At 58.1% G+C, this 56,536-nt stretch carries 55 protein-coding genes (1 of these 55 only partly in view); 18 read left to right on the plus strand and 37 right to left on the minus strand.

The features are described 5' to 3' along the window. Positions 1–134 precede the first annotated feature (134 nt). The gene (locus ACSQ2Z_RS26555; protein ID WP_436084219.1) at positions 135–527 is read right to left on the minus strand and encodes a hypothetical protein; all 393 of its coding nucleotides are present in this window, start codon (positions 525–527) and stop codon (positions 135–137) included. A 65-nt stretch (positions 528–592) separates the two neighbouring features. On the opposite strand from ACSQ2Z_RS26555, the gene ACSQ2Z_RS26560 reads away from it, so the two are divergent. Beyond that, positions 593–1,045, plus strand: a complete 453-nt coding sequence (locus tag ACSQ2Z_RS26560) for a hypothetical protein (RefSeq protein ID WP_436084220.1) — start codon at positions 593–595, stop codon at positions 1,043–1,045. 174 nt (positions 1,046–1,219) lie between these two features. Here the strand turns inward: ACSQ2Z_RS26560 and ACSQ2Z_RS26565 are convergent, their stop codons facing one another. The 14 genes from ACSQ2Z_RS26565 to ACSQ2Z_RS26630 all read right to left on the minus strand — a co-directional run bounded on the left by ACSQ2Z_RS26565 (position 1,220) and on the right by ACSQ2Z_RS26630 (position 14,127). Then, positions 1,220–1,345, minus strand: coding sequence for a hypothetical protein (locus ACSQ2Z_RS26565; RefSeq protein ID WP_436084221.1), 126 nt, complete (start codon positions 1,343–1,345; stop codon positions 1,220–1,222). A 47-nt stretch (positions 1,346–1,392) separates the two neighbouring features. Beyond that, a complete protein-coding gene (locus ACSQ2Z_RS26570) occupies positions 1,393–1,614 on the minus strand; it encodes a hypothetical protein (protein WP_436084222.1) in 222 nt (73 codons plus the stop codon). A gap of 461 nt (positions 1,615–2,075) precedes the next feature. Then, a complete protein-coding gene (locus tag ACSQ2Z_RS26575; RefSeq protein ID WP_436084223.1) occupies positions 2,076–2,690 on the minus strand; it encodes a hypothetical protein in 615 nt (204 codons plus the stop codon). 300 nt (positions 2,691–2,990) lie between these two features. Then, on the minus strand, positions 2,991–3,461 hold the full coding sequence (locus tag ACSQ2Z_RS26580) for a transposase (RefSeq protein ID WP_436084224.1): 471 nt from the start codon (positions 3,459–3,461) through the stop codon (positions 2,991–2,993). A gap of 810 nt (positions 3,462–4,271) precedes the next feature. Next, a complete protein-coding gene (locus ACSQ2Z_RS26585; protein ID WP_436084225.1) occupies positions 4,272–4,832 on the minus strand; it encodes an NADPH-dependent FMN reductase in 561 nt (186 codons plus the stop codon). A gap of 415 nt (positions 4,833–5,247) precedes the next feature. Then, positions 5,248–6,855, minus strand: a complete 1,608-nt coding sequence (locus tag ACSQ2Z_RS26590; RefSeq protein WP_436084226.1) for a bifunctional 3-(3-hydroxy-phenyl)propionate/3-hydroxycinnamic acid hydroxylase — start codon at positions 6,853–6,855, stop codon at positions 5,248–5,250. Positions 6,856–6,867: 12 nt separating this feature from the next. After that, positions 6,868–7,575 (minus strand): ABC transporter ATP-binding protein, encoded by a 708-nt coding sequence (locus tag ACSQ2Z_RS26595; protein ID WP_436084227.1) that lies wholly within the window; start codon positions 7,573–7,575, stop codon positions 6,868–6,870. Next, positions 7,568–8,299: an ABC transporter ATP-binding protein gene (locus ACSQ2Z_RS26600; RefSeq protein WP_436084228.1), complete on the minus strand. Its 732-nt coding sequence runs from the start codon at positions 8,297–8,299 to the stop codon at positions 7,568–7,570. The genes ACSQ2Z_RS26595 and ACSQ2Z_RS26600 overlap by 8 nt, the downstream gene beginning before the upstream one ends. Continuing rightward, entirely contained in the window at positions 8,283–9,236 is a 954-nt protein-coding gene (locus ACSQ2Z_RS26605) for a branched-chain amino acid ABC transporter permease (protein WP_436084229.1), read from the minus strand. Before ACSQ2Z_RS26605 ends, ACSQ2Z_RS26600 begins: the two co-directional genes overlap by 17 nt. Positions 9,237–9,243: 7 nt before the next feature. Next, a complete protein-coding gene (locus tag ACSQ2Z_RS26610; protein ID WP_436084230.1) occupies positions 9,244–10,104 on the minus strand; it encodes a branched-chain amino acid ABC transporter permease in 861 nt (286 codons plus the stop codon). A gap of 24 nt (positions 10,105–10,128) precedes the next feature. Further along, positions 10,129–11,340 carry an amino acid ABC transporter substrate-binding protein gene (locus ACSQ2Z_RS26615; RefSeq protein ID WP_436084231.1) on the minus strand — a complete coding sequence of 404 codons (1,212 nt, stop codon included), beginning with the start codon at positions 11,338–11,340 and terminating at the stop codon, positions 10,129–10,131. Between the two features lie 89 nt (positions 11,341–11,429). Further along, entirely contained in the window at positions 11,430–11,966 is a 537-nt protein-coding gene (locus tag ACSQ2Z_RS26620; RefSeq protein WP_436084232.1) for a cupin domain-containing protein, read from the minus strand. Positions 11,967–12,028: 62 nt separating this feature from the next. Continuing rightward, on the minus strand, positions 12,029–13,144 hold the full coding sequence (locus ACSQ2Z_RS26625; protein ID WP_436084391.1) for an alcohol dehydrogenase catalytic domain-containing protein: 1,116 nt from the start codon (positions 13,142–13,144) through the stop codon (positions 12,029–12,031). Between the two features lie 245 nt (positions 13,145–13,389). Further along, entirely contained in the window at positions 13,390–14,127 is a 738-nt protein-coding gene (locus tag ACSQ2Z_RS26630) for a GntR family transcriptional regulator (protein ID WP_436084233.1), read from the minus strand. A 193-nt stretch (positions 14,128–14,320) separates the two neighbouring features. On the opposite strand from ACSQ2Z_RS26630, the gene ACSQ2Z_RS26635 reads away from it, so the two are divergent. The 4 genes from ACSQ2Z_RS26635 (at position 14,321) to ACSQ2Z_RS26650 (ending at position 18,133) form a co-directional block, all read left to right on the plus strand. Further along, positions 14,321–15,157, plus strand: a complete 837-nt coding sequence (locus ACSQ2Z_RS26635) for a fumarylacetoacetate hydrolase family protein (RefSeq protein WP_436084234.1) — start codon at positions 14,321–14,323, stop codon at positions 15,155–15,157. Between the two features lie 113 nt (positions 15,158–15,270). Next, entirely contained in the window at positions 15,271–16,176 is a 906-nt protein-coding gene (locus ACSQ2Z_RS26640) for a VOC family protein (protein WP_436084235.1), read from the plus strand. A gap of 20 nt (positions 16,177–16,196) precedes the next feature. Continuing rightward, positions 16,197–17,084: an alpha/beta hydrolase gene (locus tag ACSQ2Z_RS26645; protein WP_436084236.1), complete on the plus strand. Its 888-nt coding sequence runs from the start codon at positions 16,197–16,199 to the stop codon at positions 17,082–17,084. Then, positions 17,081–18,133, plus strand: a complete 1,053-nt coding sequence (locus tag ACSQ2Z_RS26650) for an Ldh family oxidoreductase (RefSeq protein ID WP_436084237.1) — start codon at positions 17,081–17,083, stop codon at positions 18,131–18,133. The genes ACSQ2Z_RS26645 and ACSQ2Z_RS26650 overlap by 4 nt, the downstream gene beginning before the upstream one ends. Positions 18,134–18,425: 292 nt before the next feature. Here the strand turns inward: ACSQ2Z_RS26650 and ACSQ2Z_RS26655 are convergent, their stop codons facing one another. From ACSQ2Z_RS26655 to ACSQ2Z_RS26675, 5 genes are read right to left on the minus strand one after another with little or no spacing between them, the layout of a single operon-like run. Continuing rightward, positions 18,426–19,274, minus strand: a complete 849-nt coding sequence (locus ACSQ2Z_RS26655; RefSeq protein ID WP_436084238.1) for a 3-hydroxybutyryl-CoA dehydrogenase — start codon at positions 19,272–19,274, stop codon at positions 18,426–18,428. After that, positions 19,271–20,218 (minus strand): electron transfer flavoprotein subunit alpha/FixB family protein, encoded by a 948-nt coding sequence (locus ACSQ2Z_RS26660; RefSeq protein ID WP_436084239.1) that lies wholly within the window; start codon positions 20,216–20,218, stop codon positions 19,271–19,273. The genes ACSQ2Z_RS26655 and ACSQ2Z_RS26660 overlap by 4 nt, the downstream gene beginning before the upstream one ends. A gap of 25 nt (positions 20,219–20,243) precedes the next feature. Next, on the minus strand, positions 20,244–20,993 hold the full coding sequence (locus tag ACSQ2Z_RS26665) for an electron transfer flavoprotein subunit beta/FixA family protein (RefSeq protein WP_436084240.1): 750 nt from the start codon (positions 20,991–20,993) through the stop codon (positions 20,244–20,246). 12 nt (positions 20,994–21,005) lie between these two features. Then, on the minus strand, positions 21,006–22,163 hold the full coding sequence (locus ACSQ2Z_RS26670; RefSeq protein ID WP_436084241.1) for a CaiB/BaiF CoA transferase family protein: 1,158 nt from the start codon (positions 22,161–22,163) through the stop codon (positions 21,006–21,008). Between the two features lie 24 nt (positions 22,164–22,187). Next, positions 22,188–23,363: an acyl-CoA dehydrogenase gene (locus tag ACSQ2Z_RS26675; protein WP_436084242.1), complete on the minus strand. Its 1,176-nt coding sequence runs from the start codon at positions 23,361–23,363 to the stop codon at positions 22,188–22,190. 98 nt (positions 23,364–23,461) lie between these two features. Between ACSQ2Z_RS26675 and ACSQ2Z_RS26680 the strand changes: the two genes are divergently transcribed. Beyond that, positions 23,462–24,388 (plus strand): LysR family transcriptional regulator, encoded by a 927-nt coding sequence (locus ACSQ2Z_RS26680; protein WP_436084243.1) that lies wholly within the window; start codon positions 23,462–23,464, stop codon positions 24,386–24,388. A gap of 203 nt (positions 24,389–24,591) precedes the next feature. On the opposite strand, the gene ACSQ2Z_RS26685 is transcribed toward ACSQ2Z_RS26680, so the two are convergent. Continuing rightward, entirely contained in the window at positions 24,592–24,813 is a 222-nt protein-coding gene (locus ACSQ2Z_RS26685) for a hypothetical protein (RefSeq protein ID WP_436084244.1), read from the minus strand. A gap of 13 nt (positions 24,814–24,826) precedes the next feature. Between ACSQ2Z_RS26685 and ACSQ2Z_RS26690 the strand changes: the two genes are divergently transcribed. Beyond that, positions 24,827–25,231 (plus strand): TetR/AcrR family transcriptional regulator, encoded by a 405-nt coding sequence (locus ACSQ2Z_RS26690; RefSeq protein ID WP_436084245.1) that lies wholly within the window; start codon positions 24,827–24,829, stop codon positions 25,229–25,231. A gap of 142 nt (positions 25,232–25,373) precedes the next feature. Here the strand turns inward: ACSQ2Z_RS26690 and ACSQ2Z_RS26695 are convergent, their stop codons facing one another. The 5 genes from ACSQ2Z_RS26695 to ACSQ2Z_RS26715 form a co-directional block, all read right to left on the minus strand. After that, positions 25,374–27,515, minus strand: a complete 2,142-nt coding sequence (locus ACSQ2Z_RS26695; RefSeq protein ID WP_436084246.1) for a methyl-accepting chemotaxis protein — start codon at positions 27,513–27,515, stop codon at positions 25,374–25,376. A gap of 11 nt (positions 27,516–27,526) precedes the next feature. Then, complete coding sequence (locus tag ACSQ2Z_RS26700) at positions 27,527–28,456, minus strand: substrate-binding domain-containing protein (RefSeq protein ID WP_436084247.1); 930 nt, start codon at positions 28,454–28,456, stop codon at positions 27,527–27,529. A 260-nt stretch (positions 28,457–28,716) separates the two neighbouring features. After that, positions 28,717–29,856, minus strand: a complete 1,140-nt coding sequence (locus tag ACSQ2Z_RS26705; RefSeq protein WP_436084248.1) for a mandelate racemase/muconate lactonizing enzyme family protein — start codon at positions 29,854–29,856, stop codon at positions 28,717–28,719. A 10-nt stretch (positions 29,857–29,866) separates the two neighbouring features. After that, positions 29,867–30,787 carry a dihydrodipicolinate synthase family protein gene (locus ACSQ2Z_RS26710; RefSeq protein WP_436084249.1) on the minus strand — a complete coding sequence of 307 codons (921 nt, stop codon included), beginning with the start codon at positions 30,785–30,787 and terminating at the stop codon, positions 29,867–29,869. Between the two features lies 1 nt (position 30,788). Continuing rightward, a complete protein-coding gene (locus ACSQ2Z_RS26715; RefSeq protein ID WP_436084392.1) occupies positions 30,789–31,499 on the minus strand; it encodes a GntR family transcriptional regulator in 711 nt (236 codons plus the stop codon). 125 nt (positions 31,500–31,624) lie between these two features. On the opposite strand from ACSQ2Z_RS26715, the gene ACSQ2Z_RS26720 reads away from it, so the two are divergent. The 5 genes from ACSQ2Z_RS26720 (at position 31,625) to ACSQ2Z_RS26740 (ending at position 36,832) form a co-directional block, all read left to right on the plus strand. Next, the gene (locus ACSQ2Z_RS26720; RefSeq protein ID WP_436084250.1) at positions 31,625–33,220 is read left to right on the plus strand and encodes an ABC transporter substrate-binding protein; all 1,596 of its coding nucleotides are present in this window, start codon (positions 31,625–31,627) and stop codon (positions 33,218–33,220) included. Between the two features lie 73 nt (positions 33,221–33,293). Further along, positions 33,294–34,307 carry an ABC transporter permease gene (locus ACSQ2Z_RS26725; RefSeq protein WP_436084393.1) on the plus strand — a complete coding sequence of 338 codons (1,014 nt, stop codon included), beginning with the start codon at positions 33,294–33,296 and terminating at the stop codon, positions 34,305–34,307. Between the two features lie 5 nt (positions 34,308–34,312). Further along, entirely contained in the window at positions 34,313–35,227 is a 915-nt protein-coding gene (locus tag ACSQ2Z_RS26730) for an ABC transporter permease (protein WP_436084251.1), read from the plus strand. After that, positions 35,220–36,071, plus strand: coding sequence for an ABC transporter ATP-binding protein (locus ACSQ2Z_RS26735; protein ID WP_436084252.1), 852 nt, complete (start codon positions 35,220–35,222; stop codon positions 36,069–36,071). Before ACSQ2Z_RS26730 ends, ACSQ2Z_RS26735 begins: the two co-directional genes overlap by 8 nt. Further along, positions 36,071–36,832: an ABC transporter ATP-binding protein gene (locus ACSQ2Z_RS26740; protein ID WP_436084253.1), complete on the plus strand. Its 762-nt coding sequence runs from the start codon at positions 36,071–36,073 to the stop codon at positions 36,830–36,832. Before ACSQ2Z_RS26735 ends, ACSQ2Z_RS26740 begins: the two co-directional genes overlap by 1 nt. Positions 36,833–37,261: 429 nt before the next feature. Here ACSQ2Z_RS26740 and ACSQ2Z_RS26745 read toward each other — a convergent pair whose 3' ends face one another. Together ACSQ2Z_RS26745 and ACSQ2Z_RS26750 are read right to left on the minus strand one after the other, a co-directional pair. Continuing rightward, positions 37,262–38,134: a 3-keto-5-aminohexanoate cleavage protein gene (locus tag ACSQ2Z_RS26745; protein ID WP_436084254.1), complete on the minus strand. Its 873-nt coding sequence runs from the start codon at positions 38,132–38,134 to the stop codon at positions 37,262–37,264. A 57-nt stretch (positions 38,135–38,191) separates the two neighbouring features. After that, complete coding sequence (locus tag ACSQ2Z_RS26750; RefSeq protein WP_436084255.1) at positions 38,192–39,559, minus strand: MmgE/PrpD family protein; 1,368 nt, start codon at positions 39,557–39,559, stop codon at positions 38,192–38,194. A 303-nt stretch (positions 39,560–39,862) separates the two neighbouring features. On the opposite strand from ACSQ2Z_RS26750, the gene ACSQ2Z_RS26755 reads away from it, so the two are divergent. Further along, positions 39,863–40,582, plus strand: a complete 720-nt coding sequence (locus ACSQ2Z_RS26755) for an ABC transporter ATP-binding protein (protein ID WP_436084256.1) — start codon at positions 39,863–39,865, stop codon at positions 40,580–40,582. Between the two features lie 55 nt (positions 40,583–40,637). Here ACSQ2Z_RS26755 and ACSQ2Z_RS26760 read toward each other — a convergent pair whose 3' ends face one another. Continuing rightward, positions 40,638–41,657, minus strand: coding sequence for an aldo/keto reductase (locus ACSQ2Z_RS26760; protein WP_436084257.1), 1,020 nt, complete (start codon positions 41,655–41,657; stop codon positions 40,638–40,640). A gap of 23 nt (positions 41,658–41,680) precedes the next feature. Next, entirely contained in the window at positions 41,681–43,159 is a 1,479-nt protein-coding gene (locus ACSQ2Z_RS26765) for an NAD-dependent succinate-semialdehyde dehydrogenase (RefSeq protein WP_436084258.1), read from the minus strand. Between the two features lie 321 nt (positions 43,160–43,480). Here ACSQ2Z_RS26765 and ACSQ2Z_RS26770 point away from each other — a divergent pair, with 321 nt between their 5' ends. Both ACSQ2Z_RS26770 and ACSQ2Z_RS26775 read left to right on the plus strand, forming a co-directional pair. Further along, the gene (locus ACSQ2Z_RS26770) at positions 43,481–45,511 is read left to right on the plus strand and encodes a hydantoinase/oxoprolinase family protein (protein ID WP_436084259.1); all 2,031 of its coding nucleotides are present in this window, start codon (positions 43,481–43,483) and stop codon (positions 45,509–45,511) included. 28 nt (positions 45,512–45,539) lie between these two features. Then, positions 45,540–47,243, plus strand: a complete 1,704-nt coding sequence (locus tag ACSQ2Z_RS26775) for a hydantoinase B/oxoprolinase family protein (protein ID WP_436084260.1) — start codon at positions 45,540–45,542, stop codon at positions 47,241–47,243. A 102-nt stretch (positions 47,244–47,345) separates the two neighbouring features. Here ACSQ2Z_RS26775 and ACSQ2Z_RS26780 read toward each other — a convergent pair whose 3' ends face one another. Then, a complete protein-coding gene (locus tag ACSQ2Z_RS26780) occupies positions 47,346–47,543 on the minus strand; it encodes a hypothetical protein (protein WP_436084400.1) in 198 nt (65 codons plus the stop codon). Between ACSQ2Z_RS26780 and ACSQ2Z_RS26785 the strand changes: the two genes are divergently transcribed. From ACSQ2Z_RS26785 to ACSQ2Z_RS26795, 3 genes are all read left to right on the plus strand, one after another. Beyond that, entirely contained in the window at positions 47,475–48,638 is a 1,164-nt protein-coding gene (locus ACSQ2Z_RS26785) for an aminotransferase class III-fold pyridoxal phosphate-dependent enzyme (RefSeq protein ID WP_436084394.1), read from the plus strand. The two genes, ACSQ2Z_RS26780 and ACSQ2Z_RS26785, sit on opposite strands and share 69 nt — an antisense overlap. An 11-nt stretch (positions 48,639–48,649) precedes the next feature. Then, positions 48,650–49,105: a PaaI family thioesterase gene (locus ACSQ2Z_RS26790; protein ID WP_436084261.1), complete on the plus strand. Its 456-nt coding sequence runs from the start codon at positions 48,650–48,652 to the stop codon at positions 49,103–49,105. Between the two features lie 167 nt (positions 49,106–49,272). Continuing rightward, positions 49,273–50,070: an IclR family transcriptional regulator gene (locus ACSQ2Z_RS26795; RefSeq protein ID WP_436084262.1), complete on the plus strand. Its 798-nt coding sequence runs from the start codon at positions 49,273–49,275 to the stop codon at positions 50,068–50,070. A gap of 57 nt (positions 50,071–50,127) precedes the next feature. On the opposite strand, the gene ACSQ2Z_RS26800 is transcribed toward ACSQ2Z_RS26795, so the two are convergent. The 6 genes from ACSQ2Z_RS26800 to ACSQ2Z_RS26825 all read right to left on the minus strand — a co-directional run. Then, entirely contained in the window at positions 50,128–51,555 is a 1,428-nt protein-coding gene (locus ACSQ2Z_RS26800; protein ID WP_436084263.1) for an FAD-binding oxidoreductase, read from the minus strand. Positions 51,556–51,698: 143 nt separating this feature from the next. Continuing rightward, the gene (locus tag ACSQ2Z_RS26805) at positions 51,699–52,958 is read right to left on the minus strand and encodes a pyridoxal phosphate-dependent decarboxylase family protein (protein WP_436084264.1); all 1,260 of its coding nucleotides are present in this window, start codon (positions 52,956–52,958) and stop codon (positions 51,699–51,701) included. Between the two features lie 149 nt (positions 52,959–53,107). Continuing rightward, entirely contained in the window at positions 53,108–54,214 is a 1,107-nt protein-coding gene (locus ACSQ2Z_RS26810; RefSeq protein WP_436084265.1) for a branched-chain amino acid ABC transporter permease, read from the minus strand. Then, the gene (locus ACSQ2Z_RS26815) at positions 54,211–55,125 is read right to left on the minus strand and encodes a branched-chain amino acid ABC transporter permease (RefSeq protein WP_436084266.1); all 915 of its coding nucleotides are present in this window, start codon (positions 55,123–55,125) and stop codon (positions 54,211–54,213) included. The genes ACSQ2Z_RS26810 and ACSQ2Z_RS26815 overlap by 4 nt, the downstream gene beginning before the upstream one ends. Before the next feature lie 8 nt (positions 55,126–55,133). Continuing rightward, positions 55,134–55,898, minus strand: a complete 765-nt coding sequence (locus ACSQ2Z_RS26820; protein ID WP_436084267.1) for an ABC transporter ATP-binding protein — start codon at positions 55,896–55,898, stop codon at positions 55,134–55,136. Positions 55,899–55,975: 77 nt separating this feature from the next. Further along, positions 55,976–56,536: the final stretch of an ABC transporter substrate-binding protein gene (locus tag ACSQ2Z_RS26825; protein ID WP_436084268.1), read on the minus strand. 642 nt of this gene lie beyond the right edge of the window; only the last 561 of its 1,203 coding nucleotides appear in the window; its start codon lies off the right edge, out of view — the gene reads right to left on this strand; the stop codon is at positions 55,976–55,978.

Raw genomic sequence — 56,536 nt, forward strand, 5'->3', positions numbered from 1 at the left:
CACACCCGAGCCCTGCCTCGACTGGCGAGCTTAAGGAGGCGCCGACCATGATCGGCGCCCGGACCCCCCGGATGATGCGCCGCTCCCAGCGGGCGTCGTCTCGCGGCGAGCGCTTTACGAGAACAACCCTGGTGTCACCAGATCGGGCCCAGTTCCTGCCGCAGACCCTCGATGACGGTATCCCGCTGAGCGACCTGCAACGTCAGCACCTGGATGTGCTGGGCGAGCGTGCGGACAAAGCCGCGTAGTTCGGCCATCTCGGCGCCGCCCACGACCCGCAGTTCGGCTTCGAGTGCACAGACGCGCTCCTTGAGGGCTCTCGAAGAGGATTGCCGGTGACGCGCTTCGGCGGCACGGAACTCGGCGAGAAGACCGACCGCACGGTTCGCCGTCGCGCGGCTGACGCCAGCTTCACGCGCGAGGTTGGAGACGGTGAGCGCGCCGTCGGTGCGTTGGGGGCGACCATCGAGCAGCCGCGCCATCGCCGCCCGCAGCGCCGCCTCGCTCTTTGCGCCGAGCGCGCTCATGCTCCGCCGTCTATCAAAGGTGCAATGAGCCGGCGCTTCTGCTCGTTGTCGCGGGTGATGGCTTCGTGTTGCAACGGCGACAGGCGCCGGTCGACCAGCAGCCCTTCGCCCTCAGCGATCGAAGCCCGCCACGGCTCGCGATGCCGGGCGGTCCGACAGGCGTTTGGGCAGCGATCGGGACTGCATCGGGACAGGACCGGCGCCGTTTGCTCGGAATCCGGGGAGCCGGTGAGGCAGAGGGCGGTCGCCGCATCGAAGAGGCAGTCGTTAAGGAAGCCGACGTGCAGTGTACGGCCGCGATGGGCGAGCATAGTGCGCAGCCGGCTGCGATCCATGATCCTGCCGGGCAGATCGCGAAGCTCGTCCTGCACGCAAGCAAACTCCCGCTGCAGTCGTATTGCGCCCGGTCCGGCCGGACCTTCCTGGCGAACGAACGCTTCGCAATGGGCGACGATATCGTCGAGTTGACCGAGTGTGCGCTCGCGCTCGACTGCGAGGCGGAAGTCAGTCTGGCTTGATCCGCATAGCCCTCGAACATGCGACGGAGGCGTGCTAATGCTGGATCTTGCCCGCGATGGTGCCGAAAGGCACTCGACCCTTGCGCCGCTGTTGCCCTGGCTGATGCCCGACCATGTGGAAAAGAGGTGTTGGCAATCTGGCAAGTGGCATGGAACGCCGCCAGGCGCGCATAGCTATTGAACCAAGAGTGCTGTGGCAGCGGCGAAAAACGTGGACCCGAGCACGATCATTGCGCCAACGGCAACGCTCAGCATCAGGTTCATACGCCTGGTGCGCTTTCCGTCCCAGTCGTAAGCCATCGTACGTCCTCCGCAGTCGATGTAGGTTCCTCATGTTTATGAGACCGTCAGATTGCGCCACGCTGTCGATCGGTGGTGCCGAAATTGAGTTGAGGCATCGGGCCTTCGCCCGTGTGCATCGTGATGATCTGCGCATCCACGGTGAGGCCGAGTTTGTGGACGCGCCGAATGGCGGCGTTCGTGATGCGCATGGCTTCTGCAAGATGGTGTTCTGCTTCAGCACGTTCTTCGATAAGAGATGTTTCGACCATTTCGGTTTTATGCATCAATTTGCGATGCGTTTCCAGACGCCTTACGTCTAATGGAATTTGATAGCCGTCCCCACCATGCGTTAGACTTGGCGTTCTGTCTGGTTTCGGAGAAACATTCGAGCGAATGTTAAATTTTATTTTTAGCGATGCTAAATACGAGATAATTTGAAGGCCCGGTACTTGGATCGGGTGTTGGCCTCTTGTTCATCCCCCGGAGGAAGCTATTTTTTCCTGCACCCGTCGCCCTCAGATGGGAGCACGAGCCGCTCTGTATGCTTCCAAACCAAGCGTCGGGCGAAAGCCCCAGATAGGGGCCTCTTCCTTTCAGGGAGGGGGCCTTTTTTTGAGATTTTCAGCCAGATTGCGCGCGGCACTCGTGCTTTTCCCAGCTCACACTCGCGCGCGGCCCACCACAGTGCCCACCTCGTCCATCCACACTCCTCGTCTAGACGAGGCGGCCAGCCTACGATGCGGTCTCCCTATGTGACGTCAAACCGCTCAAGCATCTTCTTGAGCTGCAGGTTCTGTGCATGAAGGTGTTCTGCCAGCAGCATCCTCAGCCGCCTGTTTTCTGCATCGAGGGCGGTCACTTCATCGATGGAAAGAGGATCCCTGGCAGTCTTGGATTGCGCGCTTTGCGCCTCGTTCGTGTCTATCGCAGTGCGCGTGATCGCGTGGGCAGAGGCATGCTTGGCGCGCAGTTGAGGAGTGCCCCCTGATGGTCTTCGAGGCTGCGACACAGGTTGGCTTGCCTGCGCTTGCGCAACAACTTCGGCAGCCGGACGATCAGCATCATGCTGCTTCAAGACTTCAACCTGTGAGCCATCCGTCGCCCGCATCGTTGCTCGTGCAAAGTCGGCATCGCCTCCGTGTTCGCTGGCAGGACGCGAATTCATCGGATCAGGCAGCACGTTTCCACCTTCGTCGGGTGCGCCAGGTGCTTCATTTGCGTTGAACAAATGCGACGTCTTATCTTCCACTTCCCGGGCCAGAGCCTTGAAGTCTGTGTCGCCCCAGATCGAGTTCGTCGGCGCCCTCGGCTGTCGCCGCCCCGACTTGAATTCAACAACGAATTTCCGTTGTGGCGTTTTCATATACTCTCAATCCCAAGCAACCCGTCAAAATCTAACGCCGATCGGCGCTACTCCATTCCTGCTGGCAGCACCAATACAGCTCCTCCCCGCGCGGCTCAACTGGTCGGCACGCGAAAAGGCGGCGACTCGTCCTTGCGCTGAACCTCGTAGCGGGCGTGCTCTTCACGAACCATCCACGACATTCGCGCCTTCGATTGCCCGCCTCGATGGAGAAATTGGGGGCGAGCCGAAATTTCTGGCGCCACACAAGGCCAGGCGGCCAATGGAGAAACTGACCGCCAGCGAGGTGCCAATCTTAGATTATTCCAGCCCGAGCCTCTTGCGTAGTTCGGCATTTTCCGCACGCAACTTCTTCGCCAGTATCTTGCGAAGTCTCTGGTTCTCCTCTTCGAGTTGCACCAGATCTGCCAACTCATCGCTGGCCGGAAGAAGCTTCTCGTCTCGTTGATCGACGGGCTTCACCGTCCGTTTCCACTGATAGTAGGTTTGTTCCGATATGCCGGCGCCCTTGATGGCATCCTTGAGCGTGCTTGTGGCTTCGGTGACTTGCGTCTCTATCAGTTTGAGCTTCTCGTTCCGTTCTTGTTCGCTATACCTTCTGGGCTTAGCGGTCGGCGACTTTGCAGCAGTGGCCTTTGATACAGCTCGAACCGGTTCGGCATCTGTCTTCTGACGCCGCGGCGACCTCTGCTTCTTGGCCGCTGATGTTTTCAACTCGGCATCCGTCTCTACAGCCGCAACAATCGGTCCCGTGTTATTCTCGTCAGCCATCAGTAATTCCCTCTCTAGCCATCGCCTGTTTTCGACTGAGTGGACTACAGAGTCAACACAACCACCAGCCTCCTCCTTTACCGGTAGTTAATCTGCCGGAATTTGCTGCGAAGGCATTATCAAATTTCAAGCATCGCAACACCGGCTGACTTCTTTTTGCTGGTAATCCCTGCGTGGCCTGAAGACCTGCGTCCTAACCCTCACCTCGCCTACCGCCGGCAGGCATGCCTTACCTCCGCCACATCGTCCCACGACCGATATCGGCACGTTCCGGACAACGCGCGGAATTGGCGTTGACCGGAGAAATGACGCCAGATCGCAGGCCGCGAAACAATATGAAAGGAGCGCACATCGGAGAACCGAGCATAGCGGTGGCAAAGCCACAGTTCGGGAATTCGCGCATGCAATTTCGGTTCCCGGGGTATCCGCAGGAGGTTTAGCATAGCGCCGCCGGCACGGCGGAAACCGGGACCGACTGCCCCGAAATTGCATTTCGTTCGAGCCTTTCTGCCGCAGTGAGTCGAGGCGAGTGCCGACATACACAATCCCAAGGGAACCGCTGAAAACAACTGTGATCGCCCCAGGCTGGGCGAACGTCAGAGTGGTAGGAGCTTGCATGCCGGGTTCGCGACACCATCGTCTCCCCGCGTCTGAAGTGATTTTGAATGATCGCCGGGCCGGAAGCTCGTCACCGCTGGCAACCGTGGCCGGAAAAGTTCTACTGCAGGCTGCCTTCGCTGCCGGACGAGCGCCGGGCACGGCCGGCATCGGTCAACGTCTGAGTGGAGCGATGTGTTGCGCCATAGCAGGTTAACCAGCAACGCGATTGATGAAGTCGGAGAAGGCTGCAAGCTGACCGCGAATGAAATCACGCGTCGGTTCATCGGTGAGTTTGCCGGTATCCGAGATCTTTGTTTGCGCGGCGCCGATCATGACTTCAGGTTTGTTCATTGGCAGGGCGTCGAGGAATACCAGGATCTGGCGCAAGTGATACTGAGCCCGAACTCCACCAAGGACTCCAGCTGATGCGGTCTGGATGACGATCGGTTTACCAGCAAAGGGCACCGGCGCGGTGCGAGAAAGCCAATCCAGAGCATTCTTTAGAAAGCCGGGAATGGAGTAATTGTACTCCGGGGTCACAAACGCAATTCCGTCGGCACCACGGATCTGGTCGGCAAGTTCAAGCACGATCGGTGGAAAGCCGTCGGCCTGAATGTCGGCATTGTAGTGCGGGATCCGGTCCAGACCTTGAGCCAGACTGAATGTCATCCCTTCAGGAGCCAGGTCAGGAAGTGCACGAGCGATTGCGGCATTGACGGACTGTTTCCGCAGGCTGCCGGAAAGAATGACGACATGCTTCGCTTTGGACATTTGCGCTCCATTTAAAAAACTGTGACATCAATGCCCTCGGAGCGATCGGCTGAGGCGGCGGCGAGTGTATTGCATTTACAGTCGTCGGCACGTCGAACGACAGGCTGGCTCCAGCCTCGATCACCGCTTCGAACCCGAAGCCGACAAGGCGTTTGACGGCGTCGGGAGACGCTGCAATGCGGTCTCGTCGATCCAGTTCCGTTGGCACAAAACAGTACTAACTACATTAATCACCTCGTGGATCCCTTCGTCGCTTCGCGCGAAACGACAACAGCATCGACACTCTTTATTCATGGCATTTCCTGACGTGTTTCTTTCGAGGTCACCTGGAAACGTTCTCGTTCGCATCTCGCCAATATCGATGGCCTGCTTCAGGGAGTAGGCACGCGGCCCCTTCCCGGATCACGGTGCAATATCAGCCCGAACGCCGGGCCAGAGCGGCGTCGCTACCAATCAGCCCGAGCTTCGTCTCGAGCTGATCGATCAGTGCCGCGATACCGGACTCCGTTTCGGCCGTGCCGAAGACGACGCGGTCGGGGCGGACGATGACAGCGCGGACGCCGTGAAGGTTGAGCCAGCCGGAGAGAACATCCTCTTCCTCGTAAACGGAGCTGTCGGTACTGGTTCCCACCGCGAAAACTTCGAGGCCGGCTTGCGCTGCCCGATCACAAATGTTTGCGCCAAGAGGGAGACCACTGGTCAAGAGCACAAGGCTTGATCCAACGACATCATCGAGGCGTTTGCGGCCCATGGCTGTGATAATCCAAGGTTGCGGGCACATCTCACCGGCGCCCGGCACGAGTTGCCCGTCGTGACCGACTGCGAGCAACCCCTGCTGTATGGGTGGAAACAATGACTGCCGTACCTGCGTGCCTTTCCCCGTTGCCATAAGCGCCATCATGTCTGTGTTTCGAGTAGCAGCCTTTTCCGGATCGGTTTCGCAGATGATGTGTCCAAGGGCCTTTGTGATCGAAATAACCTTATGCACGAACGGTCGTCGTTCCTGCTGGTAGGTTTCCAGAACTAGGTCGGAGCCGCCATGCACAGCGTGAGCGAGCTTCCAGCCGAGATTGGCGGCATCCTTGATTCCCTGAACCATGCCTTGAGCGAGAAATGGTGGTGTCATGTGACAGGCATCTCCGGCCAGGAAGACATTTCCGACCCTCCAGCTTTCCGCTACAAGCGCATGAAACCGATAGGTAGCAGAGCGCCACATTTCCGCCTCACCCGGCTTCAACCAAGGGGCCAGTTGCGCCCAGATCCACTCGGGACGATTGATGTCCTCAGGATTTTCGCCAGGGAGCATCATGAACTCCCAGCGCCGAAGCCGGTCCGGGCCGACGACATAGGTATGAGGTCTTACCGGATCGCAGAACTGAATGTTCGTCTCGGGCAGGTCTCGGGCGTGGTCGCCAAGAATCATGTCGACCACCAGCCAGGGCTGGTCGAAGATCAGGTCTTCGAACGCGATGCCGAGACTGCGGCGGATGAAGCTGCTGCCGCCGTCGCACCCGACAACATATCGCGCGCCGAGAGCCGTCGTTTCGCCCGTGACGCAGTCTCGCAGCATGAGTTTCGGCGTCTCCGGCGTTTTGAGGGAGACGACCTCGGTGCCCATGCGCAGTTGAACAGTTTCGAGGCTTGCGGCCTTCCTGCGCAATTGCCCTTCCAGCGCGGGCTGTACGAAGGTCATGTAAGCTGGCCAACCCTGACTGTGCGGTAGTGGTGGCGATGTGAACCTGCGCAGGATCGTGCCGTCCGCGGCGTGATATTCCGAATCCTTGTAGGCGCTGACCGACGCGGCAAGGTCATCCGCGATTCCAATGTTCTGGAATACGCGCATGACTTCATGGTCCATACCCAGGGCACGCGGAAGCGCATAGACTTCCTTTGAGGCATCAATTCCGACGACGCGCACGCCTCGCTGGCCGAGGATATTGCAAAGCGTAATGCCGACCGGTCCAAGGCCAACCACGGCGACGTCGACGAAGTCATTACGCGATTGTGCGTGTTCATCATTCATGGTCTGGTACCTTCAATGTCCAAGATAAGCCTGACGAACGGCAACGTCTGTCAGCAGTTTGGCGGCGCTGTCCTCGCCGACTATCCGGCCGGCTTCGAGGAGGTAGCCGCGGGTTGCCAGCGCAAGGCTTGCACGGACGTTCTGCTCGACAACGAGAATGGATATGCCGGTATCAAGGATCCGCCTGAGCGATTGGAAGAGCTCACCGACGACAATCGGGGCTAGACCGAGGCTAGGCTCGTCGAGGAGTAGGAGGTCCGGCTTCGACATCAAGGCGCGGGCGATTGCCACCATTTGTTGTTCGCCACCGGACATCGTGCCAACACGCTGACGAAGCCGCACCGAGAGTCTCGGGAACAGCTTCAGTACCTCTTCCCGTTTTCTTTCACGCCCCTCGCGCGCGCGGGTTGGGTTGGCTCCCAGCCGGAGGTTTTCATCGACAGTCATCTCCGTGAACACGCCGCGCCCTTCCGGGACGTGGCCAATTCCGCGGTCGACAACTCTATGGGGTGATAAACCGGTGATGTCGCGGTTGAGGAACCGCACGCTGCCGCCGCCGGCAAGTGGCACCATGGCGGTCATAGCCCTTAGAAGTGACGATTTGCCGGCGCCGTTCGCACCGAGGATGACGACGCATTCGCCCTGCCCGACTTTCACCGACACGCTGTCCAGGGCGAGATGCTTTCCATAGCGAACGGAAATGTTGCTGGCCTCAAGCATACTCGCTGTCTCCCAGGTAAGCGGCGACGACCGTGGGATCTGCGAGGACCTCGCGGGTCGGACCATCTGCGATTGTTATACCAGAGCTCATGACGATAGCGCGGGCGCAAAGTTCGCGCACGGCCTCCATGATGTGTTCGACGAGCAGTATCGTGATCCCGGTATCACGAAGCCCTCTGATCAGCTCAATCCCAACGCGAAGTTCGGCGGGATTCAGTCCAGCAAGCCATTCGTCGAGCAGGAGAATATCCGGGCAGGGCGCGATAGCACGCGCGAGTTCTAGTCTTTTCTGATCGATATAGTTGAGGGTCTGGACCGGCAGATCCCCCTGCCCAGCCAATCCCGCGGTGGTAAGCACAAGGTCCGCCCGTTCGCGAGCGGCGCGACCCCAGAGTGGCTTGCGTCCAAAAGCGATGGACAAGATTACATTGTCGCGCACGGAAAGTGACGGCGCCAGCCGCACAAGTTGAAACGTGCGCGACACGCCTTTGCGAGCGATGCGATGTGCTGGCGCCCCATGGATCCCCTCGCCCGCGAGCAGTATCTCGCCGGCAGTTGGCGACAGCGCCCCGGATATAAGGTTCATCACAGTCGTCTTGCCCGACCCGTTCGGACCGAGCAGGCCGACGACCTCACCCTTCTCCAGGGTAAAGCTGACGCCGTTTACCGCGACCAGCCCGCCGAACTGCTTCCTGAGGTTCCTGACTTCAAGCAAGGCGTTCATGGACAACCTCACTTTCTGAACGACGGCACCTGAGCTTTTGCCATCCGTCTTCAATCCTAGCTAACACACCATCCGGGAAGACGAAGACGATCGCAATGAAGACCACGCCCAGGATCATCGAGTAGTGATCCGGAAAATGCCCAGAAAGCCATTCGAACAGGAGAAACAGCGGGATTACGCCAAACAGTGGTCCCCATAGACGTGACGCGCCTCCCAATAATGCCATGATGACCGTCATGAAGGAGATCGTTGGGTTGAATGCAATGCTTGGCTCGACATACACCCAGCGTGGGGCCTGCACCGCGCCTACCAGCGTGATCAGCACGGAGCTGAGAGAAAACAGGGCGAGTTTGACGCACGTCACGTCAACGCCAGCGTGGCCAGCAACAGTCTCGTCATCACCGATCGCGCGAACCGCCAGGCCGAGGCGGCCGCGGTCGATCCACCACCGCAGCCCGATGGCAACGATCGAAATGCCGAGGAGCATCCAGTAGATGTCCCGCGTCTCGACCGGAGCGAAAATGTAGCGTCCGAGAGCGCCGGTGATATTGACTTCGTACCAGGTGAGGAGTTGTCGGACTATCTCGGCGAGGCCGAAGCTGAAAATTACGAAATATATGCCGGCAAGGCGCAATGTCGCGAGACCGACAACGAGCGAGACCGCAAGGCCGACAAGACCGGCGCAGGGCAGGATCAGCCAGTAGGAGACATATTCGTTGAGAAAGGCGACGCTATAGGCGCCGATCCCGAAGAAGGCGACCGTTGCCAATGAGACGTAGCGAGTCGGACCGGAAAACAAGGCCCAGCTGCAAGCCAGCGCAACGTAGCCCATAAAGCCGACCGCCAAGCCTTGGCCATAGTCCCCTAGCCAGAGGGGGAATGCAGCGAGCAAACCCGCTCCGCCGGCAACCGACGTGTAAATTGCAGGAGTTTTCATCGTAGCCTCACCGGAAAAGACCCTGCGGACGCCACAGCAGCACCGCAAGGAAGATGGCATATGTGACCGCGAGCGTGAGGCCGGGATCGAAGGCCGAGGCAACACCTGCCTCGACAAGGCCCAGCATTAGCCCTGCGGCAAGCGCGCCGGCAAGATTGCCCACTCCGCCCATGATGATGATCACCAGCGCCTTCATGGTCAGGAAGACGCCGTCCGTGGGTGTGAACGGTTGTGACATGGAAAGTATGGCACCGCCGAGTGCCGCCAGTGCGCCACCCGTGGCGAATGCCGATCGCGCCAGCACAACGCTGTTGATGCCCACGAGTGGCGCATACGCTGGACGGGTCGCCACCGCCCGCATGGCCATACCCCAACGCGTCTTCTGCATGACAACATAAAGCGCAGCGCCGATAGCGATCGCGAGCACTGCTCCGACCAGCCGGCTTGCCGCGATCTTTGTCCCAAAAATATCAACGGGCGCCTCAAACCAGCTATATCCGGTGAAACCGCTGCCGAAACCCAGCACCAGAAATCCCTGGAACAGAAACATCAGACCGAATGTGACGAGGATCGAATCCACTTCGAGCCTCCCGGAGCCGCGCGAACGCCGCTCCAGTGGTTGCATGACAACGGCATAGAGAAGGTAGCAGGCTGCGTACGCGGCGGGAACGACGACAATCAGCGCTACGAATGGGTTGAGGCCGACTGCAGTCACGACTAGATAGGTGGCGAAAGCACCAGCAATCACAAGGTCTCCGTAGGCGAGGTTCATGATCCGAGCCACGCCGTACTGAATGGTCAGCCCCAGCGCGATCAGCGCATAGGTCCCACCAAGGACGATCCCAATAACCAGAGTGGACAGCAACATCTTCTCAACTCCATTCGCGAGCGATCAGCTCCAGGCGGGCTTCGGTACTATGAGTTGCCGCGCACCTCGCCTGTCGGAGGGTGCAACACCGACGAAAGTGCCCCCCTGCCACTGCCCAAGAAGCCAGAGATGTTTCAGCCGGTTCTCGTCTAGCTTGACCTTGCCGATGATGGTCTCAAACTCGCCGGTACGCAGTTCGTCGGCAACTGCATCGCGATCCAGACCTCGGCGGCCGATTGCCTGCTCCAACATCTGCAAGCTTGTATAAATCAGGGAACTTGCCCAATAGTCAGGTTTGCTACCGAGCACGCTTTTGTGGCGCTCGACATAGGCCCCCATTTCAGGGCGGGATGCGTCGATGCCCCCCAGGCTCATCACTCCCTCGACCTTGCCATCGTTGATGTCGGAGAAGATCGAGAAGCTTGTTCCAACGCCCGTGTAGAAAACCTTCGGGTTGTAGTCGGTCAACCGCGCCTGTTTAGTCATGGCAAACGTGTCCGGCGGATAAGAAAGCGCCACGAAGATGTCGGCTCCCGACGACGCCGCTTCGTTAAGGAGGGTGGCGAAATCCTGCGTTCCAATCGGATAGGACTTGTCCATCACGATCTCGATTCCGACCTCGGCAAACCTGTTGCGTACAACGCCAACAAGCTCGATCCCGAAGCCGTCCGCCACCGAGACCATCGCAACCTTCTTGTTGGTCGCGTCCCCGGCACCGGCAACTGCGGAGGCGAGGGCCTGTGCATATTCGTCAGCGGCTCCGAGGAACCAGAAACTGTTCTTCCATTTCCCAACAACGTCGATTTCACTTGGGACCAGGGATGTTCCGACGAGCTGGGGGTATCCAAACCTGTCCATCAGAGGGGCGACTGCAAGGTTAAAGCCCGTTCCCCACGGTGGCAGAATGAAATCCACCTTGTCTTGTCGCGCAAGACGCTCGATGCCACGAACCACCTCCTCGGTCTGAGAGCGATCGTCGTAAGCGATTATCTCCAAGGGAAGCCGCTTGCCGTCGGGCATCGCGATACCGCCGGCATCGCTCACGTCTTTCGCCCAAAGTTCGTAGTTGGGAATGGTGGTGGTGGTTGCGCCAGGTGCGTTCACACCGCTCTTGGACGCGATATATCCAATGCGCACGGACTTCCGGTCTTCAGCGAAAACAGGAAGTCCTGCAGTGGCAGCGAGTGCGATCGAGCCGAGACCCGAAACCATAGTCCGCCTGGAAATGTCGATCATGTTGTCCTCCCATTTTTAAACAAGCGATACCGTTCCCGCCTCGCGGGTGCGCGAGACCGGTCTGCCAAAAGAGCGCTGGTAAGGACTGCCTAGATATGTGCGCCCATTAGGACGAAGGCCAGCGTTGCCGGTTTGTCGCCGCGATTGCGCCAGCCATGCCTCGTGCCGTTCTGTACCACCGTATCGCCGTGTTTGAGATGGACGACTTCGCCGTCATCCAGCTCCATCCAGACCTCGCCATCGACGACGCATGCGTAATCCACTGTCGGCGTCGTATGCATGCCGGGATTGTCCATTTCGAAGGTTTCCGCAATGCCGGGCGCAGCCTCGGCGTGCTCTGGACCGGCTAGGTCGGGTCGGAATTCGGGCGACATCATCACTGCGTCAGGCGGCACCGTGATCACGATAAAGGTTGAGCCTCCTGGTGACGGAAGAAGTGTGCCACTTGTGGTCATCGGATCCATCCCATCATGCGGCAAAGTCGGCACTTTCGCCGTCACCCAAATCGGACTGGAAACAAAACCGTGCGTATGCTTCAGAACCATTTCGCGGGGCGACGGCCCGTCGCTCACCACGACGGATTTCCCGGCTGCGTTCCTGCCGGTGACGACGCGTCTAACTTTCATGAAATCCTCCCACTTCCACAGAGATATCGATACTCCGACGGCGAGCCGTCGGATCGTGCGTCTCAGGGACAGATCACGTAGTTCGAAAAGCCGCCGTGCCGCTGCGCGATGCCCGAAATCGCTGCGTTGACCTCGCTCAGCGGGTAGCTCTGCGTCTCCAGCAGTGAGAGATCCACCAGACCGGATGCGACCATGTCGGCCATCTCCTGGCCTTCCTGTGTCGTGAACCAGGCGGAGCCGTAGAGGCGCTGGTTATGGTCCATCAGCCAATGAACGTCGATCTGCACGGGACCGGCAATTGCGCCGATATCGACGGCGATGCCGCCACGGCGCAGGCTGCGAAGCCCCTGCAGAAACGTCTCATGCTGCCCACCCGGACCGAGGCAATCGATAAAGGCGTCCACGCCTTCGTCATCCGTATGCTGCAGCGCGAAGTCCGTCACGCTGCCGTCATCGATAGAAAAGACCTCAATGCGCGAGGGCGCGAGAGCCTTGATTTCGGCGAGCAACGCCTTGTCTCGTCCCGTGCCGAGGATCTTGTTGACACCGCGGGCCAGCCCGAAAATGGCCGCGCCAATGCCAAGAGTGCCGCTGATGCCGTTGATGAGGATCGTATCGCCCGGTCCCGAGTTGACCTTCTTGAGAGCCGAATAGGCCGTCCCGAGATAGCCAAGCCGCGCGGCCTGGTCGAACGCCATATTGTCAGGGATAGTGACGATCGCCGATGCCGGCGCGACCATGTATTCGCTCAAGCCGCCGATGGGATAATCGGCAAAGGTCTGTAGGGCATGTTCGCTGAAGCCGAAATAGCCTTGGAACCCATAGTGCTTGCAGGCGATGGAATCACCCCTGCGGCAATGTCGGCAGCTGCCACAGCTTCGACCTGGATTGACGTAGACCCTGTCGCCTACCTTGAGCCCATGGACCTGGCGGCCAACGGCCGCGATCTCCCCGGCCGGATCAAGGCCGAACACCGCCGGCAGCGGCGGCAGGGGGTTCTGTGGGAACCAAGTCGTCCAGTTGGCGAGGATGTTGCCGAGATTGGGAACAATTCCGCATGCCTTGACGCGAACTAAAACGTCCATGTCGCCGGGGTTGGGCGTGGGAAGGGATTCAATCTTGAGCTCTCCGCCCACGGTATGCATGCGTGCAGCGGTCATTGTTGTCGCAATAGTCATGAATTCCTCCTCAAATTCGTCGTGTCGCCATCCCTCTAGACCGACACTCCTCACCTCGGGTGAATTCGTACTCCAGTAATTTCGAAATTTCAAGCTATTTCGTAATAATCGTTGCTCATCAGATGAAAAAACAGTGCCGAGTTCGTTACCACTCGTCAATAAATGTCTAAAAGTCATGGACTTACGCGCAAGCCCATGACGGTCTTTCAATCAGAATGTGTCGGATAGTCTGCAGCGCAGTCCATTCAGCCAGCGAACGCCGCGGCAGCGGATTTCTTCCCGCCCTCGCGGACTGTAGGGTTCTCGAAGAGATGCCCGGCGTGTTCGATAACATTCTCGCTTGTTTCACGGATATGCCGTTCGATGAGACGCAACGCGCTGGCTTCGTCCCTCTTGAGCGTTGCATCAACGATCATCTTGTGCTCGGCATCCTTCTCCCGCCATTTCGGGCGGAATTGCGAAGACATGCGACGGTATCGGTGAGCGCGCTCAAAGAGCTTCTTGCGGATCTCGATCAGGTTCGGCGAGTCGCAGGCGAAAACAAGCGACAGATGAAACTCGCCATGCACCGCGCTCCATTCTTCCGATAGGTAATACTCTCGTCCAAGTCGTTGCTGCAGTTTGTCCATGCGGTGGAAGGTCGACAGGATGTTTGCTTCCCACCGATCGTCCCCTTTTTGCATCGCAAGCCGCAGTGCTTCCCTCTCTATGAGCACTCGAACATCGGTAAGGTCGTTCAGATCGGCAATCGAGACGGGGGCGACGACGAAACCGCGCTGACCTTCGGCAACCACCAAGTTGTCTGCCGTCAGTCGCGTGAGTGCCTCGCGCAGCGTGGAGAAACTGACGGAATACATTGAGCGCAGCGTCTCGAACCGGAGCTTCTCCCCCGGCTTCAGAACGCAGTTGATGATATCCTGCCGCATCTTGTGGAGGACGTCGCCAGCACGTGTCTCACCACCGGTGTGCATTTTTTCCTGCATTTTTTCCTCGAGCTGCCTGCTGCACGAAGCACACTGCCCGCAGTCTCAGGCGCATGTGCAAGTACTATGTAGAATTTCGAAATAAATCAATGTCCACACATACCGCGGCATTTTTGCTCTGCCTGACACTTGCCAACCATCGCCGATCATTTACGATATTATATATTGTTTTCGAAATTGCGAAAGGTCGAGCATGCGATATCTGAGTTTCATCGAAGGCAATCGTCATACCTATGGCTACGTCGTGAATTTCGGAGTCGTTGACCTCGGAAAGCGCACCGGATTGCCCGACCTCAAGACCCACATAGCGGCAAGGGCGGATGTGCTCGGCCAGGAACCCATCGCCGATCCCGACTACGCGTTTTCCGAGATTCGTTTTCTGCCCACGATCCCCAATCCCTCCAAGGTGCTGTGCGTAGCAATCAACTATCGGGAAGACGGCGACGAACTGAACATTCGACCTGCATATCCACTGCTCTTTACCCGGTTCGCATCCTCGCAGACGGGGCATAACGAGCTTCTGCCGAAACCGAGTCATTCCGAAATGTTCGACTACGAAGGTGAACTCGCCGTCATCATCGGTCGGCCAGGGCACCGGATCGCCGAAGCAAATGCGCTTGACCACGTTGCCGGCTACAGCTGTTTCAACGATGGCAGCGTCCGAGATTGGCAGAAGCATTCCAGCCAGTTCACCCCTGGCAAAAATTTCGCTCGCACTGCCGGCTTCGGCCCCTGGATGGTGTCGGCGAACGAATGCACCGATCCTGGCAATCTCACTCTCCAAACGCGTGTCAACGGTGAGATCCGGCAAAGAACCAACACAAGCCAGATGATCTTTTCCATTTCCTGGCTCATTTCATACATCAGCCAGTTTGCGCCGCTCATCCCTGGCGATGTGATCGTGACGGGAACGCCAAAAGGCTTCGGTTCGAGCCTCAAGCCGCCCGTGTTCCTCGAAGTTGGAGACCTGATCGAGGTCGAAATCGAGGGAATCGGGGTCCTGCACAATGCCGTTGGGCCAGATCAATAAGTGTTTCATAATTTCGTAATTCCATATATTTTCGAAAATATCTTGATCAGCTTCGATTTTTGCGCTATCACAACAACCTGATTTCGCAATTGCGGTTTGTTTGGGAGGAAGACATGAGCCACATCGTGCATGCCGTCGGGCATATGAAGATCAACGTAAGTGAACCCGAGGCAGTCATTCGCGATGCGACGGAAATTCTCGGGCTGCGTGTGACGCATCGCACGACGGAGCAGACCTGGCTGAGTTCGAACGGTCGGGCGGCCGAGCTGGTTTTAGTGCATGCCGGTGAAAATTCAGCCCACACTATCGGCCTCGAGGCGCTGACGCCGGAATTGGTCTCTGAGGCAGCATCTCGCGTGGAGGCAGCCGGATGCCGGATCCTATCTCAAGAACCGAGCCTGGACTGCATCGCCAAAGGGGTGACCTTTGCAACGCCGGAGGGGCTGCGATTTGAGATTCACAGCCCCATCCGTAACAAGACCTACGGCCGCCGCTATCCGACCAACGGCGTCGGACCCAACCGTATTGATCACATTAACCTGATCACGCCGAACCCAGCGGCCACTCGTGCCCAGCTCGAGGCGATCGGCGGCATGAAACTGTCAGAGCGGATGGTCAATGATGCCTTGAGCTGGATGTATGGTGGCAACCGCCAGCATCATGTCCTGGGGTTGGTCAAGGGCGCCGCGCCCGGGCTGCATCACGTCTCCTTCGAGTTCCTGGAGTTCAACCAGTACTTGCGTCTCGGCGACATCCTCGATCAGTTCGACCGTCAGCTGATGTGGGGTCCCGGCCGCCATCGCCCCGGCGACAATACTTACGCCTACTACACTGATGCCAGTGGAATGATGATCGAATGTTCTGGCGTGATGGCACATATCGCTGACGACGCCGATTTCACCCCGAACGTCATCACCAATCTCGATCGCCCCGGCAACGTGCGCGACATGAATGTCTGGGGCACGCCCGCGCCGCTCGAGTGGCGCGAATATTTCCATCCCTTCGCCAAGATCGCCTGATCCAGACCGAGGTTAAGACCATGCAAGAAAAACTTACGTTCACGTCAGATGGGCTGAAACTTTCGGCCGTCCTCCATGTTCCGGACGGGCGCGAGCCTGGGCAGAAGCTGCCGGCCTTCATCGTCTGCCATGGCTTTGTCGGCTCGAAAGATGAGAGTCATGCTCAGATCCAGGCGGAAATGATGGAAGCGTTCGGCTATGTCGCCCTGCGGTTCGATTTCCGCTCATGTGGGGAAAGTGAGGGGGAACGTGCGCAGGTCCGCTGCTTCGATCAGGTGGCAGACGCCAAGAACGCGCTCACTTTTCTCGCCGAGCGCGAGGAGGTAGATCCCAAGCGCATCGGCATCACCGGCCACAGCTTCGGCGCCGCCGTGTCCGTCTATGCCGCCGGCGTAGACGACCGCTTCGCCTGCTGCCTTTCCTCCTGCGGCTGGGGCAACGGCGAACGCAAGTTCCGCGGCCAGCACCCCACCCAGGAATCCTGGGAGAAGTTCATCGGCATTCTCGAAAAGGGTCGCACGCACAAGCAGGAAACCGGTGAAAGCCTGTGGATGTCGCGCTTCGACGCCGTGCCGATTCCCGAACATCTGCGCAAGAATCTTTCCCCCAAGGCGATCATGGAAATCCCGGTAGAAACAGCTTGGTCCATGTACAATTTCCGCGCGGATGACGTCGTCGCGAACATCGCGCCGCGACCCCTCCTGCTATTCCACACGGCAAACGATATCATTACGCCAACCAGCGAATCCGTGCGGTTATTCGAGAAGGCGGGCCAACCGACCGAACTCATGCTCGTCGACACGACTGCCCATTTTCCACTCTCCGAACGAGACGCTCCACGCACCAAGGCGATGATCAAGGGCTGGCTCGACAAGTTCTTCCCCACATCCCCCGGAGCGGCAACATGAACAGCACGGCGCGCGACGTGAAGCGGATCGACAAGGTGAGCCTCGAAAGCTTCTCAGCCGCCTTGCTCGTCGCCGGCTCTTTTCGGCCAGAAGACGCCCGCAAGACGGCCGAGTTGTTGGTCTGGGCCAATCTGCGCGGCGCTGAATCGCACGGAGTGCTGCGTATCCCGCGCTACATCGAGATGGCCGGACACGGCGCGATCAACACCACCGCCCAGCCTGTCTTTACCCGGACCTTCGGCGCGATCGCAACGCTCGATGCCGATCGCGCCCCCGGCGCGGTCGGCATGCAGAAGGCAATCGACAAGGCAGTGGAATTAGCCGGAACGCACGGAATCGGTTTATGCAGCGCCATTCGCATCACGCATGCAGGCGCGATCGGCTACTTTGCGGAGAAGATCGCCGAACGTGGCATGATCGGCATTGCGATGACGGCATCAAAGCCACTGATGATCTATCACGGCGCGCGTGTCGAAGGCGTTTCGACCAATCCCCTCGCTATCGCGGCTCCGACGCGGGGCCGCCCCCTGATCCTGGATATGTCGACCGCCGCAGTGGCGCTTGGCAAGATCATGGCGGCCAAAGACGCAGGTGGTTCCATTCCGGCCGACTGGGGGGTGGATGCCGCGGGCAACGCAACCACCGATCCGTCCAAAGTCAGTGCGGTTTTGCCCATGTCTGGGCCGAAAGGATCCGGCTTGTCCCTCATGATAGAGGTGCTCTCAAGTGTGCTCGGCGGCAACCCGCTGATCTCGGTAGCGCTTGGCGAAAAGCGGGATGCAGGCTTCAACGGGCTGGTCATCGCCATCAATCCTGGCGTGATTGGTAATCAGGAACACTTCATAGATGAAGTCGAACAATTGGCTCGCGCGATCAAGGCGCTTCCTCCGGCGGCGGGCGTCGATGACGTCCTCCTTCCCGGAGAGCGCGGCTTTGCCATTGCGGATGCGCGGAGAGAGACTGGTATCCCTTTGTCGGCCGGAACCATCAAGCGGCTGGCGGCCGAGGCGCAAAAATATCATCTCGACGTGCCGTCAGTGCTGACGTGAATGGCTGCCCCAATCAGCAGCGATGTTTGCCGCCTGCGCCGCACTACGCCTGTGCTCAAGTGCGCCGGTCCCTTGGACTGGTCGCGTAGCCGACTTCGTGCCGAGAAGCCACGCCGTGCAAAAAGCGGTTCCTGCGTCCTGCGTGGACGGGCAAGAAGCCGCGACCGTCATTTTTGCTGCAAATCCGACATGGACAGCATGCGGCTTCCATAGAAAGGACGAGCGGAGCAGTCCAGCATCGGACGACAGTGCAGCCTCAGTAAAACTCCCGGCTCCGCACGATTCATCACTCTCATCGATAGTCGTAAAAGCCACGGCCTGTTTTTCGCCCGAGCCAACCCGCCTCGACATATTTCACAAGGAGCGGACAGGGCCGGTATTTCTGGTCCGCAAATCCCTCGTGGAGCACTCGCATGATCGCAAGGCACGTATCGAGACCGATGAAATCCGCCAGCCTCAATGGCCCCATCGGGTGGTTGGCTCCAAGCTTGACGCCTCTGTCGATAGCTTCCACTGTGCCCACCCCTTCGTGGAGAGCAAATATCGCCTCGTTGATCATCGGCAGGACCACGCGATTGACGATGAAGGCTGGCGAATCTTCCGAGGTGGTCACCTCTTTGCCAAGCTGCGCAGCATACCCTTGAGCAACCTCGTAAGTTTGCTGCGAAGTGGCAATTCCGCGGACCAGTTCGATGAGCTTCATAACCGGAACCGGGTTCATGAAATGAATACCAAGGAATCGGTCCGGCCGGTCCGTCGCCTTCGCAAGACGGGTGATCGAGAGGGACGAGGTATTGGTGGCGATCAGGGCTTCAGGCTTGAGAATGGGACAAAGTCGTTGAAAGACATCGCGCTTGATTGCCTCATTTTCTGTTGCGGCCTCGATGACGAGATCACAGGCGCCGAGATCGTCGATGGAGTCGGAACCTGCGAGCTTTCCGCTGATCGGAAGTTCTGTGCATTTGTTCCGGCTTATCGCTTCGCGGACCTTACCGATGCCCTCGCGGATACGGTCGCCGGATACGTCGTAGAGCTGCACGGCGATGCCAGCCTGCACGGAGACTTCGGCAATGCCGAGCCCCATCTGGCCAGCTCCGATGACGCCCACCGAACGGATGAGGATTGGACCTTGATCGGTCATGTCAGTGCCTTCTGAAGTTCCGGGATGGCTTCGAACAGGTCGCCGACGAGGCCGTAGTCGGCGACCTGGAAGATCGGCGCTTCCTCGTCCTTGTTGATGGCGACGATGACCTTACTGTCCTTCATGCCGGCGAGGTGCTGGATGGCGCCGGAGATACCGACGGCGATGTAGAGTTGCGGCGCCACCACCTTGCCGGTCTGGCCGACCTGCCAGTCGTTCGGGGCATAACCGGCATCGACGGCCGCGCGCGAAGCGCCGACGGCAGCCCCGAGCTTGTCGGCAACGGGCAGGATGACCTGCTGGAATTTCTCCGCGGAGCCGAGCGCCCGGCCGCCGGAGATGATGATCCTGGCCGAGGTCAGTTCCGGACGATCGGACGTGGAAAGTGCATCACCAATGAAGGACGAGAGCTTGGAAGAAAGAGCTGCCGCCGAGATTTCCTCGACGGCAGCAAGTGGGCCTTGGGAGGCCGGGGAGAAGGAGGCGGTGCGCACGGTGATGACTTTCTTGGCCTCGGTTGTCTGCACCGTCTGGATGGCGTTGCCGGCATAGATCGGCCGCTTGAACGTATCGGCCGAGACGACCTCGGTGATCTCCGAGATCTGGGCGATGTCGAGCAACGCGGCAACGCGCGGCAGCACGTTCTTGCCGACCGACGTGGCGGCCGAGAGGATGGTGTCATAAGCGCCGGCCAGCGACACGATCAGGGCTGCGAGCGGCTCGGCGAGGTCGTTGGCAAGGTCGTCGCTTTCGGCGAGCAGCACCTTGGACACGCCGGACAGCTTGGCGGCGGCGTCGGCCGCGGCTTGTGAGCCCTTGCCGGCCACCAGCACATGCACGTCGCTTCCAGTCCCACTGGCGATCTTGGAGGCAGCCGTCAGCGCCTTGGCGGTCTGGTCGGACAGGGTTGCGTTGTCGTGATCTGCCAGAAGAAGAATGGCCATGATTTTAGTCTCCCTTTCCTGGACCTTAGAGGACGCCGGCTTCGTGTCTGAGCTTGTCGATCAGCTCGGCGACCGACTTGACCTTGATGCCGGCCTTGCGGCCCGACGGCTCTTCGGTCTTCAGGACCTTGAGGCGCGGTGCGGTATCGACGCCGAAATCGGCAGGCGTGTGTCTGTCGAGCGGCTTCTTCTTCGCCTTCATGATGTTCGGCAGCGAGGCATAGCGCGGCTCGTTGAGGCGCAGGTCGGTGGTGACGACCGCCGGCAGCTTGATCTCGATGGTCTGCAGGCCGCCGTCGACTTCGCGGGTCACGGTTGCCTTGCCATCACCGATCTCGACCTTGGAGGCAAAGGTGCCCTGCGCCCAGCCGAGCAGGGCCGACAGCATCTGGCCGGTCTGGTTACTGTCGTCGTCGATCGCCTGCTTGCCGACGATCACCAGACCCGGCTGTTCGGCTTCCGCGACACCCTTGATGATCTTGGCAATGGCGAGCGGCTCGACCTGATCGTCCGTCTCGACCAGGATCGCCCGGTCGGCGCCCATGGCGAGCGCCGTGCGCAGTGTTTCTTCGGCCTTGGCCGGTCCGACGGAGACGACCACCACTTCCGACGCCTTGCCGGCCTCCTTCAGTCGCAGAGCCTCCTCGACCGAAATCTCGTCGAACGGGTTCATCGACATCTTCACATTGGCAAGCTCGACACCGGAGCCATCCGGCTTGACCCGGATCTTCACGTTGTAGTCGACGACCCGTTTGACGGTGACCAGAACTTTCATAACGCTCATCCTTCAGCTCGATCTAACGCGACCGAATTCGGCCAGAATCTCGGCGGTGTGCTCTCCCAAGCGCGGTGATCGCCTGGCGAGGCTGAGACCCGACTGCGAGAACACGATTGGAGTACGCAAACCAGGCACGCCATCAAGTTCGACCAGCATATTGCGGTGATGGAACTGTTCGTCACCAAATAGGTCGCCGACCGTATTGATCGGGCCGGCCGGGACGTTGGCCGTTTCCAGCGAAAGAAGAAGATCATCACGGTTCCAAGACGTTGTCTTCTCGATCAAGGCTTGCTCGAGTGTTAGTCGGTTTTCGACACGTTTGGCGTTCGTCGCGAAGGCGTCGGAAAGCGGCAGCTCAGGTAGGGCAAGGACCTGGCACAGGCGGAAAAACTGGCTGTCATTGCCGCAAGCGATGATGATATAGCCATCAGCAACCGGAAGGGTCTGGTATGGCGCGATATTTGGGTGGGCGTTCCCCATGCGCTTCGGTGTGATCCCGGACGCCAGGAAGTTCATTCCTTGATTGGCGAGAACTGCGGCCATGCAATCGAATAGTGCCATGTCGATGTGCTGGCCGCGTCCGCTATTTTGACGGGCCTGCAGTGCCGCCTGGATCGCAATCACCCCGTAAAGGCCGGTGAAGATGTCAGCGAAAGCCACGCCCACTTTTTCGGGGGGGCCATCGGGCTCACCTGTGAGATCCATGATTCCGCTCATGCCTTGGATCATGAAGTCGTAGCCCGGACGTTTTGCATAGGGGCCGGTCTGGCCAAAACCAGTCACTGAACAATAGATCAGACCGGGATTGCTTCTCGAAACGCTCTCGTAGTCGAGAGCGAACTTCTTCAACCCACCAACCTTGAAGTTCTCAATCACGATATCGGTTGATGCGATCAGGGCCCGGACCAAGTCCATATCGTCGCTCGAGTTGAAATCCGCGGTCATCGATCTCTTGCCGCGATTGCAGGCATGAAAATAGGCGGCCGAACGATTGCCCTCGCCTTCCTCTATATAAGGCGGACCCCATTGACGGGTGTCATCACCATGCGGACTTTCGATTTTGATCACATCGGCCCCCAGATCGGCCAGCGTTTGTCCGATCCATGGGCCCGCCAGGATGCGGGCAAGTTCAACGACCTTCAATCCGGCGAGAGGCGCATCAGACATTGTGAATCTCCTCGACGAAGCTGATCAGGAGAACGCTTGAATGCCGGTCTGAGCACGCCCGAGGATGAGAGCATGGACATCATGCGTCCCCTCATATGTGTTGACCGTTTCCAGGTTCTGGGCGTGACGCATGACATGGTATTCGATCTGGATGCCATTGCCGCCATGCATGTCGCGCGCTTGCCGAGCGATATCGAGGGCCTTGCCGCAGTTGTTGCGCTTGACGATCGAAACCATTTCCGGCGCGAACTTGTGATCGTCTAGAAGCCGCCCGACGCGCAGCGACGCCTGAAGGCCAAGGGCGATTTCGGTCTGCATGTCGGCAAGTTTCTTCTGGTAGAGCTGCATGCCCGCCAGCGGCTTGCCAAACTGTTTACGATCGAGGCCATACTGGCGGGCGCGGAACCAGCAGTCTTCAGCTGCACCCATGACGCCCCAAGAAATACCGTATCGCGCCCGGTTGAGGCAGCCGAAAGGCCCTTTCAGCCCCGAAACATTCGGCAGCAGCGCATCTTCGCCGACTTCGACGCCGTCCATGACGATCTCGCCTGTGATCGATGCGCGCAGGCTAAGCTTGCCTCCGATCTTCGGCGCCGAAAGCCCCTGCATTCCCTTATCGAGAATGAAGCCACGAATCTCGTTGTTGTGAGCGGCCGACTTTGCCCAGACGACGAAAACGTCAGCAATCGGCGCATTGGAGATCCACATTTTCGAGCCGCGCAGGCGATATCCATTGTCCGTCTTCTCGGCGCGCGTCTTCATGCCGCCGGGGTCAGATCCGGCGTCCGGCTCTGTCAGCCCGAAACAGCCGATCAAGTCGCCGGAGACGAGGCCCGGGAGGTATTTCTTCTTCTGTTCGTCCGAGCCGTAGGCATAGATCGGATAGATGACCAGTGAGGACTGGACGCTCATCATCGAGCGATAGCCGCTGTCGACCCGTTCGACCTCCCGGGCGACGAGACCGTAAGCGACGTAGTTGGCGCCCGCCGCTCCGTACTCCTCGGGAAGCGTGACACCGAGCAGACCTGCCTGCCCCATCAGCTTGAAGAGGCCAGTATCGGTTCTCTCGTCGAGATATGCGTCATTGATACGGGGCATCAGCTCTGCTTCGGCAAATGCCGCTGCCGCTTCGCGAATCATCCGCTCGTCTTGCGACAGCTGTTCCTCAAGAAGAAAAGGGTCATTCCAGGCGAACGTCATGGCCGTGTCTCACGTTTGAACTCCTGCCAAGATGTCAAAAAATCCATCCCGTGAGAAACGACGTTTACTCATCCAGATATGAGCTGTAGTTATAGCTCATGGATCCGTTACAGCGACGCCTGCTCCCATCGACAACCGCACTAGCGGCATTTGATTCAGTTTGCCGGCTCGGCAGTTTTTCGGCCGCCGCTGTTGAACTGACGTTGAGCCAAGCGGCGATAAGCCGCCAAATCCTGACGCTCGAGGAGCGACTCAACACGACGCTTTTCGTGCGTAACGGACGTGGTGTGGCGTTGACGCCCCAGGGCGTCGTCTATCACAAGACCATTCAGGAGGCGCTTGGGTTAATCCGGAGTGCGTCTTTGCACGCCATGTCCGGCTCGCCCTCTGCAACGCTAAACCTTGCCATTCTTCCGACGTTTGGAACACGATGGCTTCTGCCTCGTATCCCCAAATTCGTCTCTGAGCATCCGGAGGTGACACTTAATTTTGCCACACGTATTGGCGTCTTCGATTTCAAAAGTGAAGGTATCGACGCTGCGATTCATATCGGCGGTAGCGATTGGCCGAACGCCAAGTGCACGTTTCTCATGGAGGAAGTTGTCGCACCGGTTTGCAGTCCTTCGTTCCTGAAAGACAATGCAATCGTGTCAGAGCACGACCTCCTGCGGCTGCCACTTCTGAAGATGCGATCGAGACCTCAGGCTTGGGACGACTGGTTCTCCAGCCTCGGCATAGACGGCAAGCAACCGGGAACTATGAGTTTCGAGCAGTTCCTTGGGGTTGCACAAGCTTGTGTCGCCGGTCTCGGTGTAGCTTTGATGCCACTCTTCCTCATCCGGCCAGAGTTAGATGACGGGCAACTCGTTATTGCATCGCGCCACTGGGTGCGAAGCAGAAGCAACTACTATCTCGTGTCCCCGGAGGGAAAGGAGAGCTCCAAGCCTGTCAGCGCCTTTCGCGATTGGCTTCTGCGAGAAACGGCGGAATTTTGCAAATCGGAACTGGCTGTCGATTCTCACTGATGAGTTGGGATCCCCTCCCACCGGCACCACGGTGTGCCATGAGGTTCCGTCGCATACACTGAGGCCGACAATACGCGCAGATCGTCACTCTTGAGGCGATGTTTAGGCGGCGGCGGCCGCGGTGCGAGCCGTCGGGTACGGCGCCAATCTCGAACCGCAGATACGCACGCAGGCGATCGATTCACGATCGCTGCAACTGTCCTTCAGGCCGCCATCGACGCGATGACCCGATCAAAGAGGCGGTCTGGCAACAGCCCGCGCAGGAAGAGAATGGGCTTCGCCATGTAACCGGCTGCGTAGCGGGTTCGAGGCTTGGCGACGGTCACGGGCTTGGCGACAGTTTGCGCGATGACCGAGGGATCGGAGAGCTGCTTGCCGGCATAAAGTTGGCCATACCATCCGCCGCCTTCGTCACTTCGGAACAAGGAAGCGGTGCTGTTGGCGACGATCCGTCTCTTTATGGACCGGGCGCTCAGGCAGGCAGAGAGTGAACTGGCAAGCTGCAGGGACCTGCGCGGGCAGCTCGGCATTGTCTTTGAACACTTCGCCCGGCGGCCTTATGCAATGCTCCACTCCACACCCAACGCCGAGGACATCATCGAGGGTGTCGGCACAGAAAGTCGCAAGGCGATCGCAGAGTGCAGAGACGGGTTTCGTGCTGTCGTCGAAAAGCTGCTGACTCCTGCAGAAGACAAAATTCGCGCGTCCGGGATGTCATTCCATCAGCTTGCCGACGCGATCCTGAATTTTGCATCAGCCGCGAAACATGAGGCGCGCGATCAAGCCCACCTCGACGAACTGCTCCTAAACCTGACGACGATGGCTCTTCGGTGCGCAGCGTGAAGCGCTCGGGGATAAAATAACGGCCAATCGACCTCACAGATCGACCGGCCATTTAGACAGTCGCCCAAGCGGAGCTCGACCGTCCCTGAACCAGTATGACCCGGTCAAACGCTCGACCGGGCCCACTTTTCTGTCTTTCACATCATGACGCCATCGCGTAACGGCTCTGGCCAAATCGGCTGCCAGCGCTAGTCTTGAAGCGATCGACCAAACCCGCCAGCCTTTCGGTTTCTTGGGAAAGGCTCTGCGCTGCTGCGGTGGTTTGTTCGACCATCGCGGCGTTCTGCTGCGTCACCTTATCCATCGCGTCTCCCGACGCTGAAACCTCTTTCAAGCTTGCGGCTTGGTCCCTAGCAGCAATTGCGATCTCGGTGACGATACCGCTCATTGCGCTAACCTGTTCGACGATCTGTGCCAGCGAGACGCCAGATTCACCTACCAGCCGCACTCCGGTATCGACCTGTGCTGAAGACGCCGAGATTAGATGCTTTATCTCCCTCGCCGCGCTGGCTGAACGCTGAGCCAATTCACGGACTTCCTGCGCGACGACAGCGAACCCCTTTCCGGCATCTCCTGCCCGCGCCGCCTCGACTCCAGCATTCAGGGCAAGCAGATTCGTCTGAAAGGCAATCTCGTCAATTACGCCGATGATGTTGCCGATCTTAGAAGACGATTCTTGGATCTCGGTCATTGCATTGATGGCACGTGCGACGATGTCGCCGCTCTTTTCTGCATCGGACCGCGCAGTCACCGCTGCTTTCTGGGCACGACTCGCACCCTCAGCCGTGTCATTAACGCCCTTGGTGACATCGCCCAAAGCGGCAACCGTTTCTTCCAGAGACGCTGCCTGCTGCTCAGTGCGCCGAGCCAGATCATGGGATGCCGCGGAGATTTCGTCCAGACCGGAGTGGATGGTACTCACGGCACGGATGACGGAATCGAATGCTTCCTCCAGTTTGGAGACCGAATTATTGAAATGGTCTCGTATCCTGGCATAACGTGAGTCCACCGGCGCAATCCGCACCGTGAGGTCGCCCCTCGACAGCGCATCGAGACCCAACGATATTTCTTGAAACGCTTGCTCCATCGCCTTCGCCTCGAGTTGCTTTTCGGCCTCCTGGTCCAGCCGCTCTTTTTCGGCAGCGAGACGTGTGCGCTCCGCGAAGTTTTCAGCGGCAAGCTTTGCGTACCCGGTTTCTTGGAACACCTTCAATGATCGTGCCATGGCGCCAAGTTCATGACGGTACTCGCTGCCTTCGATGATGATGGAGCTGTCTCCGTGAGCTAGCCGCTCCATAGACTGCGCCATTTTCCGAACTGCTGCCGAGATGAGCCGTCCCACAACATACGACAAAACCAGCCCGACAATTATCAGCAGCCCTGCGATGGCGAGCGTCGTAGTACGAGCGGAGCCGATCGTTGCGTCCACCGAACCATCCAAATTTCCTTGGGCGGTGGTGACAGTCGAGGAAAGCGTCGAAAAGCCGTCAAATACTTTTGCAGCCAGCGTCTTCTGAACTTCATGGGTTTCGTCCATCGCGTCGGCGACTTGTTTTACTTCCGCCAATCTCGACGTGTAGTTCTGCATCAGCTGGGTTGCGCCATTAAGACGCTTCTGCTGCAGCTCGTTTTTTGCATGTTTGACCGCGCTTCCGTTCAGCGCCAACGCGTCCTTCAGCTCAGCTTGAGCTTTGTCATAAGCGTTGGCATCGCCTGTGTGAACGAAGCGTTCCGAAAAATAGAGGCTTCGATTCAGGGACGCAAGTGTGTCCGATGTCATGTGCGAAAGGATTAGGTCTTCCTGTCTCCAAGCGCTTCGCAATACATCCGCCAACGCGATGCTGGTCCATGGGCCGAACTCGGTAACTTTGGATAAAAGTATCTCGCGTCTTGAATGTAGCGAAACCATCCGATCGAATGCCTCGCTGTAAGCGGCGATGTCGCGTCGGATTCCCTCCATGCCCTGCGAAAGTATCGAGCTTTCAGCGATATGAACATCTTCCTTCTCGAATGATTTCACACCTGCATGGAAACGCTCCACAAGCGCCGGGCTAGGACTTGCTCGGAAAGTTTCAGCCGATAGCTCGATCTCATGCAGACGCTCATTATATTGTGAAATCGTGAGGCTCTCTCCGACCGTTCCGCGGTACGAAAAAAACAGCGACGAAAGGCCGGCCATGCCGGAATTGGCGTTGAGCGCAAGAAGGCTCATCAAGACGATGAGAGGCACGAAGCCGGCCGTGATCTGAGCACGAATGCCCAACTTTCTCCAAACAAACATCATATGGCTCCTTGTCAATTATTCTGTGCCGCGTATCGAGCGACGTTCTGTCGCGTCACTAATTCGAAGGGGACGAAGTTCATGCGCGAAACTTTCTGTCCATCGATCAAACTTAGTGCGGCGTCCACGGACCCAGCGCCCTGAGCGGCGGCGTTTTGAAAAACCGTGACATCCATGTCTCCAGACTCGACTGCTTTTAGAGCATCGGGAATAGCGTCGACGCCCGCGACGATCACGTCGGTCATTTTGACGCCATTTCTCTTCAGCGCCTGGACCGCCCCCAGCGCCATATCGTCATTGTTCGCTATCACCGCGTCGAATTGTGCTCCCGCCGACAACCACTCCTGAACCTGATGGTCAGCATCGGAAAGTGACCAATACGCGGACTGCCGCTCGACGACATGAATTCCAGTGCAAGGTTCGGTCGAGATGACACTATCGATGTCCTCGGTACGCGCACGTGCAGCCGCATGTGCTGGCTCACCGACCAGAACAGCGACGCGTCCCTTTCCTTTTAATAGAGCACACACCTCTTTTGTCTGCAGCGTGCCAGATTCTCTTTCATCAGAAGCGACAACGACTTGGTTGTCCGGCAAGTCTTCAATGTTGGCTGGAATGTTGTTCACAAACACCAGTGGGATGCCGGCAGTAGCAGCGATCTTGGTCATTTGCGCACCGAGGTCGCCATCATCGAGCATTACGATAAGGGCATCCACTTTAGCAGCTGCCAACTTCTCGACTTGTTTGATCTGAAGCTGAGTATCGCCGCCAGCGTCCTCGGTGAGAATCTCAATGCCCGCTTTACTCTTCGCATGACTTATAAGACCGTTCATCAAGCCGGTGTTGAACGTGTCGAGGTGGCCGGCGGAAAACCCCAGAGTTCGCGCTTCCGACTGGCATGTCAACGTTAACATCGCAACAAATGTGAATAGAAGCTGCTTCATGATCCCTCCCGACGGTGTTTGGATAGTGCTTAAGAATATACTTGATAAGTACTTAAGATATCGTTTAGCAGCGGCTTGGATCGATATGTCATCACGGGTCGCCGAAGCGATGCACGCACCACGGAAAACGGCATGATCCAGGGTGCATGGATGGGACACAAACGTCCGAGTATTTCCTGCTTGCACCGGGGGACCTGATGGGCACTGCGAGTAGCCAGTAACGTGGCTACCCTCTCACCAAGTTCAACGGAAAAGCGCAATCAAGGATAAGCGGTTGCTCCGTCCGGCTTGCGCGTGACCTTGCGCTCCCAGTGAATGTAATCGTCTGTGGCCAGAACCTTTTCGTCGATCTCGAGGCCCCAGCCTGGCCGATCCGGACGCAGTTCCATATGGCCGTCGACCGGCATATAGGGATCCAGCGCCCATGGCGCGTGCACATGTGGCTTGAACTCGAGAATCTTGAAGTTCGGCTGGGCGGCACAAAAGTGGATATTCACGGCCGTGGCCAGCGGCCCCATGGGATTGTGCGGAGCGACCGTCACATAATGGGCCTCCGCAATAGCCGCGATCCGCCGCATCTCAGTCACGCCACCAACCACACAGATGTCCGGCTGAATGATATCGGCTCCGCGCGCGGTGAGAAGCGACAGGAATTCAAAGCGAGAATAGAGTGATTCTCCGGTGGCCAGCGGAACGGTTACCTTGGATTTCAACTCCGCCCAGGCAGGAATATGCTCGGGGCGAATGGGCTCCTCGTAGAAAAGCGGATCATTCGGGGCAAGCGCCGCAGCCAACTGAACCGCCTGGTAAGGCTCGAAGATCTTGGCATGGGCGTCGAAAGCAAATTCGTAGTGTGACGGTGTAATCTCACGGATCTTGCCAAAATAGTCGCCCGTTTCCTTCACAACTTCGCCCCACCGGCTCGCATGTAGGTCTCGGCGATAGGGACTGAGCTTGAATGCGGTATAACCATAGTCCTCATTGAGTTTCAACGTCTGGTCGAGCGCATGCTGCGGATCGGGGGCAGTATAGACCCCGCAATAGACCCGCACGCGGTCGCGGACATGGCCGCCTAGCAACATGTAGACCGGTAATCCCGCGGCCTTGCCCGCGATGTCCCAAAGCGCGTGGTCAATGGCGGAGATAGCGGCCAACCCCAGCGCACCCGGTGGGAAGCGGCATTGCTGGTTGAGCTTCAGCACCAAAAATTCTACGCGGCGCGGGTCTTCGCCTTCTATCTGGTGGAAAAGATAGTCAAGAAGCGGCGAGAGCGCCCGGTCCGGACCGTGATTGTAGCATTCGCCCCAACCGGAAATACCTTCGTTCGTCTCGATTTTCAGTAGCAGGCGTGGCCGATCATCGACTCGCTGCATGTAGGTCTTTATTCCGGTGATATGCACGTCAGACTCCTCAAGCGGCACGCATCTCGGCGGTCACGCGAGCAACGACTGTACGCAGGCTCGTACGCTCGCTTTCGTTGAGAGCCACAACACCGGGAAGGCGAACAGGGCCGACATCCGTACCGAGCATGCCAAGCGCTTCCTTGACGACTGTCACGTTCGCACCGTTATTGTATTTCGTGCGCAGCGTTTCGAACTCCGCAATCCCGTCGATCAACGACCGTGCAGCGGCATAATCACCGGCTTCGAGAGCCCGGTGGATCGCGTGCGAACGTTCCGGGAAAACGTTGACAAGACCGGAGGTGAAGCCGCGTGCGCCAAGCGCGTAAAATGCGGGCGCCCAACCCTCCGCCAGACCGCAGACCCAGATTGCAGGGGCGTCATGAGTGGAGCGGACGACCTCGGAAAGCAACATCAGGTTGGACGAAGCGAACTTGATGCCGGCGACATTGGGATGCAAAGCGAGCTGACGGAAATCTGCGACGGAAAAGCTGTCACTGCGGACATAGGCAATGAGGGGAACTGTACAGAAATCCGCGAGCTCGAGGAAATAGCGGGTTTGATAGGACGGGCCAGCAAAAGGGTCCATCGGGTGATGCCCCATGACGGCATCGGCTCCGTGGGATATCGCATCCTGCGCAAGCGCCTTGGCATCGGCAAGTGAGCGACCGACAGCTGCGCTTACCAGCGACTTGCCAGCTGCAGCCTCGATCGTGACGCGATGAACCAAGCTAATTTCATCCATGGTCAAGGTGAAGAATTCGCCGGTATTGCCGGCTGCCATGAGATTATGAACCCGCGCCGCCGCCATGCCCTTGATGAGCGTATCCAACTTACCGACATCGACGCTTCCGTCCGCGCGATAGGGCGTGACGGGAACGCCCGAAATGCCAGTTAGTGCCTTTCTAACGGTCTCGAGCTTGTCACTCACCTTAGATATCCTTTTTGCTTCCGAAAACTATCGACAGGTAGGTCTCGCCAGATCGGACGACGTGATCGCGCATCTGCTTCTCCGCCCCCTCAGCATCGCCGTCGATGATCGCAGCGGCGATGGCGGTATGCTCTTGCAGCGCCTTTTCACGCTCGGTCGGGTCCGAATGAATGACCCGGCGAATGCTGGCATCATAGAACTGCTGTCGCTCTATGAGGCGAGCCAGGTAGTGGCAGCGCGACGCACGATGGATCTGGTCGTGAAAAGTCTCGTTGAGAGCGATCAGCTTATCGGCATTGCCGCTCTCGGTTGCCGTCTCCATGAGGTTCACCGTCGCTTGCAACACACGCTTGCTCTCGTCTGAAATGCGACGCGCAGCCAGACGACCGATCATCGACTCGAGTGCCGCACGGGCAAGAATCATTTCCTCGGCCCAGTTCATATTGAACCGGATGAGCACGCCTCGTCGTGGCAACGCCTGAACGAGGCCCTCCGCCTCCAGAAGTCGCAAGGCCTCCTTGACCGGCGTAGTGCTGACGCCGAATTGCTCCGCCAGCTGGCGCTCATTCACCTTTTCATCCGGCTCGAAGCGGCCAGCGAGGATGGCGCCACGAAGGATACGGTGGACATGGTCACGAACCGTCAGCTGAAACTGCGGATCGAGCTTCTCGATCCGTCCGGTCCCGCCTGAGAGATTTGGTTCATCTGCCATTTCTACAAAATCCTGTTGACGCGCAAATCGACTTGTGAGATCTGATATACCAGATTTCAGATCGATGTCGATATGAAAATTGGTGAAACTTAGAGGTTGAGGAGCCTCCACGGGAGGAAATTGACATGCTTAGACGCCACTTCCTGACGCTGGTTAGCGCTGTTACTATCGCTGCCGTCATCCCGCTTGCGGCGACTGCCGCCACGCCCGAAGACCAGCTGGTCATCGCGACCAACATGTCCTCGATGCGCGGCCTCGACCCGCATGAACTCAACCAGCTCGAAGCCGCCGAGGTCGTCGCCAATCTCTATGAACGCCTGATCGTACTGCCGGCCGATAAGATCAACGAGCCCCAACCCGGCCTTGCTGAAAGCTGGACGATTTCGCCGGATGGCAAGACGTTCACCTTCAAGATCCGCGCTGGCGTCACTTTCCATTCCGGCAATGCGCTGACAGCCAAGGACGTCGAATGGTCCCTGCGCCGCCTGGTCAAGCTCGGGCTTGCCCCCTCCACAGACCTTCGCCAATGGGGCTTCTCGGCGGACAATGTCGACAGCCTGATCCGCGCCACGGATGCCCAGACGGTTGAAATCGAGACGCCTGAGGTCTGGAACGCCGATCTGATCCTGCTGTCCCTCGCCAGCTTCTCGACCTCGATCCTCGACAGCGCCTTTCTTGCGGACAAGGATAAGGACGGCGACCTGGGCCGGGAATTCCTGCAGACCGCGGATGCCGGTTCCGGCCCTTATTCACTGAAAACATGGCGCGCCAACGAGCTTTTGATCGCTGAGGCATTTGCTGACTACTCGCAAGGAGCGCCGGCCATGCGCCGCGTCATCCTCCGCCACCTGCCGGAATCGTCCGCGCAACGACTGCAGATCGAAGCGGGCGACGTGGATGTCGCGACGCGCCTTTCCTCCACCGACCTGACGGCGCTCGAAGCCGGCGGCGGCGTGCAGATACAGAAAACCCCCGGCTTCGGCTTTTACTATCTCGCGCTGAACCAGAAAGACGAAATCCTGTCCAACCCGAAGGTGCGCGAGGCCTTCCGTTACCTTATCGACTACGACGGTTTGGCCAATACGGTCATGAAGTACTACGGCATCAAGCAACAGAGCATTATTCCCGCCGCTTTGCCGGGCGCCCTCGGCGAAAACCCCTACAAACTTGACGTGGAAAAAGCCAAGCGGTTGCTCGCGGAGGCGGGATATCCCGACGGCTTCTCCAAGGTCTACTATGCAACGCCGGTCACGCCGGAATTCGAAGTTGCACAGTCGCTGCAGGCCAATGCGGCCAAGGCCGGCATCAAGCTCGACCTTCAGGCCGGCGACCATATCGGCAAGTTCCGCGAGCGGGCATTCGAGATTTTCTCGGCGCGCTCCGGCGAGCGCCTGCCCGATCCTCATGCCGTTCTGGCATCCTATGCAACCAACGCCAACAATACCGACGAAGCCAAGCTGACCGGCCTCCTGGCATGGCGCACCGCATGGGACGTGCCAAAGGACCTGCAGGACATGGTGCTGGCTGCGGCGCACGAGACCGACCGGACGAAGCGTAACGCTCTGTATGCCAAGATCAACAAAGCCTATCTGACATCGTCCCCGCCACTGGTCACCTCGTTCCAGAGAACGGATGCCAAGGCCGTTCGCAATGACGTGAACGGCTATATCGGGCATTCAACCTGGTTGACCCGTTGGGACACCGTGACCAAGGGCGATTGATCCTTCAGCAAGGACACCTGACTTGACTTCCTCCCAAGCGACCACCGTGAACGGCCCGGGCAGCGGCAAAAAGCTGCTGTCCGGAGCCCGCAAGATTGCGACGTCGTTCGCAGTGATCCTGACAACCCTGTTGGGGCTCCTTGTCATCACCTTTGTAATCGGGCGGCTCGTACCGGCCGATCCGGTCATCGCCGCAATCGGTGACCAGGCGGATCAGGTGACCTACGAACGCGTCTACAAGGAAATGGGCCTCGACCGCCCGTTCCTTGTTCAGTTCGGGCACTATCTTGCCGATGTGGCCCGGCTCGATTTTGGCCAATCCCACATTACCAAGAACGCTGTATCCAGCGATCTCGCCCGCGTATTTCCAGCGACCATCGAACTGGCCACTCTAGCGACGCTGATCGGTGCCGGCTTCGGGGTACCGCTTGGCGTCGTTTCGGCGGTCCGCAAGGGCACATGGGTCGATCATCTCGGCCGCGTGGTCGGACTGCTCGGCTACTCGACACCAATTTTCTGGCTGGGCACGATCGTCATCCTTGTCTTCTACGCCAAATTCGGCCTCATTCCGGGCGGCGGGCGCATCGACATCTACAATGAAGGGCTCGTTGAGGGTCCGACCGGGTCGCTGCTGCTGGACTCCATTCTCGCCGGCGAGTGGGAAGTCTTCCTCAGCGCCCTGCATCACGTTCTCGCGCCTGCCCTGATCCTGGGCTATGCCGCCATGGCCTATCTCAGCCGCATGAGCCGCAGCTTCATGCTGGAACAGCTGCGTCAGGAGTATATTTTGACCGCTCGCGCCAAGGGTTTGAGCCAGCGTTCCGTGGTATGGCGCCATGCCTTTCGCAATATCCGCGTACAGCTGTTGACCGTCGTGGCGCTCGCCTATTGCGGCCTGCTGGATGGCACCGTGCTGATCGAGACCGTCTTTGCGTGGCCCGGCCTCGGCCAGTATCTCACCTCTGCACTGTTTTTCGCAGACATGAACGCCGTGCTAGGAAGCGTCCTGCTGATCGGCATCATCTCCATCGCGATCAATCTCCTTTCGGATATTGTGTATCGCTTCATCGATCCGAGGACGCGGTGATCAGCATGACAAAGTACGGAACCCTGAACACGTTACACACCTGGCTGATCAGCGAGGACTTCACCTCGACGCGCCAGGCGCGGTTGCACAAGATGTACGTCGCCTGGCTCAGCTTGCTTGCCAACCCGCTGGCCTTCACCGGTTTTCTCGTGGTCTTGATGCTGATCCTCGTGGCAGTTCTTGCTCCGTTCATTTCCGGCTACGATCCCTATGCCCAGGACCTTTCCAAGGCACTGCAACCGTTGTCCTGGCAAAACTGGTTCGGCACCGACGAATTCGGTCGCGATGTCTATGCGCGTCTGGTCTACGGCGCCCGCACCACGCTCTACATCAGCATCCTTGTCACGATCATCGTTGCGCCGATTGGTTTTGTCATCGGAGCGAGCGCTGGCTATCTCGGCGGCTGGGTCGATGTCGTACTGATGCGTATCACCGATATCTTCCTGTCGTTCCCGAGCCTGGTGCTGGCGCTGGCCTTCTCCGCCAGTCTTGGCCCCGGCATCGAGAATGCCGTGATTGCCATTGCGCTCACCGTCTGGCCCCCCATTGCCCGTCTGGCGCGCGCGGAAACGCTGACGTTCCGCCACGCCGATTTCGTCGTCGCGGCGGAGCTTCAGGGCGCCGGCATGATCCGCATCCTGCTACACCACATCGTGCCGCTTTGTGCTCCGTCCGTCGTCGTCCGTCTGACGCTCAACATGTCGAGCATCATTCTGACGGCCGCCGGCCTCGGCTTCCTCGGATTGGGCGCGCAACCACCGATGCCGGAATGGGGCGCCATGGCCGCATCCGGCCGCCAATACCTTCTGGAGGCCTGGTGGCTCACAACGATCCCCGGAATAGCAATTTTGACCGTCAGCCTTGCCTTCAACCTGCTCGGCGACGGCCTGCGCGACATTCTGGATCCTCGAAATGCGTAAATCAGCAGACACAATTCTGACGGTCGAGAACATGTCGGTCGAATTTCCGACACTGTCGGGCGCGGTCACCGCCGTGCGCGACGTCTCCTTCACCGTTGGTCGCGAAAAGGTCGGCATCATCGGCGAATCCGGCTCGGGAAAGAGCACGACCGGCCGCGCGATCATGCGTCTTCAACCTCCCAAGGCGAGGGTGAAGGCGGATCGCATGGATTTCGAGAACGTCGATCTTCTGAAGGCCAGCGAGCGCGACATGTTGTCGATCCGCGGACGACGCATCGCTATGATTTTGCAGGACCCCAAATATTCACTGAACCCGGTCATGAGCATCGGCGAGCAGATCGCCGAAACCGTGTTGTTGCACGAGGGTGTATCGCGGAAGGAAGCCAGCGCCCGCACGCTGGCCATGCTCGAGCGGGTACGGATTCGCGATCCACGACGCGTGTTCGATCTTTATCCGCACGAGGTGTCGGGCGGCATGGGCCAGCGCATCATGATCTCGATGATGCTGATTGCCTCACCGTCCCTGATCATCGCCGACGAACCGACCTCGGCCCTCGACGTGACAGTGCGCCAACAGGTCCTTTCGATCCTCGACGAGCTTGTCGTAGAGCGCAACATCGGCCTTATCTTCATCTCGCACGACCTCAATCTGGTCCGCAGCTTCTGCGACAGGGTGATCATCATGTATGCCGGTCGCATCGTTGAGACCATCGCTGCTGCCGATCTGCACAATGCGACGCACCCCTACACCCGTGGCTTGCTGAACGCACTCCCTAGCCTCGATCAACCGCGTGATCGCCTCGAGGTCCTTCGACGCGACCCTGCCTGGCTGGAGCGCAGATGATGCCCATGATTAAAGTCGAAAATCTCGCCGTGTCCTACGGGAAGGACGCCGGCGAAATTCGCGTTGTCGACGATGTATCGTTTTCAGTGGTGAAGGGCGAAGCGTTCGGTCTGGTGGGAGAAAGCGGCTGCGGCAAATCGACGATACTGGGTGCTCTCGCAGGTCGAAATAAGCAGTGGACGGGCCGCATCGAGATAGACGGCGACGCCGTCGGTCAGACGCGTTCCCGTGCGCAGCTTGCCAAGCAGCAAATGGTCTTTCAAGATCCATTCGGCTCGATCCATCCACGCCACACGATCGGGCGCATTCTGCTCGAACCGCTTGAAATCCATGGACTGGATCAGCGCCAGGACCGCGTGCAAAAGGCGCTGGACGATGTCGGCCTGCCGCAGAATTTCCGTTACCGTTATCCCCACCAGCTTTCTGGAGGGCAGCGCCAACGAGTGGCCATTGCCCGAGCCTTGATCCTCGAGCCGAGAATATTGCTGCTGGACGAACCGACATCTGCCCTTGACGTGTCAATCCAGGCCGAAATTCTCAACTTGTTGAAGGATCTGCGTGAGCGGGAAGGTCTGACCTATATCCTGGTCAGCCATGATCTGGCCGTGGTCGCCCATCTCTGCGACCGGGTTGCCGTTATGCAGAACGGCGTATTTGTCGAAGTCGCTGAAAAGCAGCACCTTGTCCGCGGCACCGCAACACATCCCTACACGCGTACGTTGATGGATGGCAGCCGTGGTTACATTCCGCAACCCATATGAGCTTCAAATTTCTGCAAGAGCCGCCCCGTGGACAACGGTGACCTGCATTCGGCGTGGGTCGGCTTGGGTGCACACTTTATCGCGTCGAGGAACGCAAAAGTTTGTTACTCAGCGCAGCATCCAATTTCTTGAACCGAGGCCGACCAATCAGGTCATCTTAGCGCATTTCTGACTGTGTCCCGCGCTATTATCGACCCCTCGTCGAGATCGGTTGTCACCCAATGGGAAGTCGCCCGATCAGTTTCACGCCTTATTCCAACCCGCTGCCGTCCCGCCAGCCAATCGACGCAGCTTCGACAACATCAACGCCGATTCCATCTCCCGGTACGACGGCAATTGTATATGTTCTCATGTTCCTACCAATTTCAATGGAACGTTAAGAGCACCATGCCCTTTTCGATTTTCCCGAGTGAGACAATAATGACGCCGCTAAACCAGCCCGAGAATCTTCCGCGCGTTTTGAGGCGTTGCGAGCTCTCCACCGAGCAGGCCGATGATTTTGCTGGCTTTGTCAACCAATTGCGCATTCGTTGACGCTTCAATGCCCTTTTCCAAAAAGAAGTTGTCTTCCAGACCGACCCGCACATGTCCACCCATGAGAAAGGCATGAGCGACAATCTTAAATTCCGCTCGCCCTACCCCAAATGCTGACCACTGCATGCCGTGTGGCATAGCCCCCATGAAATAGGACAGCATCTGTGCTGTCGCCGGCGCACCCCAAGGAATGCCGAGAGCAAACTGAAGAAAACTGTCTCGGGGGATAGTGCCTTGGGAGATCATTTTTTGAGCCAAGGCCAGATGGCCTGGTTCAAATATCTCCAGTTCTGGCTTTACGCCGGCCTCGGTGATACTGGCTGCGATAACTTCGATCTGCGCCTGAGTATTGATGAGCGCGCCTTTGCCAAAGTTCAGCGAGCCCATATCCAAACTGCATATTTCTGGCTTTAGCTCTGCAATGTGCCGAACGCGCTCTTCCGGCGGCCTGACGTTGGAGCCATTGTCAAAGCCGTTCGTGCTTGTGAGGCTCGGCACGAACCGACCACCTGGGCCGGTTGTGAGATTGATAACTACGTCAACGCTTGCGCTGCGAATGCGATCGACCACCTCCCTATACAGATCAAGGTCCATGCTTGCCTTGCCTGTATTAGGATCACGCACATGAATATGTACGATCGCGGCACCCGCCTTCGCCGCATCAATTGACGCCTCCGCGATCTGTCGCGGCGTGACGGGCAACTGCGGGTGCCGCTGTACGGAGTCATCTCCGCCTGTCACCGCGCAGGTAAGTATTGTCAGCGACATCAAATGCGCTCCTTCTAGCTTTCAGAAGATGACCGATGCTCAATCGACCGGGACGGTTTAGGTTCGAAGCCTTTGGGGAAAGGTCAGCATCGAAACCAGCCGTGCCAGATCACCTACGTGATCCAGGTCCAGCATCTGCTGCTCGATTTCCTTGGTCTCTTCCCTTGAATGAAGCGCCGCAAAATCCATGCATTTCTGATATTTCGCGATAACTTCTGTAGGACCAAAACGACTGTTGGCCGGCTCACCGGGCGAGTCATGGCACAACTTCTCGAAGACGCGACCATCCTTCATCCTGACGGTGATGGGGCTGTCAAACGCTTCCACTCCACCCTTTGGCCAATCCTTATGGACGGTGACGCTGACCTTGCTTCTTGCCTCTTGCCACTCGGGATTGATTGCTTTTTCATCAGAGAAGCTGTCAAGAAAAACAGTGCCATCGAAGAAGCATGCGACCGTCGCATGCGGCAGGCTGAAACGCGCCTGTTCAGCACTCTCCGGCTGGTTATACTTCAGAATCTGCGAGTGAGTCACATTGATGCCGTGATCGACGGTGTCGACGTCTTCCCAACGAAGCCGATTGCTTTGAATCAGTTCCAAGAGACCATCCATGTTGCGGTGTTTGAAAAAGCAGCACGGGTACTTCTTGATCCCGACATGATAGATCCGGTAGCCGTCGCCCAGTTGAAGATCAAAGGTCGGCGTATCTGCCCACAGCTCACCATAACCGTGAGTTCCCTCCAGAATATCTGGCTGCCCAACATATCCGAGCGATGCGAGCTCTGCGGAGCAGATACCATTGCGGCCGGCGAACCCAGCTTCGATAATGTGCGCTCCGCTTCCGGTTTGCTTGAGGAGGCCTGCTGCCTGTGAAACGGCCAAACTAATTGCAGCAGTCGTCTGATCGGTATCGAGATTCATCAGCTTGGCAGCTGCAACTGCGTTGCCAATGGTTCCCAGGCAGGCCCAGCTTGCCCACCCCTTCTTCATTCCTCGGTCAAACGCCAGTCCCAGCCGTGCTGCGACTTCATAACCCAGAATGAGAGCCTCGAGGAGCCGGCCACCTGAGAGTTGGTACTTTTCGCAAAGAGCGAAGACGGCGGGCCAATGACCACAAGAGTACATTGTCTCCGGAAAACTGTCGTCCTCAAGTTCGGTTGCATGCGCGGAATTGGCATTAGCGATCGTCGCATATTCCACAGGCGCCAGATATCCGGCGCCAAACACCCCAGCTTCCGCGTGCCCTCCCTTACTTTGTACATAGTTGATAACGGTCCTACCGACTTTCATCTTTGTGCCGGCAACGTTCATCCCCACGTGGCTAAGCCCGAGTAGCTTGGCGTAGTCAACAACCTCGGTCGGAATGCTCGACAGCGACGTTTCGCAGACGAATTCCGCGATTTCCCTTGTGGTAGTTGCTCCCATTTTTCTCTCCTATCGTGGAATAGCCCCGCGCCTCTCTCTCCGTATCATTTTTCGGGACAAGATACAGCTTAATGCGATTATCGTGTTATTTTGACGGATGTCAAATTCATTCGTTCGGCGATTTTGGAAGTGTGTGGAGAGTCCTGGGATATGAACCCATTTGACAAGACCTAGGCGGGAAGGCATGATGCCATTAATAAGCACGCCATCTCGATTTTCGGGACTTCTTTAAGCCTGACTATCGTCTCGTTGCGGAGCTGGCGGTATATTGGCCGCGATGTCTGATACGTTATCGGAGACAAAATGCTCGAAGTAAAACAGTTGGTTGCTGGCTACGGCCGTTTGACGGCGCTAAAGGGTGTCAGCGTTAAGGTCAAACAAGGAGAAATCGTCTTCGTGGTAGGCCCTAACGGCGCCGGAAAGTCGACCCTGCTCAAGACGATCGCAGGTCTGATGTCGCCAAACGCCGGTGAGATTCGATTTCAGGACCGGCGCATCGACGGGAAAGTGCCCGAACAACTGTGCCGTGAGGGGCTCGCGCTCATCCCGGAAGGACGCCATATATTCAAGACCCTGACGGTTCAAGAGAATCTAAAGGTCGGTTCAATGATACGAAAGAACTCGGCCGAGGTGAGTGCCGATCTCGAGGGGGTTCTCAACACATTTCCGATTTTGCGAGATCGCTTTTACGGTATTGCAGGGCATCTTTCCGGTGGCGAACAACAACAACTAGCAATTGCCCGATCGATCCTTCAGCGCCCTTCCCTCCTTATGATCGATGAGCCATCCTTGGGTTTGGCGCCGTTGATCATAGACCAGGTCTATGACAGTTTGAGGGCGCTCAATCGAACCGGCCTCACACTTCTTATCGTTGAGCAATCAACCGCCAGGATTATGGAGCTCGCATCTCGCGTCTACGTCATGCGTAACGGCAACGTCGTGCTTGAAGGAACCCCAGACGACCTCGCGGACGGCAAAGCGCTCGATGCTGCGTATTTCGGCTTTGCCGCGGAATCGGTATAAAGGCCAATTAGTCGAACGACGCGCGTTTTCATTCGCTTTGCGACTGGCTTTCTCGTTAGTAATTCGCGTGCAGGGCCCAATCGGCCGGACCGAGGCGATCCTCGGCGAACCTTCGGTGATGCCAATAAGGATAGAGATTGGGTAGACGACTTATGTTGTTCAGCCGCGTCATATCGTCAGCGCTTAGCTTGACATCAATGGCAGCAATATTCTCGCGAAAATGGTATTCTGTAAGTCCCCCCACGACCGCGGAGGCAACACCCGGTCTTCCCAATACCCAGGAAAGCGCGATATGTGCCATCGGAGCACCGTGCTCCTCCGCTATTTCTTTGATGAGATCGACAATGGCCCAGAGACGCTCCTCATCGCGGATCGGCGGGCCGCTCCAGCTTGCATCTGGGCCATGCCATTTCGGCGGCTTTAATCTGCTGAACACTCCGGAGAGAAGGCCGGATGTGAGCGGACTCCAGACCATGATACCGACGCCTTGGTCGATGGCGATCGGCAATAGCTCGTATTCTGCTTCGCGCGCTTCCAGCGTATAATGGATCTGCTGAGCGACGAAGCGCGGAAGCCGATGCATTTCCGCTGCATGAAGCGACTTCATGAGCTGCCATCCCGCATAATTCGAGCAGCCAACATATCGGATCTTACCCTGTTGCACGAGCGCGCCGAGCGCCTCAAGCGTTTCCTCCACGGGGGTAAGCCCGTCCCATTCGTGCAGAAGAAAAAGATCGATATAATCGGTGCGCAGCCGTTTCAGGCTGCGTTCGCACTCCCGGATGATATGGTGCCGCGATGCGCCCTCGTCATTGGGGCCGTCGCCGATGGGCAATCGCGCTTTGGACGTGACCAGAACCTTGTCGCGCCGACCTTCGAGAACCTCACCCAGAATCGCTTCCGAGCGACCATTGGTATACATATTGGCCGTATCGATAAGATTGATCCCGCCATCGATGCAAACGTCGACCATGCGTCGAGCATCCTTGACGTCATGCGCAGCTCCGAACGACAACGTTCCCATGCTCAGCGCCGAGACCTTCAGTCCGCTGCGGCCGAGGTTTCTGTACTCCATTCCTCATCTCCCGTTTTGCCACGTCATATGTCGCCCAGGCAGACGTATTTGATGTCCAGGAATTCATGGATGCCGTATTTGGAGCCCTCTCGCCCGAGCCCGGACTGTTTGACCCCTCCGAAGGGGGCGCGTTCGTTCGAAACCAGTCCCGTATTGACACCGACGATACCGCATTGCAAGGCTTCGGCCACTCGCCAGACGCGCCCGATGTCCCGCGAGTAGAAGTAGGACGCCAGCCCGTATTCGGTGTCGTTGGCCATGGCGATGACATCGTTTTCGGTCTTAAACTGAATCACCGGCGCCAGCGGCCCGAAGGTTTCTTCCCGCGTGACCAGCATACGGGAATCGACATCAGCTAGAATGGTCGGTTCGTAGAACGTGCCACCAAGCGCCGAACGCTTGCCGCCACGCACGATGCGCGCCCCTTTTCCGAGCGCGTCCGAAACATGCTGTTCCACCTTGGCCACCGCGCATTCATCGATCAGCGGGCCTTGCGTGACGCCGCTGCCAGTGCCACGACCAAGCTTGAGTTCGCCGACCGCACGGTCGAGTTTTTCCAGGAAAGCATCCGCGACCGTCTCCTGTACAAAGATGCGGTTGGCGCAGACACAGGTCTGGCCGCTGTTGCGGAACTTGGAAACCATCACGCCGTCGACCGCGCGGTCGAGATCGGCATCGTCAAAAACGATGAACGGAGAATTTCCGCCCAACTCTAACGACAGCCGCTTGATGCTCCCGCCCGCCCGGGCCATGAGCCAGCGCCCGACGGCTGTCGAACCCGTAAACGTGATCTTCGCAACAGTGGGATTGTCGCAAAATTCCTCGCCGATCGGCCGGGCATCGCCCGTGATGACCGAGAAAGCGCCTTTGGGAACGCCGGCTTCCTCGGCAAGCGCCGCCAGCGCAAGAGCGGAAAAGGGCGTTTGCGCCGCCGGCTTAAGGATGATGGTACAGCCGGCGGCTAGCGCCGGGCCGACCTTCCGCGTGACCATTCCGTTCGGGAAATTCCACGGCGTAATTGCCGCGCAGACGCCGACAGGCTGTTTCAACACAAGGATACGTTGTTCTGGCGATGTGCCTTGCAGCACGTCGCCCTCAATGCGTTTAGCTTCTTCCGAATACCATTCCAGATATCCGGCATTCCCCAGGATTTCCCCCTTCGCCTCCGCCAGCGGTTTGCCTTGTTCGGCCGTCAGGATTTGCGCAAGGTCGTCGGCGTTCGCGACAACCAAGTCGTACCAGGCCCTGAGAATGCGGGCGCGCTCCTTGACGGTGCGGCCGCTCCATTCGCGTTGGACTTCCTTCGCCTTTTCGATGGCCGCGCGCGCTTGGACAGGTCCGAGATTGGGAACATGCCCGAGCAATGCGTCGTCGTACGGATCGCGCACCTCGACGCCACCGCCGTCGCAGACAATCCATTCCCCCGCGATATAGGCCGCTTCCCGGAAAAGGTCGGGTCTGGACAGTGTCAGCCCCGTACGTGTTTTAACCTGATCTGACATGAACCACCGTGACTGTAAGACGCGCGCCCCTAGGGGACGCAGACGTGCGTTGAGGGCGAATTCCGTATTTCGAGATGATAGCTCGTTTTTCGGTACGTACGCCATTGCAACGGCTCAGTCAATGATTGGTATTCTCTCGAACCCAAACCCCTCGTTTCCTCCACTCGCCTGGCATCACGGGAACGCCGTCCGCGCCTTGGAATGCCGCTTTGTCGCCGGGCGACCGCAACGTTCTTGACAAATCGGGGCGCTCGGTATCTATTGTCATTAATTAGAACATTGTCCCATTTATCGGGACTTCTAAAAGCGATAAGGTGGATTATGAGCATTAGCGTCGGCGTGGACGTGGGCGGAACCTTCACGGATCTTTTCATGATGGATACGGAAACTCTCGCTTTTCGTACGGCAAAGGTTCCCACGACGGTCGATGACCGCTCGCGCGGATTCCTTGAGGGACTGGAAACGCTCGGCGCGCGTCCGGCGGCCATCGACTGGCTGATTCACGGCACGACGGCCGGTACGAACGCGGTTCTCGAACGCAAGGGCGCGCGCTGCGGTCTAATCACAACGCGCGGCTTTAAGGATGTCCTGGAAATAGGACGCCGGACGCGCCCGAACGCCTACGGTCTATCCGGTAGGTTTGACCCGCTGATCCTTCGTGATTTCAGGCTCGAAGTCACCGAACGGGTCGATGCGCGCGGTCAGGTCATCACCCCTCTCGACGAGGAGGATGTGCGCTCCGCCGCCCGTCGCCTGCTGGATATGGGCGCTGAAGCTCTGGTAATCATGTTCCTTCATTCGTACGTCAACGAGGCGCATGAGGCCCGCGCCGCCAGCATCGTGCGCGAAATTTGGCCCAACGATCACGTCGTCGCGAGCCATGAAGTGATCCGCGAAATGCGCGAGTTCGAACGCTGTAGCACCGCGGCGATCCATGCTTCCATCGGCCCGGTGGTCAGCCGGTATATTTCTGACGTTGCCACTCGCCTGAAGCAGAGCGGCTTCAAGAACGAGCTCCTCGTCATGCAGGCCAACGGCGGCATGATGGCGTCATCTCTGGTCAGCCGTCATGCCGTTCACACCGTGATGTCAGGTCCAGCGGCCGGCGTGCTGGCGGCGGCCGCGATCGCCAAGCGCGCCGGAATCGACAATCTCGTCACCGGTGACATGGGCGGCACCAGCTTCGATGTCGCGATCGTATCGAATGGCGAGCCGATCGTGTCCTCGGAAAAGGATCTCGCCTACGCGGTTCCCATCCGCGTTCCCATGATCGACATCCACACCGTTGGCGCTGGCGGCGGCAGTATTGCGCATCTGGATAAGGCCGGCATGATTCGCGTCGGGCCGGAGAGCGCGGCGTCGTTTCCCGGGCCGATCGGCTTCGGGCGAGGCGGCACCGAACCGACGATAACCGACGCCAACTTTCTGCTCGGGCGGCTCAATCCGAACGTGATCACCGGCTCGGCGGTCGCCGCGCCGCTGGACAAAATCGCCGCCGCCTTCGAGGAGCGGATCGGACGGCAACTCGGTCTTGACGCGTATGAAACGGCGGCGGCGATCCTCCAAGTCGCCAATGCCGAATTGGCCGGGGCTATAAGACTGGTGCTGATCGAAAAAGGGCACGATCCGCGAGATTTCGCGCTAATGCCGTTCGGCGGCGCTGGCCCCCTGCATGCCGTATCGATCGCACGCGACCTGAACATACCCCGCGTTCTGGTACCGCGCTATCCCGGACTCAATTCGGCCTTGGGCTGTGTGCTGGCCGACGTCCGGCATGATTTCGTGCAGACGGTCAACGAGCCGCTGGACGGAATCGATCGCAATACCGTGCAGCAATTGCTCGCCGGACAGGAGCGCACCGGCCGCGACCTGCTGACCCAGGAAAAGGTCGACGTCGTCGAAGTGAAGGTGTCGCATGAATTCGACCTTCTCTTCCGGGGTCAATCGCATACCTTGCGGGTACCGATGAGGGGAAGCCATTTCGATCCGGAGGTATTAGAGATAGACTTTCTCACGCAATATCTCGCCCGCTACAATCTTTCCCTTCCAGAAATGCATCCGAGCCTCGTCAATGTCCGCACGACCGTCGTCGGCGTCCGAGAACGCGTCGACCTCGGCATTTTCAAGCCTAAGCCGGGCCTGCTAGACGATGCTGTGACGGGATCGCGCGAGGTTTATTTCGATGGTCGGTGGCGCAAGTCGCTGACCTACGAGCGCGACAAACTGCCGGAAGGCGCCGAAGTTCGGGGCCCGGCCATCATCGAACAGCCCGACAGCACATTCGTTCTCGACCCCGACGCATCAGCCAAGGTCGACGACATCGGCAACCTTCTCGTTCATGTCCACGGCTGAGCCCGCCTTGCGATTGAGGAATACTGGAATGTCCAAAGCAATACAGCGCGACGATTCAAATTCCAAGCTGGCAGAGATTGACCCTGTCACGCTGACCGTCATTGAAAAGGGGCTCCAGCAGGTTTGCACCGAAATGGATCTCGTTCACGAGAAAACCTCGTTTTCGCCCATCATCTCAGAAGCATACGACCGTGCGAATGGCATCTATCATCGCGAGGATGGGCGAATGATTTCCCAGGGCGAATTAGGCCTGCCAATCTTCCTGGGACAGCTGGCTGTCACCACCAATACGGTGATCAGGATGAGAAAAGATCTGGTCGATGGCGACATCATCATCATGAACGATCCCTATCTCGGCGGCTCGCATCTCATGGACGTGCGGATGATCCGCCCCTTCTATTACAAAGACCGGCTTTGGTCCTACCTGTCCAATGTGGGCCATTGGCGCGACACGGGCGGAGTGGTCCCGGGCGGGTTCACCACGCGATCGACGGAGATTCATCAGGAAGGATTGCGCATTCCACCGATCAAGCTCGTCAAGGCGGGCAAGATCGAGGACGATGTGCTACAGCTCATCCTCAACAATATCCGCGTGCCCAACGATACCCTTGGCGACGTCAAGGCGCAGATCGCTGCGCTTGACGCAGGCGCCAAGCGCCTAACCGCCCTCATCGACCGCTATGGCGAGGATCTCGTCGACCGCGCCATCACGGAGCTGGAAGTACGCTCTGAGTGTCTCATGCGATCGCATATCGAGACCATTCCCGACGGCGTCTGGACTGCGGACGCCTATGTCGACAGCGACGGCATCGTCAACGAGGCGCTGACCATCCGCGTCAATCTCGAGGTCAACGGCTCTGATATTCACGTGAATTTTCAAGGATCGAGCGTGCCATGCGCCGGCCCCTTGAACACCGTTTGGGCGACGACGCTTAGCGCCGTTTACATCGCGCTAAAGCATATTTTCCCGGACGTGCCGATGAATGCCGGTTGTTTCCGCCCCATTCATGTGGAGGAGCCGCGTGGCACCTTCCTTTATGCCGAGTATCCGAGCCCCACGGCGGGCTCGGCGGCGGAGGTATCGCAACGTATTATCGAGGCGATCCTGCTAGCGCTGGCGCCAGCGATCCCCGACAAAATCTTCGCCCCGGCGGCGGGAACCAGCGGCAATCTGTGCCTGGGCGGCATCGATCCCGAAACGGGCGAGAACTACGTGATGTACTACTTCTCCGGCGGCGGCTATGGGGGCTGGTACGATGGCGACGGCATCAGCAACGGCTGCGCCACGATTGGAATTTCCAAGTCACAGCCGGTGGAAATTCTGGAACTGCGTTATCCGGTTCTCTTCGAGCACTATACGCTTCGTGAAGGGTCGGGCGGTGCCGGACAATTCCGCGGCGGGCTCGGCGTCGCCTACCGGATGAAGCTGCTCAGAGGTACCGCTACGGCTTCCTTCATGATGGACCACGGCCGGCAGGGGCCGCCGGGCACGCTTGGCGGAAAGCCTGGAGCGCCTAACGAGATCGTCGTCTTCCATGGCGGCCAGACCGAGATCCCTGAACATCTTTCCAAGGGGGAGGGCTATATCCTGCGACCGGGAGACTGGATCGACGTCAAGACGCCCGGCGGTGGCGGTTACGGCGACCCCCTTGCTAGAGATCGCGACAGCATCGCAAACGATGAAAAAAGGGGATACTTCCAAACAACAAGCGGGCTTCCGGCGCGCGGCTGAAAACGCAGCGTATCAATCTAAATGGACAACACATCAATGCACTTGAATCGCACTATAGACAACGAGCTGGATCACGCGACAGGCGAACTCAGGCGTGAATTTTCAGCAAGAAACCCGTTGAGCGAGCGATCTGCGCTCGACGCAAGGCAAGCGCTGCCGGGCGGCAGTACGCGCTCCGTGCTCTTCTACGAACCATTTCCGTTGACGATCATTTTTGGCGAGGGCGCGCAGATCACAGATCTCGACGGCCACACCTATGTCGATTTCGTCGGCGAGTTCTCCGCCGGATTGTACGGTCATTCCGATCCCGTCATCCGGCAAGCAATTATCGATGCGCTGGATGGCGGCACGGTGCTTGCCGGGCCGAACCAATACGAGGCGCGGTTCGCGCAAGCCCTGAAACTACGCTTTCCCAGCATGGAGCTGCTGCGCTTTTGCAACTCGGGAACCGAGGCGAACATCTTCGCGCTGCTGACCGCGCAATACGTCACGAAGCGGCGGAAGATTATGGTTTTCGAAGGCGCCTATCACGGCGGCACAATGGTGTTTCCAGCCGGCGGCAATCCGTTAAACCTGCCGTTCGACTTCATCCTTGCCACTTACAACGATTGCGATGAGTCCACCAGACTGATCCGGGAAAACCAGACGGATCTCGCCGCCGTCATCGTCGAGCCGATCCTGGGCGCGGCTGGCAATCTTCCCGGCAGAGACGAGTTTTTCGCCACTTTGCGGCGCGAGACGCAATCCGCCGGTAGCCTGCTGATATTTGACGAGGTGAAGACATCCCGCTGCGGCGCTTCCGGAATGCAGGGGCGTTTCGGCATCACGCCGGATATGACGACGCTGGGCAAATATCTGGGTGGCGGCCTGCCGGGCGGCGCTTTCGGCGGACGCGCCGACATCATGGAGCACTATAACCCCTACAAGCCGGGATCGCTGCGTCATGCGGGAACCTTCAACAACAATGTCTGCACCATGGCCGCCGGGCTGGCGGGCCTGACGAACGTTTTCACTCCGCAGCGCGCAGACGCGTTCCATGATGAGAGCGAAAAGCTACGTCTGGAATTGCAGGCGTTGACGGATGCACGCTCTGTCCCCTTATCCTTCGAGGGCCTTGGATCGCTTTTTACGCTGCATTTGGGCGGAACGCCTCTACTGCACGCTGCGGATGTGACGCCGCTAAGCCGTCAGGTCGGTCTTCTGTTCCATATGCACGGGCTGCTGAATGGTATCGCCATTGCCGGGCGGGGCGATTTCTATCAATCTCTGCCAATGACGCAAGCCCATCGCGATAAGGCAAAAGCGGTGTTCGCCTCGTTCGTTTCCGAGTATGGAGATATGATTTCACGACTGGCGGAACAGAATTCGACAACCCGACGCACAATGGCGATATAAGGAGAAACCCCGTGGACGAGGCTTTGGCCCGGCAGGCTTTCGATCTCGCGATCCAAAGCCATAAACCTGATTTCGGAACCTTTTTCTTGGCGCGATTGCTGGCACTCGACATCTCTTATCGGGACGAAAAGTGCATCATCCAATTTCCTGTCCAGGATTTTCTCTTCAATCCGCAAGGATCCCTTCACGGCGGTGTGCTCGCCACAATTATGGACATTTCGATGGGGCATCTCATCCACCACGCCTATGGGCGCGGTGGCGCTACGATTGAGATGAAGGTCCAATATATGCGGCCTGTGAAAACAGGCCCTGCGGTGTGCGTTGGAGGATTTCTAAAGCGAGGAAAAAACCTGGCATTCCTTGAGTCTCGACTGGAAGACGCTTCGGGGGCGTTGGCGGCAATCGCGACCTCGACTTGGAAGTGCAGCCCAGCCTCGCCCCCCGAGGCAACCTTGTTTATGTACTGAACCGGATGTGGGCCAGTATTCACCCGGCACTGTGCCGGTTGGCACACGCAAGTTGCTATTAGGCCAGCTTTTTGGGACTATGTCTCATATTTCTGTTTGGTCGCGGCGCTTGATGAGTTAATCAGGGTATAATCTCGCCGACACAAATTCGTAAGGAGACAAAGTTGATGGCCGATGATTCTGAATCGACGGCGGGCCCCCTGGAGAGATACATTTCCTTTCTTGAACTCATCGCAGCATTTCCTGGAGAACTGACGACAGCGGATGTTGCCCACGCTTTGCAGCTACCGAAATCGACTACGCATCGCCTTTTGAGGGTGCTCAGTCGTTCGGGCCTTGTCGAAGGCGGGGATAACAAAGACCGGACACTTTCGCTTGGCAATCGTCTCACCAGACTGGTTTATGCTGCCGGCCACGCCGACTGGATCGAAGCCGCTGTCTCGCCCACTCTCATCCAAGCAACTGCAAAATTCCCAAATGCCTCTATCTATGTCGCTCGGTTGGCTGGCCACCGCGTGTTCGTTGTTGCCTCGGCAGCGGGCGATCCACGCTGGAAAAGCTACGTCGTCCCCGGGCAGGAGCTGCCGCCCCACGCTGCGGCCAGCGCCAAGATCATCCTTGCTCACCAAGAGGAATCGCTTGTGGAGACAGCTTTGGCGCGCCCCTTGCAGGCCTTTACGCCAAATACGGTGACGGATGCGGCCGTCGTCAGAAGCGAGATCGCAAGTGCGCGCAGGGACGGGTACGCAGTCTGTGTGGAGTCCATCCACGAAGGAATGTCGGCCCTGGCCGTCCCGATTCATGTACCAACCGACGGCGTTATTTACTCAGTCGGCATTACGGGGCCGGTAACGCGTGCGATCGCCGAAGATCTCCAGTCACTTGTTGCTATGCTCCGCGAGACCGCGCAATCGCTGACACCGATACTTTCATTGCGCGGCCGCAGCAAGGGAAAGGCAGCGTAAGACGCAAAGTCTGCGTTTTAATGCAAGCCTTCCCCAGGCAGAGTTGAAACCTGTAGGTTAGAGGCCCAGATCGGTCGTTTTCGCAAGGTCGAAGACCTTGCCCGGATTGAGAATGGCATCGGGGTCCAATGCTTTGCGCACGCTTTGCATTAGGAGCATGGATCTGGTGTCCTTGTAACGCTTCAAAAGGTCGACCTTGGACAAGCCGATACCATGTTCAGCGCTAATGGAGCCCCCAAGCGCCGTCACGAGGTCGTAGATCACCAGGTTGATGGTCTTGGTATCTTCCGCTGAGGCAAAGACATTGAAGTGGATGTTGCCGTCTCCTACATGGCCAAAGGCGAAGGGGATTGCATTAGGAACGCTATTTTTGACCGCAGCGGGCGCGTGATGAAGGAATTCGGCAATACGTGAAACCGGGACCGAGATGTCGTGTTTCGCAGTTGGACCATGTCTGCGCTCTGCTTCAGAGATTTCCTCGCGTAGGCGCCACAAGGTAGCGCGTTGCTGCTCACTGTGCGCCAGTACAGCATCAGCAACTATCCCTGCTTCAAAAGCAATTGCCAGGTTTTCCTCAATTGCGTCGGCAAGGGTATTTGTCCTTAAAGCGGTTGAGGCCTCAACAAGTGCGTACCAGGGATGTGAGTGCTGCAAAGGATCTCGCGCACCATCAAGCGCCCCTAAGACCAGCTCGAGACACTCGCGTTGCATCAGCTCAAACGCTGTAACGCAATCACCTATTTCCGACTGAAGATCCCTCAGGAGGTTAACCGCTGCATCGGGAGACGGCAGGCCAACGAATGCCGTGACCCGCGATTGGGGCAAGGGGAAGAGTTTGAGTGCTGCTGCCGTAACAATACCGAGCGTGCCTTCCGAGCCGATGAACAGTTGCTTGAGATCGTAACCTGAGTTGTTTTTCCGAAGGGGTTGAAGGCCGTTCCAAATCGATCCGTCCGCTAACACGACCTCAAGCCCTAACACCAGTTCCCGGGTCGTGCCGTAGCGAAGGACGCCCGTCCCGCCGGCGTTGGTTGAGACTATACCCCCGATTTGCGCGCTTCCTTCCGCGGCAAGGCTGACTGGCAGAAGGCGGCCAACGTCCCTCGCAGCGGTCTGCGCATTCTGCAGGACAACCCCCGCATCAGCCACAATTACATTGTCGAGCACGTTTATGCTTCGGATCCGATTGAGCCGCCGCAAGGACAGCACGATTTGCTGCCCAACGGCGTCGCCAGCAAGCGGAACCCCTCCCCCGACCAATCCGGTATTGCCGCCCTGTGGCACCACTTTCACCCCATGAGAAAGGGCAGTTCGCACCACAACGGCTACTTCATCCACCGTCGATGGTTCGACAACGCAGAGCGCGGTGCCCTCGTGACGACCCCGCCAGTCAACAAGATAGGAGGACATCGCCTCCCGATCGGTCTTGACGGCAGCATCGCTGATCGCCGATTTCAGTACTCTAAGGAAACTGCTTTTTTGCAAAGTGTCACCGATAACCTGAGGCCAGCGGGGGGTTTCGCAAAACGCCCCGCCCCTGCCAGATCCCAATTTGTGCCCGAACTGCATTCCGCCGCGCTAACACGGGCGCAAGCTTCTCAAGCCCGAGCGAGAGCTTCACCGGCGGCTCAATAACTATGTTCATCATAGGCCACGGGTGCATCCGCGGCGCTTCGCCGCACAAAATTGATCGCTTCACGAACCGCTGCAAGATATTCATCGACCACTGGCAGGTGGGCCGGGTTAACCCCTTGCTGAATGGCTTTGGGGTCGCGCATCCGCCCTCTTAGCCAACCGCGTTCTTCCAACCGGTCGGCGACAGCATAGATGTCAAGCTTGGGATCGCTGGTAGCGAACGAAATGAGGTTACTCTCGCCGTTCGGCGTGAGGCAATAAATGTCAGGAATTGCATTCAGCCCTTCAATCAATTGCATGGTAGCGTCCATAGTAAGTTTCGCTGCGCGCAAGTAGCCGTTCATGCCAAGGAACTGCATCACAGACCACGCGGAGGCGACGGCGCCGCCGGCCTTTGTTCCGAGGAAAGTGGGCGTAGAGTACGTACCACGCGGCCAGCCACTGAAGGAAAAACGCTCGTGCTCTTGATCTTCAGCGTTGCGATAAAGAACGAGGCTGGCGCCCTTTGCGGCGTATCCGAACTTGTGAATGTCGGCCGATAGGCTTGAAACGCCAGGTACGCGAAAATCCCAGTTTGGTATTGGATATCCCAATCGTTCGGCAAAGGGGGAAAGAAATCCGCCCCAGCAACCGTCGACATGTAAACGCAACTTCAGCTCCTCAGCCAAGGCGCCGATGTCGCCGATCGGATCAAAGGTGCCGAATGGATAATTGGGCGCGGATGCGAAAAGCATCATAGTGCCTTCGTCGATCGATGCACGCATCAGCGCGGGGTCCGCACGAAAGTCTGCCGTGTGCGGTGTACGTTTTACGTCAACTCCAAGGAGTTGGCCCGCCTTGTCGAGGCACGGGTGAGCAGTCTCGCAAGCAACGATATTATATCGTCCGTCGGGTTCACCACGCGTGTAGCGCGTGAGGTCGCGTGCGGTCTTGACCGCCATGAGGACGCTTTCCGTCCCTCCCGACGTAAAGGACGCTCCGGCACCGGTCGGGGCATTGAAGAGCGACAATGCCATTGATTTGATGTCGTCAGTCATACGTTCCAGGCTCTTGAACGCCCTTCCCGCGCCCAGTCCGTTTTCGGCGATATATTCACCATAGGCTTCGCGCTGTATGTCGAGGGTCTCGTCATCGACAAAATAGGTATAGGAGGGAACCCGTCCTGCCTTCCAGTCAAAGTCAAGCGACTTCATCTGGCGGAGCTCCTTCATAATGACCTCTTTCGAAACACCTGTTTCGGGAATTTGCTTCATCTCACGTCCTCCTAATCCGTTCACTTGAGTACGGATGGTTGATTTCAATTTTCCGACCAGCGGAATCTTGGTAAAGTTGACCGTGGGCCTCGCACCCGGAATCAGAGCAAGACGGGTTGGAGCTTGGCAGCTCTCGTTAATTCGAACGTCTAGGCTCTCGCAGAGCTGGGGCGATCGATCGGTTCAGTCACTTTCTCTTGGGTTTCCCCAGAATTGACGGACACACATCCATGGACGTCATTGGGCCGCGCCGGCCATCGCAAGCTGAGTTCACGCCCGCCCATAATCCCACCTTTTCGGAACATCAGGATTAGCAACATGATGACCGCAAGAATGAGTTCCTGGGAGCCGGGCGGTAGGGCCAATTGCAGTTGACCAATCTCGAAGCCTGCTTCCGCCCGACGAAAGACATCGATGACGACACTGATGACGCCGACACCCAAAACTGCCCCCGCCAAACTCTGCATGCCGCCGATAACCAGCATCGCGACGATCAAGAAAGTCTGATTCAAGAAAAAGGTCCCGATAGAGACTGTTCCCGTGAAGTGAGCAAAAAGCACACCGCTGAGCCCGACCACGAAGCCGGACAAGGTAAAGGCGAACAGCCGTGACCAATAGAGCGATATGCCCGAAGCGGCGGCGGCCACCTCGTCCTCACGCGTAGCCCTAAGCATCAGCCCCCACCGTGACGTCTGATAAAGATAGGCGATAGCAATCGCACAAGTGGCACATCCCAAGGCGACCCAAATCGTGACATAAACGGGTAGACCAACGATGGTTGACGTTCCCATCGTGACGCTATCCCAGTTTGAGTAGACGACATTCAGAATGAACATCAGGGCAAGCGTGGAAATGGATGCACCAAGGCCCGAAAGCCGCATCAGGATCAAGCCCGAAACAAAAGCGACAGAGCCGGCAAGCACGATTGATGTGAATGCTGCCGGCAGCAGCGGAAAAGTATTGTCGCGCAAGATTGCTGGTAGGCCCGACATCGTTATTGGCTTTAGCATCTGGCAACAAGTCTGCCACGCGGTGGCATAAGCCGCGATTGCAGCGAAGGCCATATGACCAAAGGACACAATCCCGGAATTTCCCACGAAAATGTATAGTCCCACCGCAAAAACCAGGCGGATCAGAGCCTCAGTTGCAACGCGTTGCACGCTCGGCGAGGTGAAATGCGAGATGAGAAATACGATAATCGCGAGCGGCACGATCAACCCGACAACGGGAAACAGGTTACGGACCAGACGCATCATACTCTCTCCTTCGCAGCGCTCGTCACGATCAGACCCTGGGGTCGAACGAGCAAAATCAGGATAACCAGCGCGAAAACCCCGGCATCGCGAAAAGCTCGCATGTCTTCGGGCAGATAAGATTGCAGGAGAACGCTGACTATACCGACGACGAAACCACCAAGAACCGCACCGGGCAAGGAACCCATGCCTCCGATAACAGTTGCGAAGAAGGCATATACGACAGGCATCATGCCCAGCTTGATATCAAGCGTCCCGGTCTGGATGACGAACAGCAGGGAGATCGTCCCTCCAAGGAGGCCGCTGATGGCGAAAGCGATTGCTATGACACGATTGGCCGGAACACCCAGTAGCCGTGCCATCTGAAAGTCTTCAGCGGCAGCGCGCAGTTGCACTCCCAACGATGTCTTCTTTAGGAATAGCACCAACGCTATGAGAAGGGTCACCGCAACCACCATTGTCAGAAGTTGCACTCCCGGAATTCGAATTCCAAAAAACTCGACCGCTTGCGTCAGCGAGCCGCCGATGCTGACTGCCTTCGGACGTCCGCCGTGCAACAGCGTCAGAAGGCTTTGGAGAAAGTAGCTTACGGCAAAGGATGAGATGAGGAGTGTGGTCGGGTTGGAGTTGCGAAGCGGTCGAAACGCGAGGCGTTCGGTAAGAAGCGCGAGGACCGTGACGGTCAGCACGACGCAGCCGACCATCATCGCAGCTGGCAAGGCGCCAAACATCAGTGTCGGTGTGATCGAAGCCGTCGGCACGACGAGGGAATACGCTCCAATTGTCACGTAGTCGGCCTGGGCAAAGTTAATAAGCCGCATCACGCCAAAGACCAAGCCGATGGCAAGGGCGACGAGAGCATAGAGACTACCTAAGGCAATCGCATCTATGAGTACCTGGATGAAATTCAACATCGAAGAGCCTATATCAAAGCGTTGGCGCGGGAAGCCTTGTCTCCAAGATATGCGCGCCGCACATTTGGGTCTCTTTTAACCTCGTCCGGGGTGCCTTCTGCCAGGCTTCTCCCGCCGTCTAGAACGTGAATTCGCTGGCATACGCCCATGATGACTTGCATATTGTGCTCGATGAGCATCACTCCGCATCCAAACCGTTTCGGAATGCCGACAATAGTCTCCATCAGCTGCTCGCATTCCTGGTCGTTCATGCCGGATGCAGGTTCGTCGAGCAGAGCGAAGGAGGGTTGCAGGGCAAGAGCACGCGCGATGCTGATGCGGCGTTCATCGCTGTAAGGCAACGAGCCACACAAGAGGTCATGTCCTCTTCGATACCCGATCCAGTCCAAGATATCGTGAGCCTGTTCAGCGGCAATCTTGGTTGACAAGCCTATGCCCAGACCGGCCACCGTCAAGTTTTGTGCAACAGTCAGTTCTCTAAAGAGCCGCGCAGCCTGAAAGCTGCGGGCAATTCCTGCCTGTGCCATTTTTCTGGCGGAGAGCGTCGAAACGTTCTTGCCATCGAGACAAACAATCCCTGGGACGGGTCGTTGGAAACCACTCAGGACATTCACCATGGTGGTTTTTCCGGCTCCGTTGGGGCCAATCAGACCAAGAATGTTTCCCTCTCGCAATGTGAGATCGACACCGCGCAGGGCTTTGATACCGCCGAAACTTACATGTATGTTTTTGGCCTCTAAGACCTTTTTCCTGCCTTCAACCATAACGAACATGCCTCGACTTTTATGACATCATACCAGCTTCTGCCCGCTCGCGCAGAGCGGGCAGAAGTGGCGATAGCCGGTTGACGCTATTGGCCCGCGCGGAACAGAAGTTTCATGTCCGGCTGGAACTTGTTTCTGTACATCTCCAGTGCTCGGAACGAGCCATTTTCAACCTTCATGACAAGTTGAGGGCGATTGATCTGGATATGAAGCTGATCGGTGTAGGACGTGAGGCCCGCCGTGAAGGGCTCATCCTTGAACTGGTTCATTACCCCGACTACCGCCTCGGACTCGGTCGTTCCGGCCTTCTCAACCGCGCGCGCCCATTGTTCAATTGAACTGTAGCCGAGGACCGCAAACGATGATGTTGGGTCTTCACTCCAGCGTTTTTTGTAGGCGGCGAGGAACTTGTTGATCTCTTCGCGCGGATCATCACCGTAAAGGGACATGATCGCGGGGATGTAAAAGTCCTTCAGATCGGGCACTGCGCCGAGCCAATAGTTATCGGTCATACCGGTCAGCGACACGACCGGCGTATCAATGCCGGCAGCCCGGATTTGGCGGACCGCAGAAGCACCTCCAGGGGTATACGAGCACAGGAAAACGACATCCGGTGGGGTAGCAAGGCCCTTCAGACGCGTGATCTG

Origin of the sequence: Pararhizobium sp. LjRoot235 (assembly GCF_964254145.1) — a bacterium.
Taxonomy (GTDB): Bacteria; Pseudomonadota; Alphaproteobacteria; order Rhizobiales; family Rhizobiaceae; genus Pararhizobium.

Bases quoted from the DNA above. Each gene is read 5' to 3' on its own strand.
- ACSQ2Z_RS26715 (WP_436084392.1), bottom strand. From the start codon at position 31,499: ATGGCAGATGAACCAAATCTCTCAGGCGGGACCGGACGGATCGAGAAG.
- ACSQ2Z_RS26745 (WP_436084254.1), bottom strand. From the start codon at position 38,134: ATGTCGCTGACAATACTTACCTGCGCGGTGACAGGCGGAGATGACTCC.
- ACSQ2Z_RS26585 (WP_436084225.1), bottom strand. From the start codon at position 4,832: ATGTCCAAAGCGAAGCATGTCGTCATTCTTTCCGGCAGCCTGCGGAAA.
- ACSQ2Z_RS26695 (WP_436084246.1), bottom strand. From the start codon at position 27,515: ATGATGTTTGTTTGGAGAAAGTTGGGCATTCGTGCTCAGATCACGGCC.
- ACSQ2Z_RS26675 (WP_436084242.1), bottom strand. From the start codon at position 23,363: ATGACGTTCGCCTGGAATGACCCTTTTCTTCTTGAGGAACAGCTGTCG.
- ACSQ2Z_RS26770 (WP_436084259.1), top strand. From the start codon at position 43,481: ATGAGCATTAGCGTCGGCGTGGACGTGGGCGGAACCTTCACGGATCTT.
- ACSQ2Z_RS26555 (WP_436084219.1), bottom strand. From the start codon at position 527: ATGAGCGCGCTCGGCGCAAAGAGCGAGGCGGCGCTGCGGGCGGCGATG.
- ACSQ2Z_RS26755 (WP_436084256.1), top strand. From the start codon at position 39,863: ATGCTCGAAGTAAAACAGTTGGTTGCTGGCTACGGCCGTTTGACGGCG.
- ACSQ2Z_RS26575 (WP_436084223.1), bottom strand. From the start codon at position 2,690: ATGAAAACGCCACAACGGAAATTCGTTGTTGAATTCAAGTCGGGGCGG.
- ACSQ2Z_RS26605 (WP_436084229.1), bottom strand. From the start codon at position 9,236: ATGAAAACTCCTGCAATTTACACGTCGGTTGCCGGCGGAGCGGGTTTG.
- ACSQ2Z_RS26810 (WP_436084265.1), bottom strand. From the start codon at position 54,214: ATGATGCGTCTGGTCCGTAACCTGTTTCCCGTTGTCGGGTTGATCGTG.
- ACSQ2Z_RS26780 (WP_436084400.1), bottom strand. From the start codon at position 47,543: ATGACCGTACAATCCGGCGGAGAACTCGCCGACGAAATCGACATAGGT.
- ACSQ2Z_RS26660 (WP_436084239.1), bottom strand. From the start codon at position 20,218: ATGGCCATTCTTCTTCTGGCAGATCACGACAACGCAACCCTGTCCGAC.
- ACSQ2Z_RS26635 (WP_436084234.1), top strand. From the start codon at position 14,321: ATGCGATATCTGAGTTTCATCGAAGGCAATCGTCATACCTATGGCTAC.
- ACSQ2Z_RS26610 (WP_436084230.1), bottom strand. From the start codon at position 10,104: ATGTTGCTGTCCACTCTGGTTATTGGGATCGTCCTTGGTGGGACCTAT.
- ACSQ2Z_RS26565 (WP_436084221.1), bottom strand. From the start codon at position 1,345: ATGGCTTACGACTGGGACGGAAAGCGCACCAGGCGTATGAACCTGATG.
- ACSQ2Z_RS26620 (WP_436084232.1), bottom strand. From the start codon at position 11,966: ATGAAAGTTAGACGCGTCGTCACCGGCAGGAACGCAGCCGGGAAATCC.
- ACSQ2Z_RS26805 (WP_436084264.1), bottom strand. From the start codon at position 52,958: ATGAAGCAAATTCCCGAAACAGGTGTTTCGAAAGAGGTCATTATGAAG.
- ACSQ2Z_RS26720 (WP_436084250.1), top strand. From the start codon at position 31,625: ATGCTTAGACGCCACTTCCTGACGCTGGTTAGCGCTGTTACTATCGCT.
- ACSQ2Z_RS26765 (WP_436084258.1), bottom strand. From the start codon at position 43,159: ATGTCAGATCAGGTTAAAACACGTACGGGGCTGACACTGTCCAGACCC.
- ACSQ2Z_RS26820 (WP_436084267.1), bottom strand. From the start codon at position 55,898: ATGTTCGTTATGGTTGAAGGCAGGAAAAAGGTCTTAGAGGCCAAAAAC.
- ACSQ2Z_RS26740 (WP_436084253.1), top strand. From the start codon at position 36,071: ATGCCCATGATTAAAGTCGAAAATCTCGCCGTGTCCTACGGGAAGGAC.
- ACSQ2Z_RS26815 (WP_436084266.1), bottom strand. From the start codon at position 55,125: ATGTTGAATTTCATCCAGGTACTCATAGATGCGATTGCCTTAGGTAGT.
- ACSQ2Z_RS26655 (WP_436084238.1), bottom strand. From the start codon at position 19,274: ATGACCGATCAAGGTCCAATCCTCATCCGTTCGGTGGGCGTCATCGGA.
- ACSQ2Z_RS26730 (WP_436084251.1), top strand. From the start codon at position 34,313: ATGACAAAGTACGGAACCCTGAACACGTTACACACCTGGCTGATCAGC.
- ACSQ2Z_RS26760 (WP_436084257.1), bottom strand. From the start codon at position 41,657: ATGGAGTACAGAAACCTCGGCCGCAGCGGACTGAAGGTCTCGGCGCTG.
- ACSQ2Z_RS26600 (WP_436084228.1), bottom strand. From the start codon at position 8,299: ATGAACGCCTTGCTTGAAGTCAGGAACCTCAGGAAGCAGTTCGGCGGG.
- ACSQ2Z_RS26670 (WP_436084241.1), bottom strand. From the start codon at position 22,163: ATGTCTGATGCGCCTCTCGCCGGATTGAAGGTCGTTGAACTTGCCCGC.
- ACSQ2Z_RS26580 (WP_436084224.1), bottom strand. From the start codon at position 3,461: ATGGCTGACGAGAATAACACGGGACCGATTGTTGCGGCTGTAGAGACG.
- ACSQ2Z_RS26645 (WP_436084236.1), top strand. From the start codon at position 16,197: ATGCAAGAAAAACTTACGTTCACGTCAGATGGGCTGAAACTTTCGGCC.
- ACSQ2Z_RS26595 (WP_436084227.1), bottom strand. From the start codon at position 7,575: ATGCTTGAGGCCAGCAACATTTCCGTTCGCTATGGAAAGCATCTCGCC.
- ACSQ2Z_RS26630 (WP_436084233.1), bottom strand. From the start codon at position 14,127: ATGCAGGAAAAAATGCACACCGGTGGTGAGACACGTGCTGGCGACGTC.
- ACSQ2Z_RS26775 (WP_436084260.1), top strand. From the start codon at position 45,540: ATGTCCAAAGCAATACAGCGCGACGATTCAAATTCCAAGCTGGCAGAG.
- ACSQ2Z_RS26795 (WP_436084262.1), top strand. From the start codon at position 49,273: ATGGCCGATGATTCTGAATCGACGGCGGGCCCCCTGGAGAGATACATT.
- ACSQ2Z_RS26640 (WP_436084235.1), top strand. From the start codon at position 15,271: ATGAGCCACATCGTGCATGCCGTCGGGCATATGAAGATCAACGTAAGT.
- ACSQ2Z_RS26750 (WP_436084255.1), bottom strand. From the start codon at position 39,559: ATGGGAGCAACTACCACAAGGGAAATCGCGGAATTCGTCTGCGAAACG.
- ACSQ2Z_RS26665 (WP_436084240.1), bottom strand. From the start codon at position 20,993: ATGAAAGTTCTGGTCACCGTCAAACGGGTCGTCGACTACAACGTGAAG.
- ACSQ2Z_RS26700 (WP_436084247.1), bottom strand. From the start codon at position 28,456: ATGAAGCAGCTTCTATTCACATTTGTTGCGATGTTAACGTTGACATGC.
- ACSQ2Z_RS26590 (WP_436084226.1), bottom strand. From the start codon at position 6,855: ATGAATGATGAACACGCACAATCGCGTAATGACTTCGTCGACGTCGCC.
- ACSQ2Z_RS26735 (WP_436084252.1), top strand. From the start codon at position 35,220: ATGCGTAAATCAGCAGACACAATTCTGACGGTCGAGAACATGTCGGTC.
- ACSQ2Z_RS26680 (WP_436084243.1), top strand. From the start codon at position 23,462: ATGGATCCGTTACAGCGACGCCTGCTCCCATCGACAACCGCACTAGCG.
- ACSQ2Z_RS26625 (WP_436084391.1), bottom strand. From the start codon at position 13,144: ATGACTATTGCGACAACAATGACCGCTGCACGCATGCATACCGTGGGC.
- ACSQ2Z_RS26615 (WP_436084231.1), bottom strand. From the start codon at position 11,340: ATGATCGACATTTCCAGGCGGACTATGGTTTCGGGTCTCGGCTCGATC.
- ACSQ2Z_RS26650 (WP_436084237.1), top strand. From the start codon at position 17,081: ATGAACAGCACGGCGCGCGACGTGAAGCGGATCGACAAGGTGAGCCTC.